This window comes from Streptomyces sp. NPDC059567, from assembly GCF_042735655.1.
GTDB lineage: Bacteria > Actinomycetota > Actinomycetes > Streptomycetales > Streptomycetaceae > Streptomyces.
On sequence record NZ_JBHWBS010000009.1, the window covers coordinates 74857 to 129594 of the forward strand.

Consider the following 54738-nt stretch of genomic DNA (forward strand, 5'->3'; position numbering starts at 1 on the left):
GACTCGCGAAGCGGGGGTCGACGTCGCCCGACAGCGGCGTGGTGTTCCTCTGCCCGGCTCTCCGCGCGCTCGGTCGGCGAGGCGTGGACGACGGCGGTCGGGGGGCGGACGCCGGTCGCGGCACGGGCGTCGGGGCGGTGAGGGGGTCGGCGGGGCGGGGCGGGAGGCTATGGTCTGTGGTCGCGGGAGCGGGGGCTGCGGATGCGGTCCTCGCTTCCGCCGCCGCTCCGTCCGGCGCGCCGGCGAACTCTTCGGGCACCACCGTGTCCTGAGGCGGAGTGTCGGCGTTGGCGTCGGCGTCGGCCGGGTAGAGCTTCGCGAGCCCGTCGAGCAGGCGCGCGTACGCGTCACGCTCCGGCGGCCGCGGCTCCGTCTTGCCGGACTCCCAGCCGCTCACCGTGGCACGGCGCACCTGCAGCGCTCCCGCCACCTCGTCGACCGTCAGGCCATGAGCCTTACGCAGCCGCCTGCGCTCCTCGGGCGGCGGCAGTGTGGCGCGGGACGCGAGTAGCGCGTCGATCGCGTCGAACAACTCGGACAAGAGACCACCTCCTGCGGACACCTTAGACCGCGAACCGTACGGAGCGCGTACATTCAGCGTACGAATCGCGTACTGAATGCGTACTGGCGCTGCCTTGGCGTCCCTTCACCGCACCGCACGGCGGCCGGGGCCGGGCGGCCATTCGGCGGGTCAAGGAGCGAGTGCCGCCAGGTTCACCGGGGAATCGGGGTGGCCCCGGTGGCGGTTATGGACAGGTCCCAGAGCCGTGCGGCGCCTCGGGGGCGATGGCGGACTCCGCCGTCGTCCATCGACGCGTCGGTGGCAGCGACGCATGCGACGTCGCAGTCTTCGAGATAGAGCCCACCGCGGTCGTCGAGGAGTGGGGACGTTCGATGTCGACTGGCTGCTGATCTGCGTGAAGCTGCGTGAATCCGGGATGCCTCTAGCCGACCTCAAGCGGTTCGCCGAGCTGGTGCGGCAGGGGCCGGGCAACGAGGCGGAACGCCTGCGGCTCCTCGACGCCCATCGGCAGCGCGTCGACGCACAGATCCAGGCGTTGGAGGAGTGCCGTTCCGTCATCGCGTGGAAGGTCGGCGTCTACGCCGACCGCCTCGCCCGCGGCGCGGCCGGCGGCCTCTGGGACCCGACGGCCTGAGACGGGCACAACCGGGCAGGCCTTCTCCCGCCGGGCGGCGTCGTCATCCGTGGCGTGACATCGTGGGGGCATGGCGATCGAGGTGCGACCCGCTTCGGTCTTCGAGGACGTCCGGGCCGTGATCGGCCCGAAGTCGGCCGGAGCCAATGTCTGCTGGTGTCTGAGCTACCGGATCCCGTCCAAGCTCAACCAGGAGTTGCGCGGGCCGGCGCGTGGTGAGTACGTCGCCGAGCTGTGCCGCGGGCAGCTTCCTCCTGGAGTGCTCGCCTATGACGGTGACGAGCCGGTCGGTTGGGCCGCCGTGGCTCCGCGCTCGGACACGTCGTTCGCCCGCAGCCGCAGGATCCCGCACGTCGACGATCTGCCGGTCTGGTCGCTGTGGTGCATCCGCGTGCGGCCGGGCCATCGTAAGAGCGGCATCTCGCATGCTCTCATCGCCGGGGCGGTGGAGTTCGCACGCTCCCGCGGCGCGCCGGTGATCGAGGCGTACCCGATCGACAGCGGCGGTGCGAAGGTCGACATGACGATGGCGTACGCGGGGATCAGGAAGAACTTCGAGCGTGCCGGGTTCACCCATGCCGCCGACACCACCTCGGTACTGGCCGGCTTTCCGCGGGTCCTGATGCGGTTGGACCTGCGCTGATCCGCCGGTTCCGCGGGGCTCTGCCGCCGGCGTCCCTCAGGTCGCGCGGGGCCAGGAGCGCAGTAGCGCGTTGATCCTTCCGGCGGTGCAGGTGGGGTCGATGAGGAGGTCCTTGAGGGCGATGGCGTCGTCGCGGGTGGGCTTGACCGTGATGCCGGCGGCTTCCAGGTACATGACTCCGGTGGCGGCGGCGACGGCCATGTTGGAGCGCTCCAGCCAGCGACAGCGGCCCAAGGTGTGTACGAGCGCCGCGGCCCTGGCATACGGGCTGTCGTAGACGGCCTGCTCGAAGATCTCGGCGCGGTGGCGCGCGACGGCGGCGACGGGGACGCCGTAGTCGTCGGGTGCGGGGTCGTTCGCTCCGGCCGCTTCCGCGACCTGGAGGATCCACGGAACGTCGATGTGCAGTTCCATCAGGCGGCGCGTACCCCAGGGGACGCCTGCTGCGCGTTCTCGGCTTCGTCGAAGACGTCCTGGTGCTCCGTGAGGAACCGGGCCGCGGCGTCCACGGCGCGGGCGCGCAGACCGCTGGCGTCGTCCTGCACCAGACGGGCGAGGTAGTCCCCGATGCTCAGACCGAGGTCCGCGGCGCGCTTCTTCGCCAGTTCCGCGACGTCCTGATCCACTCGTGCACCCAGCTGTGTCTTCGCCATGCAGGCATGGTAACAGATGTTACCAATCGTGCGCCACGCCTCGTATCACTCGGTGGGGGGAGCCTGCCCGGCGCGGCGTCGGGGAAGGCAAGAGCATGAGCGAGGAGTTCGCCCGGTGCTCAGAACGGTTCCCTCGCCCGTCCGGTCAAGGTGACCGACCGCGCGACGACGAGCACTTCGGGTTCTCCCCCACTGGCCTGCCTGCGAGGGAGCAGCACATGACCGAGGCCCGAACCGACAGGGGTGATGGGACGATGCCGGCCGGGCCGGATCACAGCTCTGAAGCGGTCGCCGACCTTCGGCGCACGGGGATCGATCCGAATTTCTGGTACCCGGTGGCCGTTTCGGGAAGCGTCCCCAAGGGAGGGACGTTCCCGGCCGTGTTCGCGGGTGAGCGGATCGCGCTGTACCGAGGCGAGGGCGGGACGGTCTACGCGCTGGAGGACCGGTGCGCCCACCGTCAGGTACCGCTGAGCATGGGCGTCGTGGAAGGCGAGGCGCTGCGCTGCTGCTATCACGCCTGGGCCTATCGGGGGAACGGTCGCATCTCGCAGATCCCCTATCTGCCCAAGGGGACGGATCGGCCGCCGCGCGGTGTGCGCGCCTATCCGGTCCGCGAGGCGTACGGCCTCGTCTTCGTCTTTCCCGGCGATCCTGACAAGGCGTTCGGATCCGGGCTCCCCGAGCTGCCGGCGTTCCATTCCCCCGGGCACAAGACCATGACCTTCTCCCGCACCGTGCGCTGCCACTACACGTTCATGCACGAGAACCTGCTGGACATGAATCACCAGTTCTTGCACCGGGGCGTGCTCGGCAGAATCCAGCCGAAGCTCCTCGGGTACGAAACGGGCCCGGACTTCGTCGAGGCTCGGTACCTGTTCGTACCGGGCGGGGGCAGGAAGGACCGCGGTGCGGGTCTGCTGTCCGCCGAGGGGATGAGCGGCGGCTCGACACCCGACGTCATCACCGTCCGCTCCCAATACCCGTACCAAACCCTGCAAGCGATCCCCGAGAATGCCACGCTCCCGGCGTTCTCGCTGTGGGCGGCTTACGTTCCCCAGGATGCCGAGCAGCGCGTCAACCACACCTTCGGGCTGCTTTCGATCGCCAAACCGTCCATCCCGGGGGCCCTTCAGCTCGCATGGCCGCTGATCCGGCGCTTCACCGAGCGGGTCTTCGCCGAGGACCGGATGGCCGTCGAGGCGGAACAGCGCGCTTGGGACGAGCAGGGTGCGGACTGGAACCAAGAGGTGTTCCCCCTGATCCTCCACCTCCGCGACATGCTGCGGTCCAACGGTGTCCCACTCCGCCCGACACCCGCGGCCACCCCTGGGACGTGCGGGGGCATCGCGGGACTCTCGTCGTCCCCCACACAGGGCTGAGGCGTCGACGGGGCTCACGGAGCTTCGTGGGGTCAGCCCTGCGGCGGCTGCTCGGTGACTCGCTCGGTGACTCGCGTTCCGGGGTGCGCGAGTGCGCACAGGAAGGCGATGGCCAGCGCGATCGCCATGCCGTAGAAGACCCACTGGTTGGCCTCGGCGAAGTCCATGCGGATCGCGTCGCCCGCGCCCTGCAAGGCCCTCGCCACCGGCCCGTCGCCGGTGGGGCCCTGGCCGTCCGGGTGGCCGGTGATCGCCTCGGCGACCTGGCCGGCCGTCGATTCGGCCTCGGCCGGTGGCAGCCCTCGTTCCTGGAGCGTCGAGGCGATCCGGTCCGTGGAGACGTGGGTCAGGACGGTGCCGAAGACGGCCATGCCGACGGCGGCCGCGTAGTTGCGGATCGTCTGGGTGATCCCGGTGACCTCGCCGTACGAGGCGCCGATGGACCGATTGACGGCGTCGGTGGACGCGGGGGCCAGCAGGAACCCGATGCCGGCGCCCGCCATGGCCGCGTACGGCCACTGGTCGTGCATCGACAGGTCGGTCAGCTTCTGGGCCCAGAGGAAGAAGCCGACCGCACCGAGCGCGCAGCCGATCTTCATGGCCGGCCGGGCGCCCCGCTTGTCGAGGATTTTGCCGCCCCACTGGGAGGCGAGGCCGAAGCCGAGGAAGAAGTACAACAGGAACAGCGCGGCCTGGTTCGGTGAGGCGCTCAGAGAGACCTGGGCATACACGGACGCGAAGAAGAACACCGGCACGAAGGCGAGCATCGCGAAGAACAGCACGAGGCTGTCGACCGTGAAGGCCCGGTCCCGGAAGACGTCGAGATTGATCAGCGGGTGCGCGGTGCGCCGCTCGTAACCGAAGCACAGCAGCAGGATCACGAGACCGCCGACGATGCAGGCCCAGGTCGTGACGCTGCTCCAGCCCCAGGCCGACGCCTGCTGGAAGCCCAGCACGCTCAGGCCCATGCCGGCGGCCACGAGCACGGCGCCGACGACGTCGAGCCGTTCCTGACGGCGCTTCTCGGGGATCCGGGCCAGCACGGTGAGCACGATCGCGACGACGGCGACCGGCACGTTGACCCAGAAGATCGCCCGCCAGGTCCACTGGGTCAGCCAGCCGCCCAGCAGAGGGCCGATGGCGGTCAGGGCGCCCGACAGCCCGAAGAACAGGGCGAGGGCCCGGCCGCGCCGGTCGACCGGGAAGACCGCGACGACGACCGCCAGCGCGGCGGGGAACATCAGGGCGGCGCCGAGACCTTGGGTGGCACGGAAGATGATCAGCCATGTCTGTGCGAAGTCGCCGGCGGGCACGCAACCGCACAGCACGGACGAGACGACGAAGAGCAGGGTGCCCAGCAGCATGATCCGACGGTGCCCGAAGAGGTCGGAGAGCCGTCCGCCGAGGGCGAAGAAGGCAGCGAGGGCGAGCAGATAGGCGTTGACCACCCATTGCATTCCGGAGGCGGACAGGCCGAGCTCGTCGGTGATGCTCGGGGCGGCGATCGACACGATGGTCTGGTCGATGAACGTCATCGAGACCGCGAAGAGCATGGCCGCAAGGGCAAGCCTCTGGCGGGGCGCCTGCGCGGTCGCGGCGGCGGACAGCCCGGACGGCGGGGAAGTACCAACCATGTAGGGATGATCTCCCCGCACCGCCGCACGTGCATGCGGGGCGACGCCGCGCCGGGACCGCAGGCGCGGGCTGCCCAGGGCGGCTGTCCACGCTCCTTCCGCGCTCTCTCCGCGCTCCCTCCGTGTCGGGTCGGAGGTCGCGGCCGGAAGTCGGCGTCGGCGGGGGCATGGCCGGAGTCGCGCATGCGCGCCCCACGTTGCATCAAAAGGGGATGTATCGAGATTCCCAAGACCCAAGACGGTTCTTGAATCGTTCCATCGCACCGCTGAGGTACGCACATCGAAAGGCACATCGACTGCCTACGGACAGGGTTGACACCCTCCCCGACCAGCCCCTAGCTTCCGTGCTGAATCGTTTCAGAGTGCCCAGCCGTAGGAGCCCTCAAGTGACCGACCTCGCCGCAGTGAAGGCCGCGCTGAAGACCCAGGCCGTGGAGACCCCGTCGTGGGCGTACGGGAATTCGGGGACCCGCTTCAAGGTGTTCGCCCAGAAGGGCGTGCCGCGTACCCCGCAGGAGAAGCTGGCCGACGCCGCCAAGGTGCACGAGTTCACGGGCGTGGCCCCCACGGTCTCCCTGCACATCCCCTGGGACGAGGTCGACGACTACGCGGCGCTGGCGAAGTACGCCGAAGAGCGTGGTGTGAAGCTCGGCGCGATCAACTCCAACACCTTCCAGGACGACGACTACAGGCTGGGCAGCATCTGCCATCCGGACGCGACGGTACGGCGCAAGGCCGTCGACCATCTGCTGGAATGCGTCGACATCATGGACGCGACCGGCTCGCGGGATCTGAAGCTCTGGTTCGCCGACGGCACGAACTATCCCGGCCAGGACGACATCCGTCAGCGCCAGGACCGGCTCGCCGAAGGACTCGCCGAGGTGTACCAGCGGCTCGGCGAGGAGCAGCGGATGCTCCTGGAGTACAAGTTCTTCGAGCCGGCCTTCTACACCACCGACGTACCGGACTGGGGCACGGCGTACGCCCACTGTCTCAAGCTCGGCGACAAGGCCCGGGTCGTCGTCGACACCGGCCACCACGCGCCCGGCACGAACATCGAGTTCATCGTCGCCACCCTGCTGCGCGAGGAGAGGCTCGGCGGATTCGACTTCAACTCCCGCTTCTACGCCGACGACGACCTGATGGTGGGCGCGGCCGACCCGTTCCAGCTGTTCCGGATCATGTACGAGGTGGTGCGCGGCGGCGGCTTCACCTCGGACGTCGCATTCATGCTCGACCAGTGCCACAACATCGAGGCCAAGATCCCGGCGATCATCCGGTCGGTGATGAACGTGCAGGAGGCGACGGGCAAGGCGCTGCTGGTCGACGGGGACGCGCTCGCCGCGGCGCAGCGGGAAGGCGACGTCCTCGCCGCGAACGCCGTGCTCATGGACGCCTACGACACGGACGTACGGCCTCTTCTCGCCGAGCTCCGCGAGGAGTCGGGGCTCGACCCCGACCCGATCGCCGCTTACCGCCGCTCCGGCTGGCAGCAGCACATCGCCGCCGAGCGGGTCGTCGGGACCCAGGCCGGCTGGGGCGCCTGACTCCCCCGCCTCGCTCACACCCTCACCATGCACGCCCTCACCATGCTCACTCTCACCATTCCGATGACGCCTGGAAGAAGTCCGATCATGACGTCCCCTCCCGAGGCCGCCGCCCTTCTGGCCCGTTCGCATCGGCTCGGCGCCGATCCTCGCAACACCAACTACGCCGGCGGCAACGCCTCCGCGAAGGGCACCGGCACCGACCCCGTCACCGGCGGGGACGTCGAGCTGATGTGGGTGAAGGGGTCCGGCGGTGACCTCGGCACGCTCACCGGGACCGGGCTCGCCGTGCTGCGCCTGGACCGGCTGCGGGGGCTCGTCGACGTCTACCCGGGTGTCGAGCGCGAGGACGAGATGGTCGCCGCGTTCGACTACTGCCTTCATGGCAAGGGCGGTGCGGCTCCCTCGATCGACACCGCCATGCACGGGCTCGTCGACGCCGCCCACGTCGACCATCTGCACCCCGACTCCGGGATCGCGCTGGCCTGCGCCGCCGACGGGGAGAAGCTGACCGCCGAGTGCTTCGGTGACAGCGTGGTGTGGGTGCCGTGGCGGCGGCCGGGCTTCCAGCTGGGGCTGGACATCGCGGCGGTCAAGAGGGCCAATCCGCAGGCCATCGGGTGCGTTCTCGGCGGGCACGGCATCACCGCCTGGGGTGACACCTCCGAGGAGTGCGAGCGGAATTCGCTGCACATCATCCGGACCGCCGAGGCGTTCCTCGCCGAGCGGGGGAAGCCGGTGCCCTTCGGGACCGTCGTCGCAGGGTACGAGGCGCTGCCCGAGGGCGAGCGGCGTGAGCGGGCCGCGGCACTCGCGCCGTACGTGCGGGCGATCGCCTCCCAGGACCGGCCACATGTCGGGCACTTCGACGACTCCGACGCCGTGCTGGATTTCGTGGCGCGGTCCGAGCACCCCCGGCTCGCCGCGCTCGGCACCTCCTGCCCGGACCACTTCCTGCGCACCAAAGTGCGGCCCCTCGTCCTGGACGTGGCGCCCACCACGCCGCTGGAGGAGGCGATCGCGCGGCTCAAGGACCTGCACGCGGCCTACCGCGAGGAGTACGCCGCCTACTACCAGCGGCATGCCGAGCCCGACTCCCCCGCCATGCGGGGCGCCGACCCCGCGATCGTGCTCGTGCCCGGTGTCGGCATGTTCTCCTTCGGCAAGGACAAGCAGACCGCACGCGTGGCCGGCGAGTTCTATGTCAACGCGATCAATGTGATGCGGGGCGCCGAGGCAGTGTCCTCGTACCGGCCGATCGAGGAGTCGGAGAAGTTCCGCATCGAGTACTGGGCGTTGGAGGAGGCCAAGCTCCGGCGGCTGCCGGAGCCCAAAGCCCTGGCGGCCCGGGTGGCTCTGGTCACCGGAGCGGGCAGCGGAATCGGGAAGGCGATCGCACACCGGCTGGTCGCCGAGGGTGCGTGTGTCGTCGTCGCGGACCTGGACACCGAGAACGCCACCGCCGTCGCCGAGGAACTGGGCGGGCCGGACAAGGCCGTCGCCGTGACCGTCGATGTCACCTCGGAGGAGCAGATCGCCGAGGCGTTCAAGGCCGCCTTGCTCGCCTTCGGCGGGATCGACCTCGTCGTCAACAACGCCGGCATCTCCATCTCCAAGCCGTTGCTGGAGACTTCGGCGAGGGACTGGGACCTCCAGCACGACATCATGGCCCGCGGCTCCTTTCTCGTCTCGCGCGAGGCGGCCCGCGTGATGATCGCGCAGGAACGGGGCGGCGACATCGTGTACGTGGCCTCCAAGAACGCGGTCTTCGCCGGACCGAACAACATCGCCTACTCCGCCACCAAGGCCGACCAGGCACACCAGGTCCGGCTGTTGGCCGCCGAGTTGGGTGAGCACGGCATCCGGGTCAACGGCGTCAACCCGGACGGCGTGGTGCGCGGCTCCGGCATCTTCGCCGGCGGCTGGGGTGCCCGGCGAGCCGCGACGTACGGCATCGAGGAGGAGAGGCTCGGCGAGTTCTACGCCCAGCGCACCATCCTCAAGCGCGAGGTCCTGCCCGAGCACGTCGCCAACGCCGTGTTCGCCCTGACCGGCGGCGAGTTGACGCACACGACGGGGCTGCACGTCCCGGTCGATGCCGGCGTCGCGGCCGCCTTCCTGCGGTGAGTGCGGCCGTGAGATCGAAGGCGGCGGCCTATGCCGCGGTCGACCTCGGCGCGTCCAGCGGGCGGGTGATGGTCGGCCGCGTCGGCCCCGGCAGCCTGGACCTGACCGAGGTGCACCGCTTCCCCAACCGGCCCGTCCGGGTGCCCGAGGGGTTGCGCTGGGACGTGCTGTCTCTGTACGCGGGAGTCCTGGACGGCCTGAGGGCGGCCGGTCAGGTGGAGTCCGTCGGCATCGACAGCTGGGCCGTGGACTACGGCCTGCTCGACGGCGACGGGGCTCTGCTCGGCAACCCCGTCCACTACCGGGACACCCGCACCGACGGCGTCGCGGAGAAGGTGTGGGCGTCCGTCCCGGCAGCCGAGCTGTACGCGGCGACAGGTCTGCAGTACGCGCCGTTCAACACCCTGTTCCAGCTGACCGCCGCAGCACAGTCGGCCCAACTTACCCATGCAAGGCGGCTGTTGCTCATCCCCGACCTGCTGACCTACTGGCTGACGGGCGAGCAGGGGACCGAACTGACCAACGCCTCCACCACCCAGCTCATCGACCCCCGGACGCGGGACTGGTCCCGCGGCATCGCCGCCCGGCTCGGCATCGACCTGAGCCTGTTCGCGCCGCTGCGCCGGCCCGGCGATCCGGCCGGCGTACTGCGGCCCGAGGTGCTGGAGCAGACCGGGCTGCCCGGTCCCGTACCGGTGACGGCGGTCGGGTCTCACGACACCGCGTCCGCCGTGGCCGCCGTCCCCGCCACAGGGGAACGCTTCGCCTACATCTGCACCGGCACCTGGTCCCTCGCGGGCCTGGAGCTGACGGCGCCCGTGCTCACGGAGGACAGCCGCGCCGCCAACTTCACCAACGAACTCGGCCTGGACGGCACCGTCCGCTACCTCCGCAACATCATGGGCCTGTGGCTGCTCCAGGAATGCGTACGAGCCTGGGGCGACCCGGACCTCGGCGAGCTGCTGCGCGGGGCGGCGGCGGTCCCGCCACTGCGCTCGGTCGTCGACGCGGGCGACGCGGCCTTCCTCACTCCGGGCCGGATGCCGGAGCGCATCGCCGAGGCATGCCACGGATCCGGACAGCGGGTCCCCGGGACACCCGCCGAGGTCACCCGCTGCATTCTCGACTCCCTCGCCCTCGCCCACAGACGGGCGATCGAGGACGCCCAGCGACTGGCCGACCACCCCGTCGACGTCGTCCACATCGTCGGCGGCGGCACCCGCAACGCGCTGCTGTGCCAACTCACGGCCGACGCCTGCGGACTGCCCGTCACGGCCGGCCCGACGGAGGCCGCCGCACTCGGCAACGTGCTCGTGCAGGCCAGGGCCCACGGGTTCCTGGGTGACCGGGGGTCCATGCGCCGACTGGTCGCAAACACACAGTCGTTGACACGGTACGAGCCGCGGGCCAGCACCGCGGCCTGGCGCGCGGCCGAGGAACGACTTGCCCGCGCATGAGCGCCGGCCCTCTGATCGCACGAGGGTCGGTTCTTGCCGAGGCCGTTGAGCGGTGGACAGCCCTACGGCGCTGGGCGATCATCGCCGCGATGAACAGCGAAACCCGCTCCACCCCCAGACGCGTCCGCTTCGTCGAGCTCAGCGCAAAGGCGCTGAGGGCGCTTGCCGACGGTGACCTCGCCGGCGGCAGCGCCGAGGCCGGGGTCGACCTTGACGAACACTTCGTCGGCGACCGAGCCCGCCGGATCTTCGGCTGTCGCGCCGACCAGCTCGCCGGGAACCCCTCTGTCGCGCCCTGGATCACGCGGGCCGCGGTGTCCGAACCGGACGGCACCGTCGTCGGCGACGCAGCGTTAGGACCACGAAGGGCAAGCGTCGGCTCCTGCTCGGCCTCCGCACGAGGCTGAGCTCTGGATCCGCGACCGTCTCGGCGATGGCCGCTGGCTGGCGTGGGTAGCCGAGACCGGAGGCGAGATCTTCGGTCACGTCTTCCTGTGTCTGGTGGAGCGGATGCCGGAGCCCTACGGCGACAACAACCCGGTCGGCTATGTCACGAACTTCTTCGTCCTGCCGTCCCAACGCGACAACGGAGTCGGCTCGGCGCTCCTTGAAGCGTTGAAGCAGCATTCACGCGGCGCCGGTTTCGAGGGCTTGATCGTCTGGCCGTCTGAGCGCAGCACCCCGCTCTATCGGCGCTCCGGGTTCCGGCCTCCGGAGGAACTGCTGGAACTTCCGCTCGACACCTGATGAGATCCACTTCCGGATGGGCGTTCAGGGCACCAGCTCCGCCATCGTGGCGAGCGCCAGCGACGGGTTGGCGGCCGCAGCTTCGACGACCTGCCACTCCGTGTCCGTGAGCAGCTCCGCGATGACCTGCGGCGGGAGGGACGGATGGCCGGCGGCGATGGGCCTTGCCTGTCTGTCCGTCAGGCACGCGAGCAGCGCCGGGGCGCTCGTGTGGCGATGCCGTGCCACCTCCCGGAACGCTTTCCGAACCGGTGGTTCGTGCCGTGTCAGGCCCTCCAGCAGCGCCGGGGACGCGTCCGGGTTGGTCGCGACCCGGGCGATGACCCGAACTCCGTGCCGGTCGACCATGGCACGCAACTGAGCCTCGGAGAGGCCCGGGTGCGCGGCGATGGACTTGACCACCTTCGCGTCGGGGTCGATGGCCAGCGCGTCGCGAATCTCCGGCGGCAGATCGTGTCGTTGGGCCAGGAGCATCCGGACGGCCGCGTGTGGCGACGCGGCCAACTCCTCGATCTCGACGGGCGAGGCCGCGGCGATCCGCGGCAGCAGTGTGGGGCCGAACTTGGTCGTGGCGGCGAGGCCGGTGAGCACGTCGAGCGGCAGGTGTGGGTTGTGCGCGAGCCTGCGCTGCACGTCGTGGCCGCGGTCGGCGGCCAGCATGCGGATCAGGGCGTCCTCGATCGCGGGGTTCTCGGCCAGGTCGGCTCGGACACCGGGGTGATGATCCGCGGCGAGTCGTTCGTACACCTCCGAGGGGAGGTCCGGGCGGACCGCGAGTTCCCCGCGGAGCAGCGGGGAGGTGTGGTGGGCGAAGCCGACGACGGCCTCGGCGGGCGTAGCCCGATTCCGTAGTGCCGCCTCCCGTATGCCGTGGATGGTGGACTCGTGGGAGCCGTCGCAGGACGCGCCCGGCAGCAGATCGCAGTCGAGTCGGGGGCATTCCGGATCATGCACGTACGGCGTCTCTTCTCGGTCGCAGACCAGACACCGCTCCGCGGGAGGCAACCCCTCGCCGGTGAGCAGCGCTGCCAGCACCGCCGGGGGCGTCGCCTCGTTGGCTGCCACCGCGCGGCGGACCTCGGCGTGTGGGTGGCCCGCAAGCCGGACGGCGACTTCCGGCGCGGTCCACAGAGCGAGCTCCGCGACGACCCGTACGTCGGTGTCCACTGCGAGCGTCTCCGCCACGTCGAACGGGAGGCCGGAGCAGGCAGCCAGCTGCTCCCGGCGCTCGACCACCGGATCCGCTGCGAGACGGCGCGCCCTTTCCGGGTCACCGACACCTTCGTGGAGCAAGGCAAGGGCGGCGTACGGCTGCGCTGCGGGATCGATGTCTGCGGCGGTCAGCTTGTGCTCGTACGCGAGCCGGCCCGCGCTCTCTTCGACGCGCGAGACCAACGCGACCGCCTGTGCATGGCTGAGGTCCTCGCGACTGGCCAACGCTGAGGCCATGTCGGTGTCGGTGTCGGCGAGCGCGATCAGCCGGTCGACTAGGGCGTTTCTTTCCGATCAGCGGGCGGACCAGATGAAGATGCTGGCGATGTGGAGTCCGGCGCGGAACACGGTGGCGGTCTTCTCGTAGCGGGTCGCCAGGCCGCGCCAGTTCTTTAGGCGGTTGATACAGCGCTCAACGGTGTTGCGCTGCTTGTAGGCCGCGCGGTCGAAGGCGGGCGGGCGGCCGCCTCGCCGGCCCTTGCGCTTGCGGTTGGCGATCTGGTCAGCGGGCTGCGGGATCACCGCACGGATGCTGCGCCTTCGCAGGTGCTCGCGGATAGCCCTCGACGAGTAGGCCCGGTCCGCCAGGACTACCAGGGGTCGGGTCCGAGGCCTGCCGATCGTCCTGGGCACGCGCAGGGCGGACATGACCTGCTGGAAAACGGGTGCGTCGTTGGCCTGCCCCGGGGTGAGGACAAAGCACAGCGGGCGGCAGCGGCTGTCCGCCGCGAGGTGGATCTTGGTGGTCAACCCGCCGCGGGAGCGTCCGATGGCGTGGTGGTCTGGTTCGTCGGCCGGGGCCCCCTTTTTCGGGCCCCGGCTGCGTTCTGATGGGCGCGCACGATGGTGGAGTCGACCGAGACGACCCAGTCCAGGTCGCTTTCGGCGTCGGCCTGGGCGAGCAGGGCAGTGAAGACGCGCTCCCAGGTGCCGTCGATCGCCCAGTTCCGCAGCCGGGTGTAGACGCCCTTCCACGATCCGTACTCGCGGGGCAGGTGTATCCACTGCGAACCGGTCTGGAACTTCCAAGCGATCGCGTCGATCACCTGGCGGTGATCACGCCACCGCCCGCCCCGCTTCGGCGTCCGATCCGGCAACAACGGCTCTATGCGCGCCCACTGCGCGTCAGTCAACGGCACGACCGGACCAACGATCCGATGATCAGAAAGTGGCGGTCATCAGGCCGGGGTGATTCGGCCATACTGGTGCGATGAACATCGGGGCGGGGCTTGGCGAGGGTGGCTGGGACGATGACGGAGCCCTCCGGGCTGCGCTAGAGCGTACAGCCGAGGGGCTCGGGCTTGCCCTGCCCGAGTCGGACCGGAAGTGGGGTCGCCTCGCAGAGTACGTCGACGCGAGGAGCGGTCGGCGCGTGATGGTGTATCCGCCCAGCGAGAGGCGTCGGACTCTCCAGGTGAACCTCAAGGACAACGGCACACCCTTGGCCTGTGGGTGGACCGCAGACCTGGCCAAAGTGGTCATGGCGACGGCTGCTTGGACGGGCGGCGCGGGCCTCGAGGAGACCAGGGCGCGCGCCCCGTTCGTCCGGTTCAGGCCCTGGGCCCTCGTCCACGAGCGGGAGCCGTTCGGTGTCGTCGAGTTGAGGTGGCGCGTCAAGCTCGACCGCATCCACATGCCGCCGTACAACCGGCACCCGCGCCCCCACGCGGTGCTGGCGGCGGCGTACGCCCAGCCGGTGCTCCGCCAGCTGATGCCGGTCAACAGCCACTTCAATCTCTGGTTCTCCACCAGTGTCGAAGAGTTCTGGAAGACGCGGGTCGGCTACATCATCTGCCCGTACGACGAGGGGCTGTACGGGGTGCGGAACGAAGGCAGGCTGGTCGCTCGCACCGAAACGCCGGAGGAAGCCGTCGCTTTCGTGGTGGCCGCCCTCCCGGAGGGGCTCGGGCCGGCGAGCTGAGGCTAGAGGACCGCGGGCAGCGCGCGGAGCTTTGCAGCACGGGAAGTCGGGACCACCGCCCTGACATGCTGAGGGCAAGATCCGTAAGACACGCCCTAGCTCGGACGGGAGTGCGGGATTGGCAGCGAGCCCGCACAGGACATGGTTCACGGAAGGCATCCTGCCTGGCCGACGACCTAGTGGCTCGCGAATTTCGACGTGGACGAGACGCTGAGGTGTGGCTCGACCGTCTCCGCGGACGCCGCAGCGCCGCCGAGCGAGCGAGGCGCGTCCTGCCGCGGGTCAGGGGCTTCGAGGGCTCCTGGCAGCGCTGTGGTGGGTTCCGGCGGCGCCTCAGGAGCGTTCCCGTATGTCGCCGTCCTCAGGGGCGTGGTGGTTCCGTGTGCTCCAGAGCCTTCTGGGCGGCCAGATAACCCGCGATCTTGAACGCGAGGGCGTGGGAGCCGAACTCCTCGGCCCGGGCCCGGCGCAGCACCACATGGGCGGCGGTCACGACTCCGTGCTCGGGCCGGCTCAGCTGCTCCTCGATCCCCTCGGCGATCGCCGCGAAGAAGCCAAGGAGATCGTCCGGGGGGTCGTACTCCACCGTCAGCCCTTGGGCCACCTCGAAGGAGAGGCCCTCCTCCGCCGGCTCGAAGTCCACCTCGATCTGGGCGAAGTGCGGCGCGCAGTTCTGTCGTTGATGCAGGATTCGCACGCCACGGATCGGGTACGGCGGGAATCGGCGCGGCGCTGACGTCACGCAGGAACGGTACCTCTGCCGAGCGCGGCGACGGAGTCCGCCGGTAGCACCGACCGCGTGGCCCGCGGCCCGTGGCTTCGGGACACGCGGTCCGCTCGGTGTCACCCAGTCATCGGATGAGGGAACGGCCGGTGGGTGCCAGTCGGAGCACTTGAGGGGCTGATGTCTGTTCCCGCTCGATGCCCGGCAGGATCTCGTCCCGCGCGAGGGGATGGGTCCGGAGCTCGGCGACGTGTCGGCGGTGAGCGTCCTCGTCCGGGTACGCGGTGATGACCGCGGTGACGTTCTCTCCCGTACGGACCGGCAGTCCGGAGAATGTGTTGTGCGCCGTCTCGGTGGTGAGGACGGCGAGCGGCGCCGGTCCCGTCGTGTGCAGGACGGGAACGAGGCCGTCCCGGATCAGTGCGGTGCCGTCGGGCCGTCCGGGTGGGAAGGACCAGACCGTGGCGGACACGAACCGGTCCGGCGCGGGAGCTCCCACGCGTGGCCGCTCCGTCGGGGAGACGGAGAGACCGCTCGCGGCGGACAGGGGGCGCAGCAGCAGGACGTCGTCGGAGTCGATCATGGTCGCGTTGGCCTGGGGTCCCTGCTCGGCCCAGACGGGGCCGCCGTAGAAGGCCGTCAGTGCACGGTGGCGTACCGTCATGTCCCGGAATCCGCGCAGCCAGAGGAAGCGGTCCGGATCGTCGAGGTCCCGGAACTGGCCGAGCACGGTCATGCCCGTCTCTTCCTGTGTCTCGACGAACGCTCGGTCGAAGAGTTCGACGAGCTCGTCGCGCCGACCGGGGCGCAGGGTGTACTGGCGAAGCTCGATCACCGCGGGGTGGCCGGCGGGGTCGGTGGAGAGCACGACGGGCTCCTGTTCGGTGGTTCTTCCCGGATGCGGTTCCCGGCTCGTTCGGTCGGAGCCGGGGCGCGGTCCGACGGTATGCAAGCCGTGTGCCAGGGGCTGTCAGTGTTTGCGAGGAGAATGCGTCCATGTCTGCCGGTCGATTGCTGTCGCTGCTGCTGTTGCTGCAATCCCGTGGCCGCATGTCCGCGCGCGGCATCGCCGACGAGCTGGGGGTGTCGGTGCGGACCGCCTACCGCGACGTGGAACGTCTGCAGACCGCAGGGGTCCCTGTCTACGCGGAGCCGGGCCGCAGCGGCGGCTATCAGCTGCTCGACGGCTACCGCACACGCCTCACGGGGATGAGCGAGGGTGAGGCGCGGGCGCTGCTGTTCGCCGGTCTGCCCGGGCCCGCCGCCGATCTGGGCCTCGCGGCGGAGGTGACGGCGGCACGGTTGAAGCTGCTGGCCGCGCTGCCTGCGGGACTGCGCGAGGAGGCGGCGCGGACCGCGGCGGTGTTCCACCTGGACGCCCCCGGCTGGTACCGGGAGCCCGAGGAGACGCCCCATCTGCCCTTGTTCGTCGACGCGGTGCTCACGGGACGTGCGGTGGACGTGTGCTACCGCCGCTGGCGCGCGCCGCAGGAGGTGAATCGCCGCGTTCGCCCCTACGGCCTGGTGCTCAAGTCCGGCGTCTGGTACCTCGTGGCCGCCACGAGGAGCCGGATCGCGACCTACCGGGTCACTCAGGTCCTCGACGCCGCGCTCAGCGACGAGCGGTTCGAACGGCCGCAGGGCTTCGACCTGGGTGCGTACTGGTCCTCGTACCTCGAAGACTTCGAGACCCGCCGTCACACCGGCACGGCCACCATCCGCCTGTCGCCGCGCGGGCTGAGACGCCTGCCGGACAACGTCCCCCCGGAGGTGGCGCGCGCCGTCGAATCCACCGCGACCGCCGTGGGTGACGACGGGTGGGTCGAGGCCGTCATCCCGACCGAGAGCATCGATCACGCCTGTGGCGAACTGCTGCGGCTCGGCATCGACGTCGAGGTCGTCGCGCCTCCCGAACTGCGCCAGGCCATGGCCGCCACCGTGGGCGTGCTCTCCCGCACGTACGGGCTCCGCTGATGTCGGGACGCGTATCGGGGGGCGGGGCGGGCGGGGCTCTCCGGCTGGGAGCGGCGGGCGGACGCCCCTAGGGCAGCGTGCCTCCGGCGTTCCGGATCATCTGGCGGAGCACCTTGAGGGTGGTGACGTAGTCGGCGTCGTCGATGCCCTGGTGGAGGCGGCCACGGATGGCCGGGGCGTGCCGCTTGATGTCGGCACGGGCCTCGTCCCCCGACTCGGTGATCCACAGTCGTCCCCTGTCGTCCTGGGTGAGCCAGCCGTGCTCAAGGAGCACCTCGGCCTCGGTCTTGAGGTCGTCTTCGGGCCTGATGTAGGTGCTCATGGCCTGCTGGAGTTCGGGGACCGTCATGCCGTGGCCGTCGGGTGAGATGTCGTTCTTCGACAGGTTGCGCAGCAGCCAGAACTGAGGCTGGGTCACGCCGAGTTCGGCCAGCTGGGCTCGGGTGGAAGCGATGAGGGCTTCGTGGGCCAGTACGCGGCCGGCTGCGCGGCGAGGGCGGTGTCAGTGGCGGTGTGGCTGCCACTGTCGGTGTCGGCGCCAGTGCCGGTGCCGGTGTCAGTGCCGGTGCCGGTGTCAGTGCCGGTGTCGGTGTCGGCGCCAGTGCCGGTGTCGGTGTCGGTGCCGGTGCCGGTGCCGGTGTCGGTGTCGGTGTCGGACAGTCGTTGCGTTGTCATGTGCGGTGCTCCCCTTGAAGGAATCGCTGGTGCAAGCACCGTAGAATCTGAAGTTTGGTTGAGGTCAAGGATCGACGGGGACTCCGCCGGCGGCACTCGGGAGAAAGGTGTGGTCTGCGCCCCGGCGGGTGATTGACTACGCCGCATGAACAACGCGCAAGCATTCCCTGCGTGCATGGCGGGTGTGCCGTCGAGTGGTTCCGGTCGGGGTGCCGGCCGGTGCTCCCTCGCCGGACGGGACGGCCTGTCGTGAGCGGCGGTGGTACGCCGTCGGTGCCAGGTCGTGCCTCGGCGGATGGGATTGCACCCCCGTTCGATCCCGAACTGCGCGTGGTGCTGGCCGGTTTCGGCGACGAGGCGAGGGACCCGGTCACACCGGAGAACCTTGCCTCCCGGCAGGAACTGGACGCAGCCGTCCGGCCCAGGCCGACGGTCGGTGATCTTCGGGCCGGCGGCCGCTTCGAGGTGGATGAGCTACGGGTGCCAGGAGCCCCGGGCGGGCGGGACGTCACGCTCGTGAGTGCACGGCCCGCCGGGGTCTCCGGGCCGCTGCCGCTGCTGTACTACATGCACGGCGGCGGAATGATCATGGGCAATGCCTGGTCCGTGCTGCCACAGCTCCTTCACGAGTGGGCTGCCACCCTGGAGTTGGCCGTCGTCTCCGTCGAGTACGGGCTGGCTCCGCAGGTGCAGTACCCCGGACCCGTGGAGGACTGTTACGCCGGATTCGCCTGGGTCGCCGCACACGCGGACGACCTGGGCATCGACGCGGACCGCATCGTCGTCGGAGGTAAGAGTGCCGGTGGTGGACTCGCCGCGGCGCTCGCCCTGCTGACCCGTGACCGAGGCGGTCCCACACCGATCGGGCAGCTTCTTCTGTGCCCCATGCTCGACGACCGTAACGACACGTTCTCCAGTCACCAGATGGCCGGCGTCGACACCTGGGACCGGACGTCCAACGCGACCGCCTGGCAGGCGCTGCTTGGCGACCGGTGCGGTGCGGAGGATCTGCCGCCCTACGCGGCTCCTGCCCGCGCCACGGATCTGTCCGGACTGCCGCCGGCGTACATCGACGTCGGGTCGGCGGAGACGTTCAGGGACGAGGACGTCGCGTACGCCAATGCGATCTGGCAGGCCGGCGGCCGGGCCGAACTGCATGTATGGCCCGGGGGCTTCCACGGCTTCGACACCTTCGCGCCGCAGGCGGCTCTCAGCGAGGACGCCCGCGCCGCCCGCTTCCGCTGGCTCCGGCGGATCCTCACTCAGTCCTGAACGGCGAGCCTGACTGCTGACCACGGTTCGACGGCGGGGGAACCATCAGGTCCGCCGTCCTCGGTGCCGTGCGGCCGGCGGCATCCGCGGTGGTGGCTCACCTGAATGGAACGCGCGTCGGGTCGGTCGTCGGGCCACGGACGACGGCAGCCTGGCTGTCATGCGGGACAACGGCGTGATCAGCGAGGCACGGGCCGGTACGGCAGGCAGAGCACGGCGGAGCCGGCCTGTGCGCACGGTCGCCGGCAACCCTCTGCCCTGGCTCGCCGGCGTCGCCGCCGCCCTGGCACTCGTCCATCTCGCCCTGATCGCGCCGGGTCTCGGGCTCGGCTGGGACGAGACGGTGTACGTCAGCCAGGTGAGCGGGGAGGCACCGGCGGCGTTCTTCAGCGCGCCGCGCGCCCGGGGCATCACCTACCTCGTCGCCCCGCTCGCCGCGCTGACGGCCTCCGTCACGGCGCTGCGCGTCTATATGGCCGTGCTGGCGGGCGGCGGGCTGTTCCTCGCGCTGTGGGTGTGGCGCCGGCTGCTGCCCGCGCCCGTCCTCGGGGTCGCGGGCGGGCTGTTCGCCGGCCTGTGGGTCACCATGTTCTACGCCTCGCAGGCGATGCCCAACCTCTGGGTCGCCTACGGGGCGCTCGCCGCGGTCGGCTGCTTCCTGAGGGCCGTACAGGACCCGAACGACCGCTGGGCGTCTGCCGGCATGGCCGCCGGGGTGGCGTTCGCCGCGCTGATGCGGCCCACGGACGCCGTGTGGCTGGCCCTGCCGCTCGCGGTCGCCGCCGTGGCGATGCGCACCCGGCGGTGGTGGCTGTTGATGGTCGCGCTGGGCGCGGGGCTCGCCGTCGGATGCGCCGAATGGATCGTGGAGGCGTACGTCTCGTACGGTGGTCTCGCCGCCCGGCTGCACCGGGCCAGCGAGATCCAGGGCCGACTCGGCTGGTACTTCTCCGTGGACGACCATGTGCGTGCTCTGGGCGGGCGGTTGCTGTGCCGCCCGTGTGACGTGCCCTGGCGGTATCCCGTCGCCACCCTGTGGTTCTTCGTCCTGCCGCTGCTCGTCGCGGCGGGTGTACGGTCCGCCGTCCGCGCGCGTCGCCACCGTACGGAGCTGGTGGTGGCGACCGTGGTCGGTGCGGCGCTCGCCGCCCCCTATCTGTTCGCCGTCGGATACGCGGCACCTCGCTTCCTGCTGCCCGCCTACGCGCTGCTCGCCCTGCCCGTCGCGTACGGCCTGGTCCGGGCGTGCCGTCCTCGGCCGCGTGGGCGCCGGATCGTCGTCGGGCTCGTGGCCCTGGCCCTGACCGCGCACCTGGCGATCCAGTACGGGATGGCCGACAGCACGGCCGACCGGGTGCGCCGCGATACCGCCGACCTCGGGCGCGTCGCCGCCGAACTGAGTGCCCTTGGCGTGCGGCCGCCGTGCGTGGTCAGCGGTGTGGAGGCCATCCGCATCGCGTTCCGCGCCGGCTGTGCCTCCCGCCAGCCCGATGGCCACGACGAGAGCATCACGCCGGCCCGACTCGCCGCCACAGCCCTCCACCAGCCGGTCGCGATCGTGGTGTGGAACGGTGGCCGGCCTCCGTCGTACACGGCAGCCTGGCCCGTCCATCCTTTGCCCAGCCTGGGTAATTGGACGGGCTTGCGCGCCTATGTCTCGGGCGTTCGGGCACCCGAAGAGGGCCGCCGCTGAGCGTGCGGGCCGGCGGGCTGCGTGGTCGTACGGTGCCGTTGCCGACACCCAACACCGGGCACACGGCGCCCGGAACCCGGCACACGATCGACTCCGCAGCGCTGCGGCCCGCCGCCTCAGGGGCTGCTGGGACGGTGCGGGGGCATCGCCCTGAAGAACGGGCTGCGGCCCTGGACAGCCGTAGGTGTCCAGGGCCACTCCCCTCCGTCGCCGTCAGCCGATGCCGTTCCCGTCGCCGCCTTCCTCGATGTCACCGCTGCCGTCGCCGCCGTCGTCACCCTCGCCGATGCCACCGTCACCGGCACCACCCGCGCCGATCTGGGCGCCCACGGCGGCCAGGGCGGTGGTCACCGGCTGGAAGAACGTCTCGCCGCCGGAGGTGCAGTCGCCGCTGCCGCCCGAGGTGAGGCCGACGGCGTTCCCGTCCCGGGTGAACAGCGCACCGCCGCTGTCGCCGGGCTCCGCGCAGACATCGGTCTGGATGAGCCCCGAGACCGTGCCCTCGGGGTAGTTCACGGTCGCGTTGAGGCCGGTCACCTGGCCGCCCCGCAGACCGGTCGTGCTGCCCATGCGGAACACCTCTTGGCCGACCGCCGCATCGGCCGCCTGCCCGATCTCCACGATCTGACCGTCGCCGATGTCCACGGCGCTGGGTGCCTGGGTGTTCGGGTCGTCGTACGTCACGAGTGCGAAGTCGCCCTCGCCGGGGAAGACGGCTTCCTGCACGGTTCCGATCGGATCGCCGTTCTGCTCCTCCGACCACTGCTCGACGGCGACGCCACAGTGTCCCGCCGTGAGGAAGCCGGGCTGACCGTCCTGAGTGGTGACGTTGAAGCCGAGCGAGCAGCGCGAGCCGCCGCCGAAGATGGCGTCGCCGCCCTCGAGGAAGGGCTTGAACTCACCCTTCGACTTCTGGATCCGCGCGACACCGTCACCCAAGGCGCGGACCGCGCCCTCGACCTTGTCCCAACGCTCACCGGTGACCGTTCGGTCGGCGGTGACCACGACCTGGTTCGTCCGCGGGTCGATGGCCCACGCGGTGCCGGGAACCGATGCCTTGTCGCCCAGGGAGTCCATCGCGGAGACGAGTGCCGAGCGGCTGTTCTGCACACTGCGCGCGACGGCGCCGGCCCTCGTGACCTCGACGTTGACGTTGTTGTCGTCACCCACGACGTTGACGACGAGCTGCTGCTTGCCGGCGTCGTAGTACGCGCCGCCGTAGGAGTCGCCGAGCTGCTTGCCCAGCTGCTGCAGGAGTTGTGCGGCCGAAGCGGCGCTCATCTTTCTCGGCGAGCCCGACTGCTCCCCCGCGCCGTCCTGCGAGGCATTGGCCTGCGGCAGCAGGATCGCCGCCGCGACGATGCCCACCGCCCCTGCCCCCGCGAGAATGGCCTTCCGCTTGGGTATTCGCCTGTGACTCAACTCTTCGCCTCCTGTGTGGGGGTACGGACTGCGATCGCCGCGAGGGCGACCGGGGGGACGCGTCCGGCCTTTCATACGGGGGCGGGAGGAGAACTGTTCATCGCCTCCGCAAAGAATCGGAACGAGACGAATCGGCGACGGAGGACGAAGCGAGGACGCGAGGAAGCGGGACGGGGAGCGTCCCGCCGCCTGTCGCCCTGGCGTCAGTACGTCACTCGGCTCGGCACAGAGCGGTGGAGAGCACCTTCATCGCCGCCTTCGCGGCTACGTCGGGCATGGTGAGGCCGGTGGGCTTGGCGCCCTCTCCCCTGCCCTCGAGCCACTCGTATCCGTGCAGATGCGACCCCGAGAGGTTCGGGGCCCGTACCGGGTCGGGCTTCTTCAGGAGCACGTCCGTGTAGTTGGCCAGGCCGCTGGTGTGATGGAGCAACTGCCGTACGGTGATGTGTTCGCCACCCGGTACGACACCGGGCAGCCGGCTCTCGATGTCGTCGTCGAGTTTCACCTTGCCCTCGGCGACGAGCTGAAGTACGACGGTGGCCACGAAGCTCTTGGTCACGCTCCCGGCCCGAAACCGGTCCCTGGCCTGGGCAGCATGCCCGGTGCCCAGATCGGCCGCGCCACTGCTGCCCCGCCACACCCCACGCCCGTCCCGCACCTCGGCCACGACTCCGGGGACACCGACGCCCTCAAGCGAGCGGTCACCGTGCCGGCCGAGGCCCGCGAGGTGTTCTGTTACGGGGTGGCGGCATGCGAGCTCGCGGCCCGCCACCTCGCATGCGCCCTGGGCCGCAAGAGGCGTCGCCGTAGCGGCGGGGAAGGTGTCAACAGCAAGGCGACACCGCTGCCGCCGCTCCGGAGGTCCTCGCAGGTCCGGCCCGTCGCGCTCGGGCGGACGGCCCGGGGCCGCACTGCTGGTGGTCGCCGCGACTCAGCGGCGTCCCAAGTACCGAGTCCGCGGACCGCTCACTCGTAGTCCACCGCTCTCCGGTCGCGTTGGGCACGTCGGCAGGGTCCGGTGAATACGCGGCCGAGTTGGTCGTCCAGCGCGGCGAGTGTCGCCGTTCTCGGTGTGCCGTCCGGGTCGACGTGCGTGTGCAGTGCGAGTCCTTCCGTGTACGCGACGATCCGCCGGGCCTGGTCGTCCGCGTCGACGCCCTGGACGACCTCGCCGCATGCCATGCCGTTCGCGACGGCCTGGGCGACGCGTGAACGGATGCCCGCGAGCGTCTCTCGCTGGACGGCGGCGAGGCGGGCGTTGTGTGCGGCCTGCCCGGCGAAGGCGAGTCGGACCAGGAACTCGGCTCGGCGAGCGTCGTCGAGCGGAATCAACTCCGCCAACGCTTGCCGCAGCATCTCGGCGATGGTGCGCCCCTCGCCCTCGCCCCGGTCCACCAGCTCGTCCACTCGTGCGGTGAAACGCCCGTTGACCCTGGTGAACGTGGCCAGCAACATCTCGTCCTTCGCCGTGAAGTAGTGCTGCACCAGACCCACGGACATACCCGCCTCCGCGGCGGTCCGTGCGACGGTCACGGCGGTGAGGCCGTCCCGCACGATCAGGCGTTGGACGGCATCGGTGATCTGCCCGTGGCGGGCGTCATGGTCGGCAGTTCTCGGCACGGGAGGACGGTACCGCGTGCTATAACCGTATGCACATATTGCTATCGGAAGGGAGCCTTCGATGATCCGGCGACGCTCAACCCGCCTGTTAGGCCTGGCACTTGCTCTTCTCTTTCTGCTGCCACCCGGCATGGCAGCCGCAGGCCAGGCCGCCGAAGTACAGGCGGCCGGCAGCCACCACGACCCCACGCTGCAGGCCCTGGTCGACAAGGTCGTGGCCGACCCGAACCCCAACCCAGGCGCGTTCCTGCTCGCCCGCGACGGCCTGACCGACCGCTTCGGCGCGGCCGGCGTCGCCGACAGGGCCACCGGCACGCCGATGGCACCGGACCTGAAGTTCCGCGCCGGGAGCGTGACCAAGACCTTCACCGCGACGGTCGTCCTGCAACTCGTCGCCGAGCACCGGGTGCGACTCGACGACACCGTGCAGAGCCTGCTGCCCGACCAGGTCCGCACGGACAACGCCCTGTCCGGCGCGCCGATCACGGTCCGCCAGCTGCTCAACCACACGAGCGGGCTGTACGACTACATCGACGGACTGCTTCCCCACTTCCGCAGCCTCGACCAATACTGGCCCCGCGAGCAGCTGATCGGAATCGGCCTCGCCCAGCCTCGGTACTTCCCGACCCCCGGCACCCGGTTCCGCTACTCCAACACCAACTACCTGCTGCTCGACCTGATCGTCGAACGGATCACCGACCGCGATCTGCGCACCAACCTCGAACGCCGTGTCTTCAAGCCTCTCGGGCTGCGGGACACCGCGTACCCGCTGGCGCGGACCACCATCGACGGAGCTCACGTCCACGGCTACGCGGACGTCTCGCTCCCGCTGCCGGACGCGCCGGACGCCACCCGATTCGACGTCACCGGGTTCAGCCCGTCCGAGGCCGGTGCGTCGGGCGCTCTCGTGACCACCGCGGCCGACATCGCACGCTTCTACCGGGCCCTGCTGCAAGGCCGTCTGCTTCCCGCACCCCTCCTCCGCACCATGCTCACCGACACCGTCCCCGCGACCGGCAGCGCCCCGCCGGTCGTCGCATACGGCTTGGGCATGTACGTCTACGCCACCGGATGCGGCCTCGCGTACGGCCACGGCGGCAGCGCTCCCGGGTACCTGACCTACGCCCTCAACAGCCGCGACGGGCGCCACCAGCTCGTCGCCCACACCAACTGGAACTCGTTCGTCGATTCGGGCATCGACGACGACTTCTGGGCCGCCTTCCAACAGGGGTACTGCAGCGTTCCACGATGACCGGCCGCACCCGGGAGTGGGTACGTCCTCCGTCTCAGGCGCGGGGCAGGGCGGACGATCGGAGCACGGCGACGGCTTGCCGACGGCAGTGCCGTCACCAACGCCCGGGCAGGCGGGCGCCGGCCCATTGGTGTACGAGCCGCTCGCAGCCCGCCGAGGACCTCAGGCCTCAGGTTCTCGCGGAGCTCACCGCCACCGGCTGCTCCAGGCCATCCCCGCCGGCCTGGAGCTCTCCGCCCCGGAGTGACCGTGTCACGCGCGCAAGCCTCATCGGATGGCTGCCAGGTGGTCCTGTTCGGATGAACCTGGAGCGATCCTCGCTTAGGAAAGTCGGCGGCGCGGGTATTCCGGAACGTCGGAGGACACCATCCGTACCCCTGATCGCGAGGCAGGCACCATGTCCCAGGGCACAGCCCGAGGAACGGAGAGCGAGAAGTCGCCTCGCGTCGCCGAGAAGGTGCGACGGCTCGTCTCCCTACGTCGTCCGTACGGCCGGGTCCGGCGGACTTGGGGGTGCACGTACAGGTGCGAGCGACAGCGGGATCGATCGCCGAGGCGAGCAGCGCACGGCAATCCAACGCCCCCGTGCCCTTGCGCTTCGGAGAAGGGCCGTTCGTGACGCTCGACGCCCCCATGCCCGCCGACCTGCGGCGATGGGTCACCCATCGTCTGCCCGGCCTTGCGAATGCCATGGACGTTCTCGACGTCTCCTGGCCGCGCGGCGACTCCAGGGTCTGGCGCGTGGCGTCCGGCACGGCAGCGGCCTACGTGAAGTTGAGCCCGACGCCGGAGGACTTCGCGCGCGAGGTGCGCGGATACCGACATGCGGCCCACTGTCTCGCCCCCGGGGAGGCCCCTCGTCTCCTTGCCTCGGATCTCGGGCTGCGGGCCGTCATGACCTCGCCGCTGCCGGGCCACGTGGTCCGTGGGTTCCCTCTCACGGCCGATGCCGAATCCCGCGTGCACGAGCTCGCCGGCCGACTGCTCAGGCGGTGGCACGACCACCCCGTCCCGGCCGGCCCCGGAGTACGCGATGACATCATGACGTCGGTCGCCCGGAAGGCGGATGAGGCAACAGCCTGTCTGGCGCGCACCTCCGAGTACCTCACCGAGGCCCAGCGTGAGCTGGTCGAGCGAATGGGCCGAGAGCTGCCTCGGCTGGCCGAGGATCTCCCGCTGGTCTTCCGGCACGGCGACTACTCGACTCGCAACTGGCTCTGGGACCACCGGCGTGGCACCCACAGCCTGATCGACTTCGAGAAGTCCGACCACGGGATCGCCGTCGAGGACTTCGTGTGGCTGTGCTGCGGGGCCTGGCCCACGAACGCGGATCTCAGGCCGGCTTTCCTGGACGGCTACGGACGCGGGTTGTCCGACACCGAGCAGCAGGCCCTGCCCCTTTTCACCGCGCGCCTCGGCGTTTCCTACCTCGACGCGGGGGTCACGAGGCAGGAGCCGACACTCGTCTATCGCGGCCGGACGATCCTCGCGCGCATGGTGCATGCATATGCCTGACCACCCCCACCGTGCCACAGCCCGGCGAGGAGCACGACGCCCGGGAACGGCGTCAGATCTCCGGGAAGTCCGGTGCGATTCCGAGGGTGGGGGCGATCGTTCGCCAGATCGTCGATCTGGCCGTGGCGAGATCGACCCGGGGGTCGTCGAGCATCACACGGATGCCCAGACCGTCGCAGAGTGCCAGGGTCAGGGTGCTGACCGAGGCGACGTCGCAATCCGTGAACTCGCCTGAGGCGATGCCTCGTTCGACCGCGCCGCCGACCCAGGTGTGGAGTTGGTCGTAGAGGTCGACGGCGAGGTGGCGGGCCGTCGTGTCGCGGCCCGCACGCACCCAGAGCTCCTGCCAGAGCTTCCAGTCCTGGCGGAGTACGGCGTCCGTCGGGAGCATGGTGCTCACGATGCGGGCCAGGACGACGGCCGCCGGGACCTCGTCGGCGTCGGCGTCGAGGTCCGTACCGGTCTGGGCGAAGGAGTGCGTCATCGCCTCGGCGAAGAGCTTCTCGCGGGTGTCGAAGTGGTAGTGCAGCAGGGCCTTCGACACGCCGGCGTGCTCGGCGACCTTGCGCATGCTGATGTTCTCGAAGCCGATGTCGGCGATCACCTCGCACGCGGCCGTGAGGATTCGCTCACGCGTCTCGAGTGCGCGCTCGGCCTTGGTCACGTTGGCTACTCCCCGTGTCGGTACTTGTGGAGCGGGTGGGCGGGCCCGGCCGGCCGGGCCCGCCGGACCATCATCCCTGCTCGTCGCCCGTTCGAGCCGGGTAGGTGTGGAACCCCCGACCCGTCTTGCGGCCGAGCATGCCCGCGTCCACCATCCGGGCCAGCAGCGGAGGCGGGGCGTACAGCGGCTCCCGGTACTCCGCGTACATCGACCGCGCGATGGCCTGGACGGTGTCCAGGCCGATCAGATCGGCCAGTGCGAGCGGTCCCAGCGGGTGGGCGCAGCCCAGGGTCATCCCCAGGTCGATGTCCTCCGCGGACGCCGTACCGGACTCCGCCATCCGCACCGCGGCCAGCAGGTACGGCACGAGGAGCGCGTTCACGACGAACCCGGACCGGTCCTTCGCGCGGATGACCCGTTTACCCAGGGCCTCGGAGGCGAAGGCCTCCGCGCGCCGTACGGTCTCCTCCCCGGTGAGCAGGGACGGTACGAGCTCGACCAGGGGTAGCACCGGTACGGGGTTGAAGAAGTGCAGTCCGATGACCTGAGCCGGCCGCGAGGTGACGGCGGCCAGCCGGATGACCGGGATGGAGGAGGTGTTCGTCGCCAGCACGGCGTCCCGGCGTTCCACCGTCGCGTCGAGCCGGGCGAAGACCTCCAGCTTCGCCCGCTCGTCCTCGGCCACCGCCTCGACGACGAGGTCCCGGTCCGCCATCCGGTCCCAGTCCGTGGTCAGCGTGATCCGGCCGGTCGCGGCGTCCCGTTCGGCCGCCGTCAGCTTCCCGGCGGCCGTGGCCCGCGCCAGGGAGCGGGTGATGCGGCGCAGGCCGGCCTCCGCGGCCGGTCCGTCCGACTCCATCACCACGACGTCCCTGCCGGCCTTGGCGCAGACCTCGGCGATGCCGGAGCCCATCAGGCCGCATCCCACGATCCCGACCCGTTCGACGTCGGTCATCGGTTGGCCGTCTCCCGCGCGGCCGGCATCTGCAGAACTCCCGTGCCCCGCTTGACCAGTTCGCCCGCGACGATCAGACGCTGGATCTCGGAGGTGCCTTCCCAGATGCGGTCGACGCGCAGTTCGCGGTAGAGGCGCTCGACGGGGTACGAGCGGTCGTAGCCGCGGCCGCCGAAGATCTGCAGACACCGGTCGATGACACGGCCGGACGCCTCGCTCGCCGACAGCTTGGCGATGGCCGCCTTGGCGTGCAGCGTCTTGCGGTCGATCCGGCCCTCGTCGACCTCCCAGGCGACCTGGTGGGTGTAGGCACGATTGACTGCGATGTCGACGGCACAGTCGGCGAGCATCCCCTGGATCAACTGGAAGTCGGCGATGGGGGAACCGAACTGCCGGCGCTCGACCGCCCAGTCGCGAGCCAGCTCCAAGGCCCGCTCGGCCGCCCCGATCGTCCGGGCGGCGATCATGAGCCGCTCCTCGGAGAACCAGGAGCGGGTGATGTCGTAACCGTTGCCCACCTCCCCGAGCACGGCGTCGTCGGGGACGTGCACATCGGTGAAGGTGAACTCGGGGTGCTCGTAGACGAATGTGTGCATCCAGCGGGGCACACGGGTCATCTCGACGCCGGGTGTGTCCTTGTCGACGAGGAAGAGCGTCGGGGCCCGCTCCTCCCCCGCCACGGCGAGCACGATCATGAAGTCGGCGTGGTCGCCGACGGTGACGAACCACTTCTCGCCGTTGAGCACCCAGCCGCCCGTGGTCCGCGTCGCCGTGGTCCGCAGGCTCTGCGGGTCGGAGCCGGCCTCCCGCTCGCTCACGGCGTAGCAGTCGCGGCGCTGCCCCCGGATCACGGGCACGAGGTACCGCTCGCGCTGCTCGGGCGTGCAGAAGGAGAGGGCGTTGGCCGGGCGCCACACCATGTCCCACAGGGCGCCGGTGAGCCGGCCCAGCTCCTCCTGCACCGTGACCTGCTCCAGGATGGTGAGGCCCGCGCCGCCCCACTCCGCCGGCATGTTCACCGCCTGCAGACCGCTGTCGAGGACGGCGTCGCGGATCTCGGTGTGGGCCTGCGGGGGCAGACCGTTGTTCTCCTCGCAGTCGAGCTCGTACTTCGTGATGAAGTCGGTCAGGGCGCGCGCCGCGCCCTTGAGCTCTTCCTGGCGGGCGGTGAGACGGAAGTCCATGGGGTGAGTCCTCTGGGTCGGGGAGCAGAAGTCGCGGACGGGAAGTCGCGGACGGGAGGTCGCAGACAGGCAGTCGTGGTGGGGGCGTCGTCGTGGGGACGTGGGGACGTCGCGGACGGGCAGTCAGGAGCTGGGCAGCGCGAGTGCCCGGGTGCCGCGCTTGATCAGCTCGTTGGCGATGATCAAGCGCTGGATCTCGGAGGTGCCCTCCCAGATGCGGTCGACGCGCAGTTCGCGGTACATCCGCTCGACCGGGTACGAGCGGTCGTAGCCGCGGCCGCCGAAGATCTGCACGCACCGGTCGACGACCCGCCCGGCGGCCTCGCTCGCCGCGAGCTTCGCCGTCGAGGCCTTGGCGTGCAGGGTCTTGCGGTCGGTGAGCGGCTGATCGGCCTCCCAGGCGACCTGGTGGGTGTAGGCGCGGTTGACGGCGATGTCGACGGCGCAGTCGGCGAGCATCCCCTGGATCAGCTGGAAGTCGGCGATGGGGGAACCGAACTGGCGGCGTTCCACCGCCCAGTCGCGGGCCAGCTCCAGGGCCCGCTCGGCCGCCCCCACGGTCCGGGCGGCGATCATCAGCCGCTCGTCGGTGAACCACTCCTTCGTCAGCTCGTAGCCGTTCCCGACCCCGCCGAGCACGTCCTCGTCGGGGACGAACACGTCGGTGAAGGTGAACTCGGGATGCCCGTTGACCGCGGAGTGCATGAAGCGCGGGACCCGGGTCATCTCCACGCCCGGCGCCTGCTTGTCGACGAAGAACAGCGTCGCGGCCCGCTCCGGACCCGCGTCGGCCTGCACCAACAGGAAGTCGGCGATGTCCCCGCAGGTCACGAACCACTTCTCGCCGTTCAGCAGCCAGCCGCCGTCGGTACGAGTCGCGGTGCTGGTGCCCGAGCCGGGGTCGGAACCCGCTCCGGGCTCGGTCACCGCGAAGGCGTCGAAGCGCTCGCCCCGGATCACGGGCAGCAGGTACTTCTCACGCTGCTCCTCGGTGCCGTACGCGAGGACGTTCGCGGGCCGCCAGGGAATGTCCCAGAGGCAGTTGGTGACCTTGCCGAACTCCTCCTCGACGATCACCTGGTCGAGGAGGGAGAGGCCGGCCCCGCCCCATTCGGCGGGCATGTTGATGGCGTAGACGCCCGCGTCGACGGCGGCGCGCGTCAGTTCGCGGACGGTGTCGGAGGGCAGCGGGCCGCCGGCCTCCTCGGACTGGTCCTCGTACGTCATCAGCAGCCGGGTGTAGGCGGCGGCCCGGGCCTTGAGGTCGGCCTGCTCGGGTGTGTAGCGGAAGTCCATCGTGTCCTCCAGGGCAGAGGTGGTGGGGATGAGAATGGGCGAGGCGGGGCGGGCGGCCTGGGACGGCCTGTGTGTCCGGGGACGGGGACGGGAAGGCCCGTCCCCGTCCGGGGATGGGGATGGGGCGGTGCGGCTGTACCGGGTAGCGGTGCGGCTGTACCGGGTAGCGGTGCGGCTGTACCGGGTAGCGGTGCGGCTGTACCGGGCGGTCAGCCCAGGACGGCCCGGGCGTCCAATGCCAGGGCGCCTTCCGGGCGTACGAGCAGGGGGTTGACCTCCAGCTCGGCGATCTCCGGGTGGGCGGCGGCGACGGCGGTGATGCGTTCGATCACGGCGGCCGCGGCGGCCACGTCGACGGCCGGCCGGCCCCGTACTCCCGCAAGGAGCGCGGCCGTCCGCAGGCCGTGGAGCAGGTCCTCGGCGCGCGAGGCCGGGACGGGCGCGAGCGAGAAGGCGACGTCGCGCAGGGTCTCGGTGAGGACCCCGCCGAGCCCGACCATGGCCACCGGACCGAACCGCGGGTCGCGGTTCACGCCCACGATCAGCTCGACGCCGTCCGAGAGGTCGGCCATCGCCTCGACCGAGTACGAGGGGGCGCCGAGTCGGGCATGCATGTCCCGGTACGCGGCGAGGAGAGCGCCGCGGTCGGCCAGGCGCAGCGCCACTCCGCCCGCGTCGGACTTGTGCAGCACGTGGAGGGCCTTCAGGACGTACGGGCCCTCGAACTCCCCCGCCGCGGCCAGCAGTCCGGCCTCGTCGGTGATCTCGCGGGCGGGCGGGAAGGGCACCCCGGCTTCTTCGAGCAGGGCCCGGATCCCGTGGTAGCCGGGGTCCCTCAGCGGCGGCCGAGCGACGGGGAGCGGGGCGATCCCGGGCGACGCGACGCACGGGGATCCGGACGACGGCCGTGCCGACGGCTCGGAGGGCGACCCGGAGGGCACCCCGGATGCCGGTCCAGACAACGGATGCGCCGACGGCCCGGCGGGCGACCCGGATTCCGATCCCGACAACAGATGTGCCGAGGGCTCGGAGGGCGACTCGACGGGAGTCCCCGACGGCGCCCCGGGCGACGAACAGGCCGCCGCCCGGCCGGTCATCGCCGCCAGGGCGCGGGCCGCGTCCTCCGTGGCGGAGAACACCGGCACACCACCCTCGACCAGCACCCTGCAGCTCGGCGACTGCGGGTACATCGACTGCACGACCAGCGGCTTCGACATGAGGGCGAGGTGCGCCACGATCTCCTTCGCCGCGCGCGTCTCGCCCTCCGCCAGGACGGAGCCACCGGCCGGACCGCCGCCCAGGCCGCCGTCGGAGGCGGCGTATCCACCGAAGTACCCCGTCATCAGGACGGCGTCGACTTCCTCCGCCGCGAGCAGTTCCGCGACGGTGTCGGCGTACGAGAGAGGGCGCTGCTCCCCCATCCCCGCCAGGTCGACCGGGTTGCCGACCGCGGACTGCTCCCAGAGCACCGTCCGCAGCCGGTCCTGCGTGGGTGCGCCGAGCTCCGGCACGTCGAGGCCGGCGTCCTCGGCGGCGTCGGCCGCGATGGCGCCGTGGCCGCCCCCGTCGGTGAAGACCGCGGTCCGCCGTCCGCTCGTATGCACCCCGCCGCTGAGTGCGGCCAGCACGATGGTCATCTCCCGTGGCGTACGGACGAGTTCGACGCCCGCGTCGCGGCAGGCGGCGGCGACCACGTCGGCCGAGGTGGTGAGCGCTCCGGTGTGCGACTGGGCGCTGCGGGCCGAGGCGCTGCCCCGGCCGGCAGTCAGCAGGACCACCGGCTTGCCTGCCTCGGCCGCGGCGCGCGCGAAGGCCCTGCCGTCGCCGAAGTCCTCCGCGTACACGGCGATCACCGACGTGGCCTCGTGGCGGGCGCAGTCCTCGACGAGGTCGACGAGGGTGACGTCGGCCTGGTTGCCGAGGGAGACGAAGCGGGAGAAGCCGAGGCCGTGCGGTGCGCCGCGGAGCTGGAGTTCGAGGGCGAGGTTGCCGCTCTGGCTCAGCAGAGCGACTCCGCCGGGCGCGAACCGGTCCGAGGCGAGGTACAGCTCGGTGGTGTTGTCGGCGATGCCGAGGCAGTTGGGGCCGACGAGGACGGCGCCGGCGTCCCGGACGCGTGCGGCGACCGCCCGCTGCCGGGCCAGTCCGGCGGGGCCGGCCTCCGCGAAACCGGCCGTGATCCCGACGATCGCCTTCGCCCCGCAGGCCAGTGCGTCGTCGACGGCGGCCTCGAAACCTGCGCCGGGGACGGAGATCACCACGAGCTCGACGGGTTCGCCGATCTCCGCGAGGGAGGTGGCCGCCGTCCGGCCGAGGACGATGCCGCCGCGCCGGTTGACGAGGTGCACGGGGCGCCGGTCGGGGGCGCGCAGCGCCTGGGAGGCCACGGCGTGGCCGTACTTGGCCGGGTCGTCGCTGGCGCCGACGACGGCGACGGAGCCGGGGTCGAAGAGCGAAGTCAGGTCGCGTCCCATGTCAACGCTCCAGTCGGAGGGCGGAGTTGGGGCAGCTGGCGACGCAGGCGCGCGCCTCGTCCTCGGCGGCGGGCGGGACGGAGACGGCGATGACGTCGGCGTACCCCCATTCGTCGAGTTCGACGAGCTCGGGTGCGTGCTCCTGGCACAGTCCGTAGCCCTGGCAGAGGGTGGAGTCCAACAGGAGTTTCACGGCGTTCCTTTCAGCGCGGGCAGCGGAGAACGGGCGGTCGGGGTGGCTGTTGCCTCGGCCGGGGCGGTGGCCGAGACGGCGACGTCCATGACCTCGGGTACGGCCACGGTCAGTCGTCCGGGAGCGCCCGCCTGGGGGCGTGCGGCGCAGGCGGCGCACGGCAGGTCGAGGTGGTGCGGGACGAGGTCGGGGAAGGCGCGCAGGAGGCTGGCCGCGGTGTACGCGGCGGCGTCGAGCAGGCCGCACGCGCCGCGCCCCGGCAGGCCCTGCGACCAGCGGTGCAGCCGGGCGGCGGTGTCGGGCCCGGCCGAGCCTGCGGCGAGGGCGTCCAGCGCGTCGCGGATCGCCCCCGTACCGGAGACGCAGACTCCGCACTGGCGCGCGCTCTCGGCCGCGAGGTGGCCGACGGCGTCGGCGGCGACGGACACCGGGCAGGTGCCGGCGGCGAGGAAGCGCATCGCTCCGCAGCCGAGGGCGGTGCCGGCCGCGGCGAGGGCGTCGGGTTCGAGGGGGAGGTCCAGGGCGCGGGCATCGACGAGTCCGCCGAACAGTCCGCCCATGAGCGCGCCGGCCGCGTCCGGCGTGCCCTGGAGAGCCGCGAGGGTGCGCAGCGGGACGCCGTACGGGACTTCGGTGAGCACCGCGCCCGTGGTCCCGCCGGACAGCGTGACCAGGGTGGTGTCGGCGATCCGCTCACGCAGCCCGGGACGTGCCGCCGTCAGGGCGATCCGGGCGAGCGTTTCGACGTTGGCGACCAGGGTCGGCGCGCCACCGACGCCCTTCTCGAAGGGGCGGGGTGGTTTGGCGGTGGGCAGGGCCGGGCCGCCGTCGATCCTGCGTACGACCGCGGACTCCTCGCCGGCGACGTAGGTGTGGGCGGTCTCCACGACCTCGACGGGCAGGGGTGAAGGATGCTCGGCGAGGGCCCGGCGGACGCGGGCGCCCGCCTCCGGGTCCGAGAGGTAGACGTAGCCGCGTACGGCACCGGTCATCGCGGCCGCGTGGACGAGGCCGTCGAGGACGAGGTGGGGACGGGCCCGCAGCAGCCAGCGGTCCTTGACCGAGCCGGGCTCCCCCTCCTCGCCGTTGGCCACGACGACCGGGGCGCCGCCGCGCTCGCGTACGGCGCGCAGCTTCACGGCGGCCGGGAAACCGGCCCCGCCGCGGCCCCGGAGTCCGGACGCCTCCAGGTGACGCAGCAACTCGTCCGGGCCGGCGGCGTCGGCGTACCCGCCGGTCGCACGGTAGGCCGCGGCGCTCTCGGTGACGTCCGGGGCCGCTCCGAGTACGGATCCCGGGGACTGCGCCGTCGGGTGGCGGATCGTGGTCATCGGCTCTCTCCAGTGCGGGGGTGCTGGGTGCGCAGGGTCCGTACCGCCCTTTCGAGCGCGGCGCGGTCCCCGGAGGTGCGGCCGTATCCCGCGCCCGGGAGGCCGATGAGCATGCGGTGGTGGTCGAGGACCACCTCGGCGGCCAGCAGGGCGGCCGCGTGGTCGTCGGGCGGGGGTGGCGGGGTGTTCTCGACGTGGTGAGGGTCGGGGGCGCGGTTGGGCGCTCGGCGCCGGCCTTGGCCCTGGCTTTGGCCCTGGCTTTGGCCGTCGCCCTGGCTGTCTCGGCAGCCTTGGCCATCGCCGCCGTATTGGCCTTGGCCCTGGCCATCGCCTGGCCGGCTGCCTGCGGATTGACTGTCGCCGATGCCCTGGCCATCAAGGCGGCCTTGGCCGCCGCGTTCGCTCTGCACGTCGTCGGCCCCCGCCGTCCGAGCCGCCACGGATGTGACCAGGGCGGTGACCTCGGCGAGGTAGCGCAGCCAGCTGTGCCGGCTGCCCCGCAGGACCAGGCGTTCCACGCGGCGCCGCTCGGCGGCCGCGAGTTCCGCCCGGACGGCGGCCGGGTTGTACGCGGCGCCCGGCGCCGCCCCCGAGGCGGCGCGCAGCGCGGCGACCGCCGCGGGCAGTTCCCGCTCCGGTTCGGGGGTGAGCCCGAGCCAGTCCAGACGCCGACGAGCGCTCATGGGTGCCTCCGCGAGTGGTGGGGTGCCGTGACCGACCGGACGGGTGGGCCGAGGGAGCCGAGGGCGGGGTACAGGGCCCGGAGCTCGTCGGCGGTGCGCCGAGGGGCGTGCGGCAGAGGAGGGAGGAAGAGGTGCGCGGGCCCCTGGCGGGTGCCGGGGCGCGCCGGGCTGCGTCCGGTCCGACGAGCAGATGCGCAGGTCAGAGGCGGATGGACGCCGGAGCAGCGACGTGGAACAGATTCACTGACCGATCGGTCAGCCAGGAACAACGCTAGCTGACCGATCGGTCAGCGTACAAGTCTTGACCCGACGGAATTCAGCCAGCACTCTGGCTGTCCAATCGGTCAGTCTGGTCCCGGCGCCCGCCCCGACCGCCTGCCCTCAGCTGGGTCGTCTCGACATCGATGCCCGACACCGATCGCCGCACGGCCGGCACGGAGGAGTCACACGATGCAATCCAGAGCCCCCGAAACTCCGCTCGCCCCGCCCGGCCGGAGCCCGTCCGGCCAGGACGCTCCGGCCCAGGAAACCCCCACGCAAGAAGCCCCCGCCGAGAGCACCACCACCCCGGTCGGCACCGCCAAGGAAGCCCCCACCCTGGCCTCCCCCGCCCAGAGCGCTCCAGGCCCGACCGCTCCGAGCCGAAAAGCTCCGAGCCGGAACAACTCCGACCAGGACGTCCCCGGTCCCGCACTCTCGGCCCGCTACTACACCGACCCCGACACCACCGCCGCGGAGATGCGGCATGTCTTCGCCAAGTCCTGGCAGGTCGTCTGTCACGAGTCCGACCTGCCGAACCCCGGAGCCCGGCTCGCAGCCAAGGTCGCGGACCGGGAGGTCCTGGTCGTCCGCACCGAGGACGGCGGTCTGGCCGCCCACCTCAACGTGTGCCGCCACCGCGGAACGCGCCTGGTCACCGACCCCGAACCGGCCGGAAAGGCGATCCGCTGCCCGTACCACGGCTGGACGTACCGACTCGACGGAAGCCTCGTCGGAGCCCCGGAGGCGCGCCAGATCCCCTGCCTCGACAAGCCCCGTCTCGGTCTGTTCCCGGCCCGCGTCGAGTCGTTCCTCGGCTTCGTCTTCGTCAATCTCGATCTCGACGCCGTACCGCTGGCCGAGCAGTGCGCGGGACTCGCCGAGGCCGTCGGTCACTACGCAGGAGCCGACCTGGTACCGATCGGCAGCGACCGGATCCACGACCTGGCCGGCGCCGAAGTGCAGGAAGCCAACTGGAAGGTGGCGGTCGACAACTACCTGGAGGGGTACCACGTCCCGGTGGCCCATCCGGGCCTGATGCGGCTGCTCGACTACCAGGGCTACACCTGCGAGATCGAGGAGTCCTACGTACTCTTCACCTCGCCCCTGCGGGACAAGCCGTCCTCGAACTGGGCCGAACGCCTCTACCAGCGCATCGCCGCACCCATGCCCGGCCTGGCCGAGGCCGACCGGCGGGTCTGGCGGTACGCGGTGATCTACCCCAACACCCTCATCGACTTCTACCCCGACCACGTCCTCGCCTGGACCGCGATCCCGACGGCGACGGAGCGCGTCGCCGTACCCGGCGGGTTCTACACCCGCCGCGGGACGAGCCTGCGCACCAGGCTCGCCCGGCGCCTCAACATCCACATCGGCTGGATCACCAACGACGAGGACGCCGAGCTGGTCGCCCGCGTCCAACGAGGTCTCTCCACCCCCGGGTTCGAGCCCGGTCCCCTGTCGCGCCGCGAGTCGGCGGTGGGTTGGTTCGCCGAACGCATCCGGGCGGATCTCGATACCGCCGACGGGTGAGCCGCCGCGGCTAGTGGCGCCGCTCCCGGCCGCCGCCCGCGACTCGTGCCGTACGGCCCCGATCCGTACCCCACACGCACCGCGCGACCACGACCCGATCGGCACGGCACCATCGCGGCCCACGAAGGGCGCGAACGGCTGCCCACTCCACCCGCCTTCGGAGCCTGGGCACCACGCACTTCGCCCCCACAGCGCCGCCGCACGCACCGCGTCCTCGCGCACCGCGCCCCGACGCCCCGTTCGTTCCTCCGCCGTCCCCCTGCGGCCCTACGGAGAGGACCCAGATGTCCCCCGAGGCACGTTCCCTGTCCCGACGTTCACTGCTCCGCGCCGGCAGCGCCGCGGCCCTCGGCCTCACGGCGGCCGGCTGTGGATTCGCATCCGCCGGCGACCCGGCCGCAAAGGCGGCCGAGGACAAGCCGATCGACGTCAAGATCGACGGCGACCTGGTCTATTTCAACTGGGCCGACTTCGTCGACCCCGCCGTCTTCGCGGGCTTCGAGAAGGAGTACGGCGTCAAGGTCGTCCAGTCGAACTTCGACTCCATGGAAGGCATGGTCGCCAAGCTCAACGCCGGTAACCGCTACGACATCGTCTTCCCCACCGCGAAGTGGGCGGAGCGCCTCACCCAGGGAGGCAGACTCCGCCGGATCGACCACACCCGGCTGACGAACGCCGAGTCGGTCTTCGGCACCTACGACTACTTCGCCAACCCCTGGTACGACCCGCTGTCCGAGCACACGGTCCCCTTCACCATGTACAAGACCGGCATCGGCTGGCGCAGGGACCGGCTCGGCGATCTGACGGGCTCCTGGGACGACTTGTGGAACGAGAAGGCCAAGGGCAAGGTCTTCGTCCTCGACGACCGCGACGAGGTGCTCGGCATCGGCGCGCTCAAGCACCACCTCCGTCTCACCACCGACCGCCCCGACGACCTCGAACTCGTCACCGACACCCTCCGCTCGCTCCGCCCACGGCTGCGCGGCTTCTCGAGCGACAGCTACAACAACCTCCTCAACGGCAACGCCGACATGACCCAGGCGTGGAGCGGGGACATGGCCGCCATGCTCGCCCAGGCCAAGGACCCCTCCGTCTTCGGCTTCCAGGTCGCCCAGGAGGGCGCTCCCGTCAACTCCGACTGCTACGCCATCCCCGCCGACGCGCCACACCCCGGCACGGCGATGCTCTTCATCGACTACATGCTCCGTCCGGAGAACGTGAAGAAGAACATCGAGTACATCGGCTACCCGATGCCGGTCCGCGGCAGTGAGGACACGTACGCCGCGCTCGTGGAGCCCTTCCCCCAGTGTCAGGTGACCACGTCCGACCTGAAGGACGACCTGTTCTACCGCAACGGCACCGCGCAGGGCGAGAAGGCCCGCGACGCCGCCTGGACCGATGTGAAGGCCGGCTGACATGGAACCACGCAATCGACGGCGGCGGCCGGACCGGCTGTGGACCTGGCTGATGCTCCCCGGCACCTTGTGGATGACCGCCTTCCTCGTCGCCTCGCTGATCCTGGTGGCGACCCTCGCGTTCGGCACCACCGACCCGCTCGGGAACCCGCGGTTCGGGCTCGACTTCGACAACATCGCCGCGTTGGCCGACCCGGCGTACCGCACCGTCCTGCTGCGCTCCCTCGGCTATGCGCTGATCACCTGCGTCATCTGCCTGGCCGTGGCCTACCCGGTCGCGTACGCCATCGCGATGAGCGGCGGACGCTTCAAGAACCTCCTGATCGCCGCGATCGTCGTGCCCTTCTTCGCCAACTACCTGGTACGGATGTACGGCTGGTCCGTCGTCCTCTCCGACGACGGACCGCTGCTGACGGCCCTGCGCGCGATCGGTGTCGCCGACGACGGCACCAGGATCCTGCAGACCGGCGTCGGCGTCGTCGCCGGACTCGTCTACGGCTTCGTCGTCTTCATGATCATCCCGCTTTACGCGGCCATGGAACGCATGGACACCTCGCTCATCGAGGCCGGACGCGACCTGTACGGAGGTCCCCTGCGGACCTTCCTCTTCGTCACCGTCCCCGCCACCCGGCAGGGCGCGGCCGCCGGCTGCGTCCTCGTCTTCCTGCCCGCCATGGGTGACTTCGTCAGCGCCCAACTCATGGGAGGCCCCGACCAGATCATGATCGGCAACCTGATCCAGGACAAGTTCTTCCAGGGCCAGAACTGGCCGCTCGGCTCGGCCCTGACCATGCTGCTGATGACGGTCCTGTTCCTCGGGATGCTCGGCTATCTGCGACGTACCCGCAAGGACGAGGCGGAGGCGGCCCGATGACCCGACCGGTTCCTCCACCACAGTCCACGGGCTCGGCGAACGCTCGGACCGTGCCGCAGACCGACACGCAGCCCGACCCGCAGTCGGCCCCGCAGGCAGCCTCCCAGCCGGACCACGCTACGGCCGGGCCCCCGGCCGACCCGCCATCCGGCTCCCAGAGCAACCAGCCCGCCGAGCCCCCGACATCCCTCCAGGGCACGCCCGCAAGCGCCCCTCCCGCCGCCCGACGCACGTCCGTGGCGCGCCGCGGAGCCGAAGGCCGGCCCCGCTTCGCCATCGCGGTCACCGCCGTCTTCTTCGCCCTGCTCTACCTCCCCGTCGGCGTCGTCGTCCTCTTCTCCTTCAACTCGCAGAAGTCGCTCACCGTCTTCGAAGACGTCAGTCTGCGCTGGTACGGGGCGTTCCTCCGCGACGACGTGCTCCTCGACTCGCTCGGCATGAGCCTGCGCGTCTCCCTCGTCGCCATGGCCGGCTCGCTGATCCTCGGCGTCGCCCTGGCGCTCGGCCTGGTCCGCAGCCGCGGCCGGCTCGGCTCCTTCGCCGGTCTGGTCATGCTCGTCCCGCTGATCACCCCGGAGATCGTCACCGGCGTCGCCGCGATGCTCCTGTTCAAGGGTCTGGGCATCACCCTGTCCACCACGACCGTGATGCTCGCCGAGATCACGTTCTCCATCTCCTACGTGACGGTGATCCTGCGCTCGCGCATCGCCGCCCTCAACCCGGAGATCGAGGAGGCCGCGATGGACCTCGGCGCCACCCGCCGACAGGCACTGCGCCTCGTCACCCTGCCCGCGCTGCTTCCCAGCATCCTCGCCTCGGCGGTCCTGATCTTCGCCCTCGTCTTCGACGACTTCGTCCTCGCCTACTTCACCACCGGCGTCGACCCGCAGCCCCTGTCGGTCCGCATCTACTCGGCGATCAGGTTCGGCGTCCAGCCCACCATCAACGCCGTCGGCACCCTCATGCTGGCCGGCTCCATCGGACTCATCGTCCTCGCGCTCGCCATCCCGCGCCTGTTCGGCCGGCGCGGCGGCCTCGACCTTCTCTCCGGGAAGTGACCTCCATGCACCCGCACCCCGCCGTCCGGCTCGACCGGGTCAGCAAGCAGTACGCCGGCGCGCCCGCCGCCCGGGCCTCCTCCCCTCACGCCTATGCCGTCCGCGACATCAGCCTCGACATCGCCACGGGTGAGTTCTTCTCCCTCCTCGGCCCCTCCGGCTGCGGCAAGACCACTCTCCTCCGCATGATCGGCGGCTTCGCCGACCCCACCGAAGGCAGCGTCCTGCTCGACGGCGAGGACGTGACCGGCCTCCCGCCCAACAAGCGCAACGTCAACACCGTCTTCCAGAGCTACGCGCTCTTCGACCACCTCTCGCTTGCGGACAACGTGGCCTTCGGCCTCAAGCGCAAGGGCGTCCCGCGCGCCGAGATCCGCCGACGGGTCGCCGACATGCTCGACCTCGTCCAGCTCGGCGGTCTCGCCGACCGCAAGCCGCCCACGCTCTCCGGCGGCCAGCGGCAGCGCGTCGCGCTCGCCCGCGCCCTGGTCAACCGGCCCCAGGTGCTGCTGCTCGACGAGCCGCTGGCCGCCCTCGACCTGAAGCTCCGTCGCCGGATGCAGGTCGAGCTCAAGCAGATCCAGCGCGAGGTCGGCATCACCTTCCTCTTCGTCACCCACGACCAGGACGAGGCGCTGACCATGTCGGACCGTCTCGCGGTCATGAACGAGGGCCGCATCGAGCAGTGCGGCACACCGGAGGACGTGTACGAGCGGCCCACCAGCAGCTTCACCGCCTCCTTCCTCGGCACCTCCAACCTCGTCCCGGGCACCTACCGCTCCGGCGAGGTCGTGCTCGACCAGGGCCCCGCCCTGCCCGTCGGCGCCCGTTCCGGGGTCGTCGAGGGCAGCAGGGTCAGCCTCTCCATCCGCCCCGAGAAGATCTGGCTCTCCGACTTCGAAGCCGGCATGGCCCAGGTCACCGGCGTCGTACGGGAGACCGTCTACTCCGGACCGACCACCACGTATCTGATCGAACTGGCCCCCGGTATCACCGTGCACGTACTGGAGCAGAACACCTTCCGTTCCCGTATGGAGGACCGCTGGAGCGGCGGTGAGCAGGTCGAGATCGGCTGGAAGCCCGAACACTGCCTCGTCCTCGACTGAACCGCCCGCCCCGGCACCGATCGGAGAACATCCATGAACCACGACGTCATCGTGCTCGGCGCAGGGCTCGCCGGCCTCGTCGCCGCGCGCGACCTGGCCGCGGGCGGAGCCGACGTCCTCGTCGTCGAGGCCCGTGACCGCGTCGGCGGACGCGTCGAACAGGCCGCCCTCCCCGACGGCCGTCTCGTCCAGCTCGGCGGCGAGGTGGTCGGCCGGGCGCACACCGCGTACACCGCCCTCGCCGAGGAGTTGGGCCTCACCCTCGTCCCCAGCTACGTCGCCGAACCCGGCGACCTCGTGCGCGCCACCGCGGAAGGGATCTCCGCCGGGGATCCGCCCCACTGGTTCGGTCCCGGCGACGACGCCTGCCACGCCGAGATCACCGCCGCCTTCTCCGCACTCGCGGGCGGCGTCGACCCCGACGACCCGTGGGCCCACCCCGACGCCACCGCCCTCGACCGGCTGTCCGTCGGCGACTGGCTGCGCGCTCAGGGCGCGACCCCGGCGGTCGTGCGTCTCTGGGAGATCGGTCAACTCGCCCTCGCCGACGGCTCGTACGAACGGACGTCCTTGCTGGCCGCGCTCCGCAAGCACGCGGCCGTTCCCGGTCCCGGACACTACGACTACGAGGCGTGGGAGGGGCTGCGCGTGGCCGAGGGATCGGCGACGGTCGCCCTGCGCATGGCGGCGGAGCTCGACGGCCGGGTACGAACCGGCGCACCCGTCGAGGCTGTGGCGGTCCGCCGGCCCGGCGGCTGCACGGTCCGCCTCGCGGGGGGCGAGACCCTCACGGCGGGCGCCGTCGTCAGCGCCCTCCCCGTCGGCCCGCTCCGCTCGGTCGCCGTCACCGGCGTGACCGACGAGCGCCTGGCTTCGCTCCACCGCCAACGCCACGCCCTCGCCGCCAAGTTCACGGCCGCCTACGACCTTTCCTTCTGGCGCGACCGCGGCCTCAGCGGCCTCTCGGAATGCGAAGGCGTCCTCGGCAGCACCTGGCCGCAGAGCGACGGCATCCTCTCGGCCCTGGTCCCGCCGGAACGCTACGGCGTGCTGCTCGGCATCCCCGGCCCGTTCCGCACGGACGAGCTGCTCGCCGACATCGCCTGTCTCTACGGCGAGGAGGCTCACCGGCCGCTCGCCACGTACCTGCGGCTGTGGGGTACCGACCCGTGGACCCAGGGGTACGTCACCCAGTGGACCCCCGGCGACGTCATGGCCGTCGGGCCCCTGCACGGCACCCACGAACCGCCCTTCTACGTCTGTGGCTCCGACCAGTGGGTGGCCGGCTACATGGAAGGCGCGGTCCGTACCGGTCGCGCCGCCGCCGAGGAGGCGCTGCGCCGTGGCTGACGCTCTGCGGAACCACATCGGGGGCGAGGACCGCCCCTCCGTCTCGGGCGAGACGATGGAGCTGGTGGACCCCTCCACCGGGCGCGTGCACGGCCACGCGCCGCGCTCCGGCCAAGGGGACACGGACGCCGCCTGCGCCGCGGCGGCGGCCGCGTACACGCAGTGGTCCACGACCACTCCGGCCACCCGGCAGCGCGCCCTGCTCGCCGTCGCCGACGCGATCGAGGAACACGCGGACGCCTTGACGGCCGCGGAGACCGCGGACACCGGAAAGCCACCGGAGCAGTTCCGGACCGAGGAGCTGCCCGCGATCGTCGACACCGTCCGCTATTTCGCCGGAGCCGCGCGGAACCTGCCGGGCGCCGCCGCGGCCGAGTACACCGAGGGCCGCACTTCGCTGCTGCGCCGCGAGCCGGTCGGTGTCTGCGCCCAGATCACCCCTTGGAACTACCCGCTGATGATGGCGGCGTGGAAGATCGCCCCCGCCCTCGCCGCCGGCAACACCAGTGTCCTCAAGCCCGCCGACACGACCCCGTCCTCGTCCGTGCTGCTGGCCCGCATCGCCGCCCACCACCTGCCCCCGGGCGTCCTCAACGTGGTCTGCGGCGACCGCGACACCGGCCGGGCCCTCACCGCGCACCGCTCCGTCGCCCTGATCGCGGTCACGGGCAGCGTCCGAGCGGGCCAGGAGATCGCGGCCGCCGCGGCGGCCGGCCTGAAGCGGGTCCATCTGGAGCTCGGCGGCAACGCCCCCGTCATCGTCCACGACGACGTCGACATCGAGTCCACCGCGTCGGCACTCGCCGGGGTAGCCTTCTACAACGCGGGCCAGGACTGCACGGCCCCCACGCGGTTCCTGGTCCAGGAGCGGATCCACGACGCGTTCCTGGCTGCTTTCACGGCGGCGACGCGCGAACTCCGTGTCGGCACGGACCTGGGACCGCTCAACAGCGCGACTCAACTGGCCTCGGTGCAGGCTCTGTTGACCCGACTGCCGGCCCATGCCGACGTCGTCACGGGCGGCGGGCTCGTGCCACGGCCGGGCTTCTTCCACGAGCCGACGGTCGTCGCCGGGGTGCGCCAGGACGACGAGATCGTGCAGGAGGAGATCTTCGGCCCGGTCGTGACCGTCCAGCCCTTCACCGACGAGGCCGAGGCCCTCCACCTGGCCGACGATGTCCGCTTCGGCCTCGCGGCGAGCGTGTGGACCAGGGACCACGACCGCGCGATGCGTGCGACGCGGGCGCTCCACACCGGGATCGTCTGGGTCAACACCCACGGCACGACAGTCTCCGAGATGCCCCACGGCGGAGTCAAACACTCCGGCTACGGCAGTGATCTGTCCCTGTCCGGCCTCCTGGACTACACCCAGGTCAAACACGTGATGCTGTAGTCCGGGCGGGGGCGGCGTCCATCCGCGGTGCGCTGCTCGGGACTTCGTTCACTCGTCACGGTGGTCCGCTGCCCTGCGTCGTACGCGAGCAGTCCCAGGTCGGGCAGCGTGGGCACATGCACCCTCGCCGCACCGCCGCACCGCTCCTCCTGGCCGCGCTCCTGATCACCACCGGATGCGTCTCACTCCCCAACGCCCCGGCCCCCGCGCCACCCGCCCGCCCTGCCGACCTCGCGCCCGCCGCCGTACGCCCTCCGAGCCCGGTGGCGGACTGGCCGGTTCCCCGGCAGGCCGCCCCACGCGAAGCGCTCGAGTCCACCGAACCGGAAAGGAAGCAGAACCGAAGCGCGCCGCCCCGGCGCCCTGTCCATCCCGACCAGCCGCAGCGCGGGCAGGCGACACCCCACCGCAAGCACGCGAAGCCCACCTCCGCGCCGAAGAAGCAGCGCAAGTCGACGCCGAAGCGCACCCCTCAGCAGAATCCGGGAATGCGATCCCTGTGCCGCCAGGCTCACGGTGTCGTCTCACCGGACATCGTCGGCCTCTGCCACGACACGTACGGGCGCTGAGTCTGGAGTGACACTTCTGCTTGCTGTGACTGGGCACGAGTCCACGAGCCGGTGGGCGCCGCCACGCCGCACGTGTGCGGCAGCCCACCGGCCAGGGGCGTTCCTCAGCCCTTGCCCTCCTCCAGGGGCTTCAGGAGCACGCCCTGCAACGCCTTGGCGACCTGGGGCGCGTAGTCCGGGTTCCTGACCCAGACGTACCAGTTGCCCGCGGCCACGATGGTGTGGCTGTACGGGGGTTGACGTCGGCCGGCGATGGAGTCGCCGATGTCGTCGTGGGTGAACCTGGCGGGATCGAGTACATGGATCTCGTTCTCCACCTCCGCTCCGTCGACCTCGGCCAAGCAGTCGAGACCCGAGCCGAAGTTGGCCTGGGCGCGGCGCAGCAGCCTGCACTCGACCCCGCCTGCGCCCATGGCCTTCATGACGGCGTCCGCGGTAGCGTACTCGGGCCCGGTCGGGACGCAGGCGTGGTCGCCGGCTTCGCCGAGGTCGAACAGGGTCCCGGATGTCGCGCCGTCGTGGCTCAGCGACAGGGCGAGGCTGCCCTTCGTGTAGTCCGGGAACCACACCGCGTACAGCGTCCGTGCCCCGCTCGCGACCGTGCCGACCCGGCGTACTTCCACGGGCGTGTCGCCGCAGGTCGCGGAGGTCACCTCCTGGTGGTCGGCGGCGAAGAGCCGCACCCAGCCGTCGGTGAAGAGGGTGTAGACCGCTTGGACTCCCCTGGGGGATCGGACGGGCGGGTCCAGGGGGTTGTGGGCGCAGCCCCGTTCCCGGACCGTGGTCGCGGCGACCGTGGCCGAGCACAGGCGCTGGTCGCGGGTCTCCCAGGCGTAGGCGGCGCCGTCCGGCCACGCCTCGACCAGCATCAGCCCCTGCCGCCCGGGGGCGTCGGCTCCCGTGCCCACCGCAGCGATCAGCTCGGTACGAGTCCGGTCGATCACCTCGGTCAGGTCCGGAGGCGACGGGGACGGCGCGACGTTCGAGGCCGAGGCGCCGGAGGCGGTCGGCACCTCGGGGCTCGCCTCACCGCCCGAGCAGCCCGTCGAGACCGTGAGCAGCAGTGCCGCCGCCCCCATGGCAGCGCGAAGTCCGTGTCGCATCAGCGTTCCCCCCTGTATGCGCCCAGGGACGGGGCGCATACAGGCATGAGAGCAGGCGTCGCCGACAGCGCTCCGGCGATGTCGGTCGCCGGCGGGCGGTGTGGTCAGGGCTTCCAGCCGTCCGTCGCGTTCCGGCCGTCCACGAAGGTCGACACGACCTGGATGTCGCCGATCCTCGACGGATCCACCCGGCGTGGGTCGTCTTCCAGGACGACGAAGTCGGCGCGCTTGCCCGGGGTGAGGGTGCCGGCGGTGTCGGTCCAGTGGGAGGCGTAGGCGCCGGCGACGGTGTAGGCGCGGAGTGCCTCGTCGACGGTGACGGTCTCGTCGGGGCCGATGATCCGGCCCGAGGTGGAGGCTCGTTCCACCATGAACTGGATCGCGCGCAGTGGCGCGCCGTCCGTCACGGGGCGGTCGGAGCTGGCGACGAGGGTGACGCCGTGGTCGAGGAAGGCGCGACCGCGGTACATCCAGGTCGCCCGCTCCTCCCCCATGATCGTCGCGTAGTCGTCGCCGAAGTAGCGCAGGAAGTTGGGCTGGATCACGGCGCTGATTCCGAGACGGGCCATGCGGGGGAGCTGGTCGGGGCGGATCAGGCCGGCGTGTTCGATGCGGTGGCGCGCTTCCGGGCGGGGGCGCAGGCGCTGGGCCCGCTCCAGGGCGTCCAGGGCGAGGTCGGCCGCGCGGTCGCCGATGGCGTGGACGGCAAGCTGCCAGCCGGCGAGGTGTCCGTCGACGATCAGGTCGGCCAGGCGTTCGGGGTCGTCCTGCAACTGGCCCGTCTGGGACGTGCCTTCGTACGGGGAGGTGAGGGCGGCGGTACGCGCCATCATGCCGCCGTCGGTGTAGATCTTCAGGGCGCCGAGGGAGAGCCAGTCGTCACCGAAGCCGGTGCGCACACCGAGGTCCAGGGCGCGTGGGATGCCGTCGTCCGTGTGGGCGCCGAGCGGCCTCAAGGTGTCTCCGGCCGCCATGAGCTGGATCCTCAAGGGCAGTCGGCCCTGGTCGCGCAGCAGCTGGTAGGCGCCGAGTTCGACGGGGCTGTGGCCCAGCAGGCCGCCTCCGATCCCGGCCTCGGCGCAGGCGGTGATGCCCTCAAGGAGACAGACGCGGGCGGCATGCTCGATCGCGTCGGCGAGTTCGGTCTGCGCGTACGGGAGGCGCAGTCGCCGAGCCGCGGTCATGGCGCTCTCCGCCAGGAAGCCGTCCTGCTGCGGGATGTCGGCGGGAAGCATGTCCAGGACGGCGCTGTTGACCACGCAGGCGTGTCCGGAGTCGTGCATCAGGAACACCTTGCGGCCGTGGCTGACCCCGTCCAGCTCCCTCGCGGTCAGATGGCGACCCAGGGACCGCTGGTCGTACCCGGCGATGTCCACCCATGCGCCGGGAGACGCCTTCCGGGAGGCGGCCTCGTCGACGACCGCCAGCACGTCCTCGACGCGTTCGCACGGTGCGACGCTCGGGGTGCTCGCCTTCAGCCCCGTCCAGGCCAGGTGCACGTGGCTGTCGATGAACCCCGGCAGCACGGTGGCGCCCTGGAGGTCGATCACCTCGCGTGCCGGGAGCGAGGTGACGGCCTCGTCCAGGCCCACGATCCGGCCCCTCCAGGTGCCCAGGTCGTGCGCGACGGGGTGGTCCGGGTCCATGGTGATGATGTGCGCGTTGGTCAGCCTCGTACAGAGCATGGGTGGTCCGTCCCTGGGTTAGGAGGATTCGGCAGCCGTCATCGCGTCGGCGACCGGCTCGTACCGCCTCGGCGCTGCCGGCACCATCAGCGGCGTCCCCGTCTCCGGATCCTCGATGATCCGGCACGGGAGCCCGAAGACGTCCTGGACGAGCTCGGCGGTCATGACGCTCGCCGGGTGGCCCTCGGCGGCGACGGTGCCGCCGGGTTTCATGACGATGAGGTGGGTGGCGTAACGACAGGCCTGGTTCAGGTCGTGCAGGACCGCGACGATGGTGTGACCCTTGCGCGCGTGCAACTCCGCGCACAGGTCGAGGACTTCGACCTGGTGGGCGATGTCCAGGAAGGTCGTCGGTTCGTCCAGGAGCAGGATGGACGTCTGCTGGGCGAGCACCATCGACAGCCAGACCCGCTGGCGCTGACCGCCGGAGAGGTCGTCGACGGGCCGGTCGGCGAGGTCGAGGACGCCGGTCTGCCGCATCGCCTCGACCACGGCCGCCTCGTCCTCGGCGGACCACTGCTTCAGCATCCGCTGGTGGGGGTAGCGGCCGCGGGCCACGAGGTCGCCGACCGTGATCCCGCCGGGGGCGGTCGAGGACTGCGGGAGCAGTCCGAGTCTGCGGGCGACTTCGCGGGAGCGGTACGACGCGATGGCGGCGCCGTCGAGGTAGACCTGCCCGGCTCGGGGCTTGAGCATCCGGGCGAGCGCAGTGAGCAGGGTCGACTTGCCGCATGCGTTCGGACCGATGATCACGGTGAAGGAGCGGTCCGGGATGTCGACGCCGAGCCCGGTGGCCACGACGCGCTGGTCGTAGGAGAGCGTCAGGTCCTCGGCCCGTAGGCGAGGGGTCCGAGGCCCCGCCCCGGGCGTGCCGGTGGTGCTGTCGGGGTGCGTCGTGCGCGTCATACGCGGCTCTTTCGGGACTCGGTGACCAACAGCCAGATGAGGTACAGCCCGCCGACGATGCCGGTCGCGGTACCGACCGGGAGGAGTGCGGGAGCGAAGAGGCGCTGCGCGAGGAGATCGCTCGCGGTCAGCAGCAGGGCGCCCATGAGCGCGGAGGGCAGCAGCGCGGGGCCGGACGCACGGGTCAGCTTTCGGGCGAGTTGGGGCGCCGCGAGGGCGATGAACCAGATGGGGCCGGTCACGGCGGTGGCGAAGGCGGCGAGAGCGACGCTGATGACCAGCAATGCCGTGCGGGTGCGGGCCACGCCGACACCGAGGGCCATGGCCGTGGTGTCGCCCATCTCCACCATGGAGAGGCGGCGTGAGAGGGCGAGGGCGAGCGGGAGCAGTACGGCGACGGCGACGAGGATGGCGTTGGCATGCGGCCAGCCACGGTTGCTCAGGCTGCCGATCAGCCAGGCCTGGGCCTCCAGGGCCTCCTGCCAGGTCGCCCGGGTGATCAGGTACGAGTTGACGGCGAGCAGCAGGGCGCTGACGCCGATGCCGACGACCACCAGCCGGAAGCCCTGCAGTCCTCTGCCCAGCATGAGGAGGTACATGACGACGGCGGTGGCGAGTCCGCCGATCAGCGCGCCGACGGCGATCTGGGTCATGCTGCCGTGCAGCACGATGATGACCACGAGCGCCCCGACGGCCGAGCCGTTGGTGAAGCCGATGATGTCCGGGCTGCCCAGGGCGTTTCCGGTGAGGCTCTGCAGGATCGCCCCGCTGACGGCGAGGGCCGCGCCGACGCACACCGCGGTCAGCAGGCGTGGCATCCGCAGGGTGTTGACGATGAAGTCCGCGCCGCCGGAGCCGTTGCCGACCACGGCCTGGAGGACTTCGCCCACGCCCAGTTCGTAGTCGCCGCTGGTCAGTGTGACGGCCATGACGACCAGGAGCAGGGCGAGCACGATCGCCGTGACGGCCGACGTCCGCCCTTGGACGCGGAGGGACAGCCCGCCCTTCCGGGTGCGCAGGACCAGCCCGCTGACGACGCGCGCGTCGCGCCTGCCCTTGGCGGCGGTTTCGGTCTCCCGTACGGGATGTGCGGGGCTCACAGCATCACCAGCTTCCGGCGGCGGCACAGCGCGATGAACAGCGGCGCACCGAGAAACGCGGTGATGATGCCGACCTGGAGTTCGCCGGGCGCTCCGAGCACGCGGCCGAGGACGTCCGCGCCGATCAGCATGACCGGCGCGAGCAGCATCGAGTACGTGAGCACCCAGCGCTGGTCCGGGCCGACGACGAAGCGGGCGACGTGCGGGACCGCGAGCCCGACGAAGCCGATCGGCCCCGCCGCGGCGGTGGCGGCGCCGCACAGCAGCATGACCGCGACGGCGCCGAGCGCACGGGTACGGCCGATGTTCAGTCCCAGGGCGCGGCCGACCTGGTCGCCCATCGCGAGGGCGTTGAGGGCCGGGGCGAGGACGAGGGCGATCAGCAGCCCCACGACGACGAACGGCAGGATGACGTACACGACGTCGAAGTACCGGCCCGAGAGGGATCCCACCGTCCAGAAGCGGAACTGGTCGAAGGCGCGCGGGTTGAGCAGCAGGACCGCCCAGTTGAAGGCGTAGAGCACCGCGGTCACCGCCGCGCCCGCGACGACCAGGCGTTCGGGTGTGGCCAGTTTCCGCCCCGAGGAGCCCAGCAGGTACACCGCGACCGACGCCACGGCCGTGCCGAGGAAGGCGAACCAGACGTACCCCAGGACGGATCCGACGCCGAGGAACGCGATGGCCACGACGACGCCGGCGGAGGCGCCCAGGCTGATGCCGAGCATTCCGGGGTCGGCGAGCGGATTGCGTGTCAGGGCCTGCATCAGCGCACCCGACAGGCCGAGTGCCATGCCGACGAGCAGTCCGAGGACGGTTCTGGGGATGCGGTAGTCATGGATGATGACGGAGGTCTCCGAACCGTCCGGATTCCACAGCACGCTCCATGTCGCGGTGAAGGGGATGCCTCTGGTGCCCACCCAGACACTGAGCAGCGCGACCAGGACGAGGGCACCCGACAGCACGAGGAGCCCCGCGCCCCGGAGGGCGGTCGCGCCTCTGCCCGTTCGAGGGAGGGCCGCAGGGGCCGCCTGCTCTCCGGACACCGCCCGGGCTTCCACCGACAACGACGACTCCCCCTGGTGTCAACTCGGGTGTACCGCACGGCATGGGCCGTACCGACGAGGACGTACCGACGACAGATCGACGGAACTTAGGTAAGGCTAAGTGAATGCGGCAGGTCGGTCAACGTGCGCACCCGGCGACGACGCCGATGCAACTGTCCACCGCCGTCGCCGCCTTGACCGTCTGGCCGGGGGCCGACAATGGGGCCCGGGGCCCTCCCCCAAAGGATCTACTTAGTATAGCCTTACCTAACTATTCCCCATGTTCACAGAGGAGAGCCGTATGTCAGCCGAAGGGCCGACGGGAGGACACGTCCTCCGCGAGGCGATCAGAGGGGAACGCCGCCGGGTCGTCGCGGCCTCCCTGCTGGGCATGACCCACCAGGTGTGCGAGGCACTCGTCCCCGTCGTCATCGGCGTCATCATCGACACGGCGGTGGCGACCGGATCCTCCGGCATCCTGCTGCGTTGGCTCCTGGTCCTCGCGGGACTCTTCCTCGTCCTGTCCACGTGCTACCGCACCAGCGCCCGGATCACCGAGGGCGCCGGCGAGCACGCCGCGCACCGGCTTCGGCTCCGACTCACCACACGGGTGCTCGACCCGCGGGGCGGCGCCGACGCCAACCGGCTGCCCGGTGCACTCACCAGCATCGCCACCAACGACGCCCGCCGCGTGGGATCGGTGGCGACCGTGATCGCCTACGGGCTCGCCGCCCTCGCCGCCCTCGCGGTCAGCGCGATCGCGCTCATCCGGATCTCCGTACCCCTCGGCCTGCTCGTCCTGCTCGGCATCCCGCCCCTGCTCTGGCTCGGCCACCGCATCAGCCGGCCGCTGGAACGACGCAGCGAGGCGGAGCAGGAGCGCGCGGCCCACGCCTCCGGAGTCGCCGCCGACCTGGTCACCGGCCTGCGCGTGCTCAAGGGCATGGGCGCCGAATCCGCCGCCGTGGACCGCTATCGCCAGACCAGCCAGGACTCACTCGCCGCCGCTCTGCGGGCGGCCCGGAGCCGAGCCGGCCACGAAGGCGCCGTTCTCGCCCTGACCGGCGTCTTCATCGCGCTCATCGGACTGGTGGGCGCGTACCTCGCGATGCGGGGCTCCATCAGCGTCGGCGAGCTGGTGGCCGCGGTCGGGCTCGCCCAGTTCCTGCTGGGTCCCTTCCAGCTTCTGACCTACGTCAACGCCGAGTTCGCCCAGGGCCGCGCGTCCGCCCGCCGGATCGCCGAGGTCCTGGCCTCGCCCGCCGCTGTCGAGGGCGGACAGGACACTCCGGCCGAAGCGGCGGGGCTGCTCACCCTGCGGGGCGTCTCGCTGGGCACCCTGCGCTCGTTGGACCTGGACATCCACCCCGGCAGCGTGACCGGCATCGTCACCCGGGACCCGGCCGCAGCAGGCGACCTGCTGCGCTGTCTGTCCCGGGAGACGGACCCCGCCGACGGAGTCGTCGCACTCGACGGCGTCCCGCTGACCGACCTCGACCCCGACGCCCTGCGCCGTCACATCCTGGTCGCCCACCACGACGCCGACCTGTTCGAGAGCACCCTCCTGGACAACGTACGCGCCGGATCCGGGACGACCGCGGTCGAGGAGGCCCTCCGGGCCTCGGCTGCCGACGAGGTCGCACGGCTGCTGCCCGAGGGCGAGGACACGGTGCTCGCCGAGCGCGGTCGCTCCCTCTCCGGCGGACAGCGCCAGCGCGTGGCGCTCGCCCGGGCCCTCGCCGCCGACCGGCGCGTTCTGGTCCTGCACGACCCGACCACCGCGGTGGACACCGTGACCGAGTCCCGCATCGCCTCCCGTCTGCGCGACGCCCGGAAGGGCCGCACCACGGTCCTGGTCACCACGAGCCCGGCGCTCCTCGCCGTCGCCGACCGCGTGGTGGTCCTCGACGACGGCGCCGTGACGGCCGAGGGCCGGCACGCCGAACTCGCCGCCGCCGACGCGGCGTACCGGGCGGTGGTCCTGGCATGACGTCCGGACACGCCACGGCCGGCGACACGACGACCGGGCCCGGCACCACCGCGCGACGACAGGACGAATCACCCGCGAGAGAGACAGAGGCGGAAGAGGCCATGGCCGCAACCGGCACCGAGCGCGCACTCCTGCCCACCGCAACCGGTGCCGAGAGCCTCGCCGCGCTGCGCACGATGCTGCGCGGCCACGGCGTCCTCGCGGTGGTCGCGTTCACCGTCCTCGTCGCGGGAACCGGCATCGGTCTGCTGACGGCCCCCCTCCTCGGGCACATCGTCGACCTGGTCGTGGAGAAGCGCGGGGCGCAGGCGCTGACGGTCCCGCTGGTCCTGCTGATCGTCGTCGCGCTGACGCGCGGCGCGGCCACCGCGCTCGGCAGCGCGCTCGTGGCCCGCCTCGGCGAGACCGTGCTCGCGACGCTGCGGGAGCGGTTCATCGAACGGGCGCTGCGGCTCCCGCTCGAACGCGTCGAGGCCGCCGGCTCGGGCGACCTGGTCTCCCGGGTCACCAGCGACGTCACCGTGATCGCGAAGTCGGTGCGCCAGGCGCTGCCGGAGTTCTCCCGCTCCGCCCTCACCATCGTCCTCACCCTCGTCGGTCTCGCCGTGCTCGACTGGAGGTTCCTGCCGGCCGCGCTGCTCGCCATGCCGGTGCATGTGCTCTCCGTCCGCTGGTATCTGCGCCGCGCCGCCCCCGTGTACGCCGAACACCGCGTCGCCACCGGCGCGTTGCAGCACCAGCTGCTCGACAGCGTCGGCGGGGTGCGGACCGTACGCGCCTTCCGGCTGAGCGACAGCCACACCGGCCTTCTCGACGAGCGGTCGCGGGCCGCGCGCGACCTCGCGCTGCGCGGCATCCACATCGTCACCGGGTTCTTCTCGCGGCTGAACCTCGCGGAGTTCATCGGACTGGCGGCGGTCCTGGGCACCGGATTCGTGCTCGTGGACAACCGCTCGGTGAGCATCGGTACGGCGACGGCCGCCGCGCTGTACTTCCACAGCCTCTTCAACCCGGTCAACGCCGCGCTGTTCCTCCTCGACGACGCGCAGTCCGCGGGCGCCAGCTTCGCCCGCCTCGTCGGGGTGTCGAACCTCCCCGCGGAGAGCGCGCCGCAGCGGCCCGGCACACCGGTCGACGGCTCGGTCAAGGTCAGCGCCCTCAGCCACTCCTACGTCCCCGGACACGTGGTGCTCCGCGACGTCGACCTCGAGGTGCGCAGCGGCGAACGCGTCGCGCTCGTGGGCGCGAGCGGGGCGGGCAAGACCACCCTGGCCAAGCTCGTGGCCGGTGTCCACGAGCCGGACGGCGGGTCGATCTCGCTGGGCGGGGTGGAGACGCGGGAGCTGGGTCCCGAGGGCGTACGGCGTGCGGTGACCCTGATCAGCCAGGAGGTGCACGTGTTCGCCGGCCCCCTCGCCGAGGACCTGCGGCTGGCGCGGCCGGACGCCACCGACGACGATCTGCGGTCGGCGCTGGACCGGGTCGGCGCCCTGGAGTGGGCCGAGGCGCTCCCCGACGGCCTCGCGACCGTCGTGGGCGAGGGCGGGCACCAGCTCACGGTGAGCCAGGCACAGCATCTGGCCCTGGCGCGACTCGTGCTCGCCGACCCGCCGATCGCCATCCTCGACGAGGCCACCGCCGACGCGGGCAGCGCGGGCGCCCGGGTCCTGGAGACCGCCGCGCTGCGGGCGCTGGAGGGCCGTACGGGCCTGGTGGTGGCCCACCGGCTCCCCCAGGCGGCCACCGCTGACCGCGTGGTCGTCCTGGACGACGGCCAGGTGGTGGAGACCGGCACCCACGAGGAGCTGGTGGCGGCCGGCGGCCGCTACGCCTCGCTCTGGGCCGCCTGGTCGAACAGCCGGCAGGAGTCGGCGGAGCAGGGCGCCGCCACGGGGTGAAGGCGGGGCGCGCGGAGCGCCGTCAGGGAACGAAGCCGCCCGCGGGGAAG

General features: G+C 71.4%; 45 protein-coding genes and 6 pseudogenes. 24 read left to right on the top strand and 27 right to left on the bottom strand.

Annotated features, from left to right (window positions below; all coding sequences use genetic code 11):
- The 3 pseudogenes from ACFVZW_RS07220 to ACFVZW_RS07230 form a co-directional block, all read right to left on the bottom strand.
- Positions 1-47, bottom strand: a pseudogene (locus tag ACFVZW_RS07220) (hypothetical protein); the annotation flags it as partial.
- A 341-nt stretch (positions 48-388) separates the two neighbouring features.
- A pseudogene (locus ACFVZW_RS07225) lies at positions 389-562 on the bottom strand (hypothetical protein); the annotation flags it as partial.
- Between the two features lie 152 nt (positions 563-714).
- Positions 715-891 (bottom strand): annotated as a pseudogene (locus tag ACFVZW_RS07230) (oxidoreductase); the annotation flags it as partial.
- Between ACFVZW_RS07230 and ACFVZW_RS07235 the strand changes: the two are divergent.
- Both ACFVZW_RS07235 and ACFVZW_RS07240 read left to right on the top strand, forming a co-directional pair.
- Positions 858-1157: pseudogene (locus ACFVZW_RS07235) on the top strand (MerR family DNA-binding protein); the annotation flags it as partial. The pseudogenes ACFVZW_RS07230 and ACFVZW_RS07235 overlap by 34 nt on opposite strands.
- Positions 1158-1227: 70 nt before the next feature.
- Positions 1228-1800 carry a GNAT family N-acetyltransferase gene (locus tag ACFVZW_RS07240; RefSeq protein ID WP_384517962.1) on the top strand — a complete coding sequence of 191 codons (573 nt, stop codon included), beginning with the start codon at positions 1228-1230 and terminating at the stop codon, positions 1798-1800.
- A 36-nt stretch (positions 1801-1836) separates the two neighbouring features.
- On the opposite strand, the gene ACFVZW_RS07245 is transcribed toward ACFVZW_RS07240, so the two are convergent.
- Positions 1837-2214 carry a fic family toxin-antitoxin system, toxin component gene (locus ACFVZW_RS07245; RefSeq protein WP_384517965.1) on the bottom strand — a complete coding sequence of 126 codons (378 nt, stop codon included), beginning with the start codon at positions 2212-2214 and terminating at the stop codon, positions 1837-1839.
- Positions 2214-2453 carry a hypothetical protein gene (locus tag ACFVZW_RS07250; protein ID WP_384517967.1) on the bottom strand — a complete coding sequence of 80 codons (240 nt, stop codon included), beginning with the start codon at positions 2451-2453 and terminating at the stop codon, positions 2214-2216. The genes ACFVZW_RS07245 and ACFVZW_RS07250 overlap by 1 nt, the downstream gene beginning before the upstream one ends.
- Positions 2454-2671: 218 nt before the next feature.
- On the opposite strand from ACFVZW_RS07250, the gene ACFVZW_RS07255 reads away from it, so the two are divergent.
- Complete coding sequence (locus ACFVZW_RS07255; RefSeq protein ID WP_384517970.1) at positions 2672-3835, top strand: Rieske 2Fe-2S domain-containing protein; 1164 nt, start codon at positions 2672-2674, stop codon at positions 3833-3835.
- A 32-nt stretch (positions 3836-3867) separates the two neighbouring features.
- Here ACFVZW_RS07255 and ACFVZW_RS07260 read toward each other — a convergent pair whose 3' ends face one another.
- On the bottom strand, positions 3868-5469 hold the full coding sequence (locus tag ACFVZW_RS07260; protein WP_384517973.1) for an MFS transporter: 1602 nt from the start codon (positions 5467-5469) through the stop codon (positions 3868-3870).
- Between the two features lie 386 nt (positions 5470-5855).
- On the opposite strand from ACFVZW_RS07260, the gene rhaI reads away from it, so the two are divergent.
- The 5 genes from rhaI (at position 5856) to ACFVZW_RS07285 (ending at position 11347) form a co-directional block, all read left to right on the top strand.
- On the top strand, positions 5856-7016 hold the full coding sequence (gene rhaI, locus ACFVZW_RS07265; protein WP_384517975.1) for an L-rhamnose isomerase: 1161 nt from the start codon (positions 5856-5858) through the stop codon (positions 7014-7016).
- Positions 7017-7103: 87 nt separating this feature from the next.
- On the top strand, positions 7104-9143 hold the full coding sequence (locus ACFVZW_RS07270) for a bifunctional aldolase/short-chain dehydrogenase (RefSeq protein WP_384517978.1): 2040 nt from the start codon (positions 7104-7106) through the stop codon (positions 9141-9143).
- Positions 9144-9211: 68 nt separating this feature from the next.
- On the top strand, positions 9212-10600 hold the full coding sequence (locus tag ACFVZW_RS07275; protein WP_384518083.1) for a rhamnulokinase family protein: 1389 nt from the start codon (positions 9212-9214) through the stop codon (positions 10598-10600).
- An 89-nt stretch (positions 10601-10689) separates the two neighbouring features.
- Positions 10690-11007 carry a hypothetical protein gene (locus tag ACFVZW_RS07280; RefSeq protein ID WP_384517981.1) on the top strand — a complete coding sequence of 106 codons (318 nt, stop codon included), beginning with the start codon at positions 10690-10692 and terminating at the stop codon, positions 11005-11007.
- Between the two features lie 7 nt (positions 11008-11014).
- The gene (locus ACFVZW_RS07285) at positions 11015-11347 is read left to right on the top strand and encodes a GNAT family N-acetyltransferase (RefSeq protein ID WP_384518086.1); all 333 of its coding nucleotides are present in this window, start codon (positions 11015-11017) and stop codon (positions 11345-11347) included.
- A 24-nt stretch (positions 11348-11371) separates the two neighbouring features.
- On the opposite strand, the gene ACFVZW_RS07290 is transcribed toward ACFVZW_RS07285, so the two are convergent.
- Together ACFVZW_RS07290 and ACFVZW_RS07295 are read right to left on the bottom strand one after the other, a co-directional pair.
- Positions 11372-12796, bottom strand: a complete 1425-nt coding sequence (locus ACFVZW_RS07290; protein ID WP_384517983.1) for a hypothetical protein — start codon at positions 12794-12796, stop codon at positions 11372-11374.
- A 57-nt stretch (positions 12797-12853) separates the two neighbouring features.
- Positions 12854-13698, bottom strand: a pseudogene (locus ACFVZW_RS07295) (IS5 family transposase).
- A 71-nt stretch (positions 13699-13769) separates the two neighbouring features.
- On the opposite strand from ACFVZW_RS07295, the gene ACFVZW_RS07300 reads away from it, so the two are divergent.
- Complete coding sequence (locus ACFVZW_RS07300; protein ID WP_384517985.1) at positions 13770-14480, top strand: DUF6193 family natural product biosynthesis protein; 711 nt, start codon at positions 13770-13772, stop codon at positions 14478-14480.
- A 361-nt stretch (positions 14481-14841) separates the two neighbouring features.
- On the opposite strand, the gene ACFVZW_RS07305 is transcribed toward ACFVZW_RS07300, so the two are convergent.
- Positions 14842-15222, bottom strand: coding sequence for a hypothetical protein (locus ACFVZW_RS07305; RefSeq protein ID WP_384517988.1), 381 nt, complete (start codon positions 15220-15222; stop codon positions 14842-14844).
- 109 nt (positions 15223-15331) lie between these two features.
- On the bottom strand, positions 15332-16072 hold the full coding sequence (locus ACFVZW_RS07310; protein ID WP_384517990.1) for an NIPSNAP family protein: 741 nt from the start codon (positions 16070-16072) through the stop codon (positions 15332-15334).
- Between the two features lie 128 nt (positions 16073-16200).
- On the opposite strand from ACFVZW_RS07310, the gene ACFVZW_RS07315 reads away from it, so the two are divergent.
- A complete protein-coding gene (locus ACFVZW_RS07315) occupies positions 16201-17178 on the top strand; it encodes a helix-turn-helix transcriptional regulator (protein ID WP_384517993.1) in 978 nt (325 codons plus the stop codon).
- Between the two features lie 67 nt (positions 17179-17245).
- On the opposite strand, the pseudogene ACFVZW_RS07320 reads toward ACFVZW_RS07315, so the two are convergent.
- A pseudogene (locus ACFVZW_RS07320) lies at positions 17246-17685 on the bottom strand (MarR family transcriptional regulator); the annotation flags it as partial.
- Between the two features lie 504 nt (positions 17686-18189).
- Here ACFVZW_RS07320 and ACFVZW_RS07325 point away from each other — a divergent pair.
- Both ACFVZW_RS07325 and ACFVZW_RS07330 read left to right on the top strand, forming a co-directional pair.
- A complete protein-coding gene (locus ACFVZW_RS07325; protein ID WP_384518089.1) occupies positions 18190-19125 on the top strand; it encodes an alpha/beta hydrolase in 936 nt (311 codons plus the stop codon).
- Positions 19126-19285: 160 nt separating this feature from the next.
- Positions 19286-20818, top strand: a complete 1533-nt coding sequence (locus ACFVZW_RS07330; protein WP_384517996.1) for a hypothetical protein — start codon at positions 19286-19288, stop codon at positions 20816-20818.
- Positions 20819-21031: 213 nt separating this feature from the next.
- Here ACFVZW_RS07330 and ACFVZW_RS07335 read toward each other — a convergent pair whose 3' ends face one another.
- The 3 genes from ACFVZW_RS07335 to ACFVZW_RS07345 form a co-directional block, all read right to left on the bottom strand.
- Positions 21032-22240, bottom strand: coding sequence for a S1 family peptidase (locus ACFVZW_RS07335; RefSeq protein ID WP_384517998.1), 1209 nt, complete (start codon positions 22238-22240; stop codon positions 21032-21034).
- A gap of 211 nt (positions 22241-22451) precedes the next feature.
- A complete protein-coding gene (locus tag ACFVZW_RS07340; RefSeq protein ID WP_384518000.1) occupies positions 22452-23012 on the bottom strand; it encodes a serine hydrolase domain-containing protein in 561 nt (186 codons plus the stop codon).
- Positions 23013-23206: 194 nt separating this feature from the next.
- Positions 23207-23860 (bottom strand): TetR/AcrR family transcriptional regulator, encoded by a 654-nt coding sequence (locus ACFVZW_RS07345; protein WP_384518003.1) that lies wholly within the window; start codon positions 23858-23860, stop codon positions 23207-23209.
- 130 nt (positions 23861-23990) lie between these two features.
- Here ACFVZW_RS07345 and ACFVZW_RS07350 point away from each other — a divergent pair, with 130 nt between their 5' ends.
- Positions 23991-25112, top strand: coding sequence for a serine hydrolase domain-containing protein (locus ACFVZW_RS07350; RefSeq protein WP_384518006.1), 1122 nt, complete (start codon positions 23991-23993; stop codon positions 25110-25112).
- Positions 25113-25727: 615 nt separating this feature from the next.
- Positions 25728-26627 carry an aminoglycoside phosphotransferase family protein gene (locus ACFVZW_RS07355; protein ID WP_384518009.1) on the top strand — a complete coding sequence of 300 codons (900 nt, stop codon included), beginning with the start codon at positions 25728-25730 and terminating at the stop codon, positions 26625-26627.
- A gap of 52 nt (positions 26628-26679) precedes the next feature.
- On the opposite strand, the gene ACFVZW_RS07360 is transcribed toward ACFVZW_RS07355, so the two are convergent.
- The 8 genes from ACFVZW_RS07360 to ACFVZW_RS07395 all read right to left on the bottom strand — a co-directional run bounded on the left by ACFVZW_RS07360 (position 26680) and on the right by ACFVZW_RS07395 (position 35407).
- On the bottom strand, positions 26680-27291 hold the full coding sequence (locus ACFVZW_RS07360; RefSeq protein ID WP_383550781.1) for a TetR/AcrR family transcriptional regulator: 612 nt from the start codon (positions 27289-27291) through the stop codon (positions 26680-26682).
- A gap of 70 nt (positions 27292-27361) precedes the next feature.
- Positions 27362-28246 carry a 3-hydroxybutyryl-CoA dehydrogenase gene (locus ACFVZW_RS07365; protein ID WP_384518012.1) on the bottom strand — a complete coding sequence of 295 codons (885 nt, stop codon included), beginning with the start codon at positions 28244-28246 and terminating at the stop codon, positions 27362-27364.
- Positions 28243-29430: an acyl-CoA dehydrogenase family protein gene (locus ACFVZW_RS07370; protein ID WP_384518014.1), complete on the bottom strand. Its 1188-nt coding sequence runs from the start codon at positions 29428-29430 to the stop codon at positions 28243-28245. The genes ACFVZW_RS07365 and ACFVZW_RS07370 overlap by 4 nt, the downstream gene beginning before the upstream one ends.
- Before the next feature lie 123 nt (positions 29431-29553).
- Complete coding sequence (locus ACFVZW_RS07375) at positions 29554-30726, bottom strand: acyl-CoA dehydrogenase family protein (protein WP_384518017.1); 1173 nt, start codon at positions 30724-30726, stop codon at positions 29554-29556.
- Between the two features lie 209 nt (positions 30727-30935).
- Entirely contained in the window at positions 30936-33200 is a 2265-nt protein-coding gene (locus ACFVZW_RS07380) for an acetate--CoA ligase family protein (protein WP_384518020.1), read from the bottom strand.
- A gap of 1 nt (position 33201) precedes the next feature.
- Positions 33202-33393, bottom strand: a complete 192-nt coding sequence (locus ACFVZW_RS07385; protein ID WP_384518023.1) for a ferredoxin — start codon at positions 33391-33393, stop codon at positions 33202-33204.
- A complete protein-coding gene (locus ACFVZW_RS07390; RefSeq protein ID WP_384518026.1) occupies positions 33390-34724 on the bottom strand; it encodes an NADH-ubiquinone oxidoreductase-F iron-sulfur binding region domain-containing protein in 1335 nt (444 codons plus the stop codon). Before ACFVZW_RS07390 ends, ACFVZW_RS07385 begins: the two co-directional genes overlap by 4 nt.
- Positions 34721-35407 (bottom strand): hypothetical protein, encoded by a 687-nt coding sequence (locus tag ACFVZW_RS07395; RefSeq protein WP_384518029.1) that lies wholly within the window; start codon positions 35405-35407, stop codon positions 34721-34723. Before ACFVZW_RS07395 ends, ACFVZW_RS07390 begins: the two co-directional genes overlap by 4 nt.
- Before the next feature lie 450 nt (positions 35408-35857).
- On the opposite strand from ACFVZW_RS07395, the gene ACFVZW_RS07400 reads away from it, so the two are divergent.
- The 8 genes from ACFVZW_RS07400 (at position 35858) to ACFVZW_RS07435 (ending at position 44963) form a co-directional block, all read left to right on the top strand.
- Positions 35858-37198, top strand: coding sequence for an SRPBCC family protein (locus ACFVZW_RS07400; RefSeq protein ID WP_384518032.1), 1341 nt, complete (start codon positions 35858-35860; stop codon positions 37196-37198).
- Positions 37199-37482: 284 nt separating this feature from the next.
- Entirely contained in the window at positions 37483-38613 is a 1131-nt protein-coding gene (locus ACFVZW_RS07405) for a spermidine/putrescine ABC transporter substrate-binding protein (protein WP_384518035.1), read from the top strand.
- A gap of 1 nt (position 38614) precedes the next feature.
- Positions 38615-39487, top strand: coding sequence for an ABC transporter permease (locus ACFVZW_RS07410; RefSeq protein ID WP_384518038.1), 873 nt, complete (start codon positions 38615-38617; stop codon positions 39485-39487).
- A gap of 50 nt (positions 39488-39537) precedes the next feature.
- Positions 39538-40545 carry an ABC transporter permease subunit gene (locus ACFVZW_RS07415; protein ID WP_384518041.1) on the top strand — a complete coding sequence of 336 codons (1008 nt, stop codon included), beginning with the start codon at positions 39538-39540 and terminating at the stop codon, positions 40543-40545.
- A 5-nt stretch (positions 40546-40550) separates the two neighbouring features.
- Positions 40551-41651, top strand: a complete 1101-nt coding sequence (locus tag ACFVZW_RS07420; protein ID WP_384518092.1) for an ABC transporter ATP-binding protein — start codon at positions 40551-40553, stop codon at positions 41649-41651.
- Positions 41652-41684: 33 nt separating this feature from the next.
- On the top strand, positions 41685-43001 hold the full coding sequence (locus ACFVZW_RS07425) for a flavin monoamine oxidase family protein (RefSeq protein WP_384518044.1): 1317 nt from the start codon (positions 41685-41687) through the stop codon (positions 42999-43001).
- Entirely contained in the window at positions 42994-44394 is a 1401-nt protein-coding gene (locus tag ACFVZW_RS07430; RefSeq protein WP_384518047.1) for an aminobutyraldehyde dehydrogenase, read from the top strand. The genes ACFVZW_RS07425 and ACFVZW_RS07430 overlap by 8 nt, the downstream gene beginning before the upstream one ends.
- A 116-nt stretch (positions 44395-44510) precedes the next feature.
- Entirely contained in the window at positions 44511-44963 is a 453-nt protein-coding gene (locus ACFVZW_RS07435; protein ID WP_384518050.1) for a hypothetical protein, read from the top strand.
- Between the two features lie 104 nt (positions 44964-45067).
- On the opposite strand, the gene ACFVZW_RS07440 is transcribed toward ACFVZW_RS07435, so the two are convergent.
- The 5 genes from ACFVZW_RS07440 to ACFVZW_RS07460 form a co-directional block, all read right to left on the bottom strand.
- A complete protein-coding gene (locus ACFVZW_RS07440) occupies positions 45068-46066 on the bottom strand; it encodes a hypothetical protein (RefSeq protein WP_384518053.1) in 999 nt (332 codons plus the stop codon).
- A 104-nt stretch (positions 46067-46170) separates the two neighbouring features.
- Entirely contained in the window at positions 46171-47751 is a 1581-nt protein-coding gene (locus ACFVZW_RS07445) for an amidohydrolase (protein ID WP_384518056.1), read from the bottom strand.
- An 18-nt stretch (positions 47752-47769) separates the two neighbouring features.
- On the bottom strand, positions 47770-48657 hold the full coding sequence (locus ACFVZW_RS07450; protein WP_384518059.1) for an ABC transporter ATP-binding protein: 888 nt from the start codon (positions 48655-48657) through the stop codon (positions 47770-47772).
- Positions 48654-49757 carry a FecCD family ABC transporter permease gene (locus ACFVZW_RS07455; RefSeq protein WP_384518062.1) on the bottom strand — a complete coding sequence of 368 codons (1104 nt, stop codon included), beginning with the start codon at positions 49755-49757 and terminating at the stop codon, positions 48654-48656. The genes ACFVZW_RS07450 and ACFVZW_RS07455 overlap by 4 nt, the downstream gene beginning before the upstream one ends.
- Positions 49754-50821, bottom strand: coding sequence for a FecCD family ABC transporter permease (locus tag ACFVZW_RS07460; protein ID WP_384518065.1), 1068 nt, complete (start codon positions 50819-50821; stop codon positions 49754-49756). The genes ACFVZW_RS07455 and ACFVZW_RS07460 overlap by 4 nt, the downstream gene beginning before the upstream one ends.
- Before the next feature lie 280 nt (positions 50822-51101).
- On the opposite strand from ACFVZW_RS07460, the gene ACFVZW_RS07465 reads away from it, so the two are divergent.
- Both ACFVZW_RS07465 and ACFVZW_RS07470 read left to right on the top strand, forming a co-directional pair.
- Positions 51102-52790, top strand: coding sequence for an ABC transporter ATP-binding protein (locus ACFVZW_RS07465; RefSeq protein ID WP_384518068.1), 1689 nt, complete (start codon positions 51102-51104; stop codon positions 52788-52790).
- 101 nt (positions 52791-52891) lie between these two features.
- On the top strand, positions 52892-54688 hold the full coding sequence (locus tag ACFVZW_RS07470; RefSeq protein ID WP_384518071.1) for an ABC transporter ATP-binding protein: 1797 nt from the start codon (positions 52892-52894) through the stop codon (positions 54686-54688).
- The last annotated feature ends 50 nt before the right edge of the window (positions 54689-54738 follow it).

What these genes read in the sequence shown, in the direction of transcription:
- ACFVZW_RS07400 (WP_384518032.1), top strand. Translation starts at nt 35,858, where the DNA reads ATGCAATCCAGAGCCCCCGAAACTCCGCTCGCCCCGCCCGGCCGGAGC.
- ACFVZW_RS07370 (WP_384518014.1), bottom strand. Translation starts at nt 29,430, where the DNA reads ATGGACTTCCGTCTCACCGCCCGCCAGGAAGAGCTCAAGGGCGCGGCG.
- ACFVZW_RS07410 (WP_384518038.1), top strand. Translation starts at nt 38,615, where the DNA reads ATGGAACCACGCAATCGACGGCGGCGGCCGGACCGGCTGTGGACCTGG.
- ACFVZW_RS07375 (WP_384518017.1), bottom strand. Translation starts at nt 30,726, where the DNA reads ATGGACTTCCGCTACACACCCGAGCAGGCCGACCTCAAGGCCCGGGCC.
- ACFVZW_RS07435 (WP_384518050.1), top strand. Translation starts at nt 44,511, where the DNA reads ATGCACCCTCGCCGCACCGCCGCACCGCTCCTCCTGGCCGCGCTCCTG.
- ACFVZW_RS07390 (WP_384518026.1), bottom strand. Translation starts at nt 34,724, where the DNA reads ATGACCACGATCCGCCACCCGACGGCGCAGTCCCCGGGATCCGTACTC.
- ACFVZW_RS07470 (WP_384518071.1), top strand. Translation starts at nt 52,892, where the DNA reads ATGGCCGCAACCGGCACCGAGCGCGCACTCCTGCCCACCGCAACCGGT.
- ACFVZW_RS07290 (WP_384517983.1), bottom strand. Translation starts at nt 12,796, where the DNA reads ATGGCCTCAGCGTTGGCCAGTCGCGAGGACCTCAGCCATGCACAGGCG.
- ACFVZW_RS07425 (WP_384518044.1), top strand. Translation starts at nt 41,685, where the DNA reads ATGAACCACGACGTCATCGTGCTCGGCGCAGGGCTCGCCGGCCTCGTC.
- ACFVZW_RS07300 (WP_384517985.1), top strand. Translation starts at nt 13,770, where the DNA reads ATGAACATCGGGGCGGGGCTTGGCGAGGGTGGCTGGGACGATGACGGA.
- ACFVZW_RS07405 (WP_384518035.1), top strand. Translation starts at nt 37,483, where the DNA reads ATGTCCCCCGAGGCACGTTCCCTGTCCCGACGTTCACTGCTCCGCGCC.
- ACFVZW_RS07275 (WP_384518083.1), top strand. Translation starts at nt 9,212, where the DNA reads ATGGTCGGCCGCGTCGGCCCCGGCAGCCTGGACCTGACCGAGGTGCAC.
- ACFVZW_RS07450 (WP_384518059.1), bottom strand. Translation starts at nt 48,657, where the DNA reads ATGACGCGCACGACGCACCCCGACAGCACCACCGGCACGCCCGGGGCG.
- ACFVZW_RS07270 (WP_384517978.1), top strand. Translation starts at nt 7,104, where the DNA reads ATGACGTCCCCTCCCGAGGCCGCCGCCCTTCTGGCCCGTTCGCATCGG.
- ACFVZW_RS07445 (WP_384518056.1), bottom strand. Translation starts at nt 47,751, where the DNA reads ATGCTCTGTACGAGGCTGACCAACGCGCACATCATCACCATGGACCCG.
- ACFVZW_RS07420 (WP_384518092.1), top strand. Translation starts at nt 40,551, where the DNA reads ATGCACCCGCACCCCGCCGTCCGGCTCGACCGGGTCAGCAAGCAGTAC.
- ACFVZW_RS07250 (WP_384517967.1), bottom strand. Translation starts at nt 2,453, where the DNA reads ATGGCGAAGACACAGCTGGGTGCACGAGTGGATCAGGACGTCGCGGAA.
- ACFVZW_RS07330 (WP_384517996.1), top strand. Translation starts at nt 19,286, where the DNA reads ATGCGGGACAACGGCGTGATCAGCGAGGCACGGGCCGGTACGGCAGGC.
- ACFVZW_RS07315 (WP_384517993.1), top strand. Translation starts at nt 16,201, where the DNA reads ATGTCTGCCGGTCGATTGCTGTCGCTGCTGCTGTTGCTGCAATCCCGT.
- ACFVZW_RS07260 (WP_384517973.1), bottom strand. Translation starts at nt 5,469, where the DNA reads ATGGTTGGTACTTCCCCGCCGTCCGGGCTGTCCGCCGCCGCGACCGCG.
- ACFVZW_RS07245 (WP_384517965.1), bottom strand. Translation starts at nt 2,214, where the DNA reads ATGGAACTGCACATCGACGTTCCGTGGATCCTCCAGGTCGCGGAAGCG.
- ACFVZW_RS07380 (WP_384518020.1), bottom strand. Translation starts at nt 33,200, where the DNA reads ATGGGACGCGACCTGACTTCGCTCTTCGACCCCGGCTCCGTCGCCGTC.
- ACFVZW_RS07465 (WP_384518068.1), top strand. Translation starts at nt 51,102, where the DNA reads ATGTCAGCCGAAGGGCCGACGGGAGGACACGTCCTCCGCGAGGCGATC.
- ACFVZW_RS07395 (WP_384518029.1), bottom strand. Translation starts at nt 35,407, where the DNA reads ATGAGCGCTCGTCGGCGTCTGGACTGGCTCGGGCTCACCCCCGAACCG.
- ACFVZW_RS07280 (WP_384517981.1), top strand. Translation starts at nt 10,690, where the DNA reads ATGAACAGCGAAACCCGCTCCACCCCCAGACGCGTCCGCTTCGTCGAG.
- ACFVZW_RS07350 (WP_384518006.1), top strand. Translation starts at nt 23,991, where the DNA reads ATGGCAGCCGCAGGCCAGGCCGCCGAAGTACAGGCGGCCGGCAGCCAC.
- ACFVZW_RS07365 (WP_384518012.1), bottom strand. Translation starts at nt 28,246, where the DNA reads ATGACCGACGTCGAACGGGTCGGGATCGTGGGATGCGGCCTGATGGGC.
- ACFVZW_RS07240 (WP_384517962.1), top strand. Translation starts at nt 1,228, where the DNA reads ATGGCGATCGAGGTGCGACCCGCTTCGGTCTTCGAGGACGTCCGGGCC.
- ACFVZW_RS07255 (WP_384517970.1), top strand. Translation starts at nt 2,672, where the DNA reads ATGACCGAGGCCCGAACCGACAGGGGTGATGGGACGATGCCGGCCGGG.
- ACFVZW_RS07440 (WP_384518053.1), bottom strand. Translation starts at nt 46,066, where the DNA reads ATGCGACACGGACTTCGCGCTGCCATGGGGGCGGCGGCACTGCTGCTC.